Genomic DNA, 56998 nt, shown 5'->3' with positions numbered 1-56998 from the left:
GCAACCCTCCCTGAGCTACAAGGACGCCGGTGTAGACATCGACGCCGGTGAAGCATTGGTCGAACGCATCAAGAGCGTCGCCAAGCGCACTGCGCGTCCGGAAGTCATGGGCGGCCTGGGCGGTTTCGGCGCCCTCTGCGAAATCCCGGCCGGCTACAAGCAACCTGTGCTGGTTTCCGGTACTGACGGCGTCGGCACCAAGCTGCGCCTGGCCCTGAACCTGAACAAGCACGACAGCATCGGCATCGACCTGGTCGCCATGTGCGTCAACGACCTCGTAGTGTGCGGCGCCGAGCCACTGTTCTTCCTCGACTACTACGCTACCGGCAAACTCAACGTCGACACCGCTGCCCAGGTTGTAACCGGCATCGGCGCTGGCTGCGAACTGTCCGGTTGCTCGCTGGTCGGCGGCGAAACCGCTGAAATGCCAGGCATGTACGAAGGCGAAGACTACGACCTGGCCGGTTTTTGCGTCGGCGTCGTGGAAAAATCGGAAATCATCGACGGCTCGAAAGTCGCCACCGGTGACGCCCTGATCGCCCTGCCGTCGTCCGGCCCGCACTCGAACGGCTACTCGCTGATCCGCAAGATCATCGAAGTCTCCGGCGCCGACATCGAAAACACCCAGCTCGACGGCAAACCGCTGAGCGACCTGCTGATGGCCCCAACCCGCATCTACGTGAAGCCGCTGCTCAAGCTGATCAAAGACACCGGTGCCGTCAAAGCCATGGCCCACATCACCGGTGGCGGCCTGCTCGACAACATCCCGCGCGTTCTGCCAAAAGGCGCTCAGGCCGTTGTTGATGTGGCCAGCTGGACTCGACCTGCCGTCTTCGACTGGCTGCAAGAGAAAGGCAACGTTGACGAGACCGAAATGCACCGCGTGCTGAACTGCGGCGTCGGCATGGTCATCTGCGTCGCTCAGGAGCACGTTGAAGTGACTCTGAACACCCTGCGTGACGCCGGCGAACAGCCTTGGGTCATCGGTCAGATCGCTGTCGCTGCCGAAGGCGCTGCTCAGGTTGAACTGCAGAACCTTAAGGCTCATTAATGTCCGCAACCTGTGATGTCGTGGTGCTGTTGTCCGGCACCGGCAGTAACTTGCAGGCTCTGATCGACAGCACGCGGACCGGCGACAGCCCGGTCCGCATCGCTGCGGTGATTTCCAACCGCGCCGACGCTTACGGCCTGCAACGCGCCAGTGATGCGGGTATCGCCACCCGCTCACTGGATCACAAGGCATTTGAAGGTCGCGAGGCCTTCGATGCTGCTCTGATCGAACTGATCGACGAATTCAATCCCAAGCTCGTGGTGCTGGCCGGATTCATGCGCATTCTCAGCGCTGACTTCGTTCGCCACTATCAGGGTCGCCTGCTCAACATCCATCCGTCGCTGCTACCCAAATACAAAGGGTTACACACTCATCAGCGCGCGCTGGAGGCCGGCGACAAGGAGCACGGCTGCTCTGTACACTTCGTGACCGAGGAACTCGATGGCGGGCCACTGGTCGTACAGGCAGTATTACCGGTAGAGTTGCACGACACGCCGCAGACTCTTGCGCAGCGAGTGCATGTTCAGGAACACCTGATCTACCCGCTGGCCGTACGCTGGTTTGCCGAAGGGCGACTGGCACTCGGTGAGCAAGGTGCTTCACTGGACGGCCAGTTACTCGCGGCCAGCGGCCACTTGATTCGAAACTAGGAGATATTATGCGTCGCGCCCTGCTCTTCGCTTGCGCACTGCTCGCCCTGCCTTTCGCACAGGCGGCAGACCTTCAACCGTTCTCCGCCAGCTACACCGCCGACTGGAAGCAGCTGCCCATGAGCGGCACCGCCGAACGCAGCCTGACCAAGGAAGCCAACGGTGTCTGGAAACTCAGCTTCAAGGCCTCGATGATGATTGCCAGCCTGAGTGAAGAAAGCACCCTGACTTTGGACAAGGACACCTTGCTGCCACAGTCCTACCACTTTGAACGTGGCGGTCTGGGCAAGGCCAAGAAGGCTGATCTGGATTTCGACTGGAACAGCAAAATGGTCACCGGCACCGACCGTGGCGACGCGGTGAAGATCCCGCTGAACCGTGGCATGGTCGACAAATCCACTTATCAGTTGGCACTGCAACATGACGTCGCCGCTGGCAAGAAAACCATGAGCTACCAAGTGGTCGATGACGGCGAAGTCGATACCTACGACTTCCGCGTACTGGGCTCGGAAAAAGTCGAGACCAAGGCCGGCAAGATCGATGCAATCAAGGTCGAGCGCGTACGCGACCCGACACAAAGCAAGCGCATCACCGTCCTGTGGTTCGCCAAGGATTGGGATTACCTGCTGGTTCGCCTGCAACAGGTTGAAACCGACGGCAAGGAGTACAACATCATGCTCCAGGACGGCACGGTCAACGGCAAGGCTGTCAAAGGCAGCTGATTCACCGCTATAGCAAAGAGCCCCGCAAAATGCGGGGCTTTTTTTCGTCTGCTGGACTGGAGATTTGTGCCTGGCTCGCCCCTCACCCCAGCCCTCTCCCGAGGGAGAGGGAGCCAACCGAGATGTCTGGCGCTATGCATCGACCTGAAAGATCGAGTCGATTGTGGATTCACCAAAGAATGTTCAGGTCGACGTAACTCGCCAATCTCCCACGGTCAGTCCCCTCTCCCTCCGGGAGAGGGTTAGGGTGAGGGCAACATCAGGATCAGCACACACTCAGACCGAGAACTTCGCCACCATGCTCTTCAGATCCACTGCCAACCGCGACAACTCCTGGCTCGCCGCACTGGTCTGATTGGCGCCCGCCGACGTCTGCATCGCCAAATCACGAATATTCATCAAATTGCGATCCACCTCCCGCGCCACCGCTGCCTGCTCTTCCGAGGCGCTGGCAATCACCAGATTGCGCTCATTGATCAAGGTGAACGCCGAGGCGATTTCCTCCAGCGCAGTCCCGGCTGCCTTTGCCAATTCGAGCGTCGAACGCGCCCGTACATTGCTTCGCTGCATCGAACTGACCGCCGAATCGGTGCCCTGCTGAATGCCGCCAATCATTTGCTCGATTTCTTGCGTCGACTGCTGAGTACGATGCGCCAATGCCCGCACCTCATCCGCCACCACTGCAAACCCACGCCCGGCATCACCGGCCCGGGCCGCTTCAATCGCCGCGTTCAGCGCCAGCAGGTTGGTTTGCTCGGCAATCGAACGAATCACGTCCAAAACTTTACTGATGCCATGAACCTTCTGTGCAAGGTCTTCGACTTGCGTTGCGTTGGCCGTAACGTCCTCGGCGAGGGATTCGATTGAAGTCACGGTCTGCCGCACCTGCTCACGACCATGCTGAGCAATGCGGTCGGACTCGCGCGAGGCCTCGGATGTCGCCACAGCGTTGCTGGCCACCTCCTCCACCGCTGCAGTCATTTGATTGACCGCCGTGGCTGCCTGCTCGATCTCCAGACTCTGCTGATGCAACCCTCGCGTGGCGTCTTCCGTGACACAGCTCAGTTCTTCCGAGGCCGAAGCCAATTGACTCGACGACTCCGAGATCTTCCGAATGGTGTCGCGCAAATTGTGCTGCATGCTCTTGAGCGCCTGCAGCAGCCGCGCCGGCTCATCCTTGCCGGAAATGCTGATGTCGCCGGTCAAGTCACCGCCCGCCACCACTTGCGCCACGCCCAATGATTGCGCCAACGGCAGTACGATACTGCGGGTCAGCAACAGCGCCAGGCCGATGGTGACAATCGCCGTTATGCCGATCATGACCCCGACCCACACACGCGAATTGGTGAAGACCAGCCGCGCAGCCTCGGTGGCGAGATTGGCATTATGTTTATTCAGCTCGACCAATTCACGCAGGGTGACCGCAATCTCGTCGGCCAAGGGGCTCATCTCGCCATTGAGGATGGCCGCCGCCTCCTCCACCCGGTTCTGAGCAGACAACTGCATGACTTGCGCCTGAAGCTCCAGATATTTGTGCTCGGCGACCTTGAAGCGATCAAACAGTCGGCGCTCCTCGGGCAGCACGATCAACACGTCGTAACGCTGCTGAGCCTGACTGAGCGCACCCCGAAGTTCATTGAGCTTGGCGACATTCTGCTGCAGTGCCTGCGCATCGCGGTTGAGCAACAGGCGCATGGTCAGCGCACGCAGACGCAGCATGTCCTGACTCATTTCGCCGACCGCCATCACGCTGGGCAGCCAGTTGTTGTCGACCTCGTCGGACTGGGCACGCATGTTCGACATTTGCAGCAGGGCGAACGCCCCAAGGGCAAACACCATCAGGGCCAACAAGCCAAAACCGAGGCCCGCACGCGGGGCAATATTGAGACTACGGATACTCATTGCGCTGGTTCCTTCCAAAAGCGCTGCATCAACCCTGCAGCTGGTTGCTTTAGAAGGTATCGGCCCGGCTGAAATTTGCGTAAGACCAAAAGGTGATATCAAAAGGCCTTAATACTTCGAACACTCGGCATTAACGATTCAGCGTGGTTTTGCCGGACTTAAGCTCCGTTCGCGGCAAGATCGCCAGAAAGTTATCTTTTGCGACTTTGCGCGCTACGTCTTCGGGTAAAGCGTCCAGAAACGGTTTGAAGCTGTGCATTTCCTTACCGAGCTTGTTGAACCGCCCTACAACATCGGAACCGATCATGAAGCGCTCAGGGTGGCGTTTGACCAGCGCCAACCATTCCGGACGCGGCTGGCCCTGTTCGTCCAACAAATACGGCGAGAGCATGCTCCACGACAAGTCGATCAACAGATTCGGATACGCCTCAAGCATGCGCGTGAGGGTCGGCAGGAGAAAATCCAGATGTGTTTGATGCCGATGGATTTCCGCGCTAGTGCCAGCGTGAGCCCAGATGAACCGTGTGTGCGGGTGATTACGCAGCGGCTCTTCGATTTCCTTCAGGTACAACGGATTTTTCTCACGTTTGGAAGTGATGTTGGAATGCAGCATCACCGGCAGATCATTTTCCGCCGCCAGATGATAGATCTTCGTCATCGCCTCGTTGTTGGCGCGCGGCGTATCACCAGAGGTCAGCGCCGTGAGGTCGTCATGGCGGGTAAACACTTCGCCAATGCCCTGCCACAGCCCCGGATACAGATCGAGCATGCGCTGGATATGCGCGGCGGAGTTCTTGTCGTTGGGGTTGAAGCCAGAGAGAAACGGATGAAAGTACGGACGCTGCTCAGGCGTCAGTTTTTGCACCGCATCGGCGACGATCACATCGGTGGCGCTGTACCAATAGGCATCGGCATCATCGCCGGCGTAATAGCGCGGACGCTTGGGTTCGTCTTCGTGCCACTTTTTCGCCACGGGGATGCCGGAAATCATCACGTGCTCAATGGAGTTTTCTTTCATCGCCGTCAGCAGTTTCGGCATGCCGGCGGTTTCCTGGAAAAAATCCACGTAATGCAGGTGTGCATCGCTGTAGGTGTATTCGCGGGCACTGGCAGTACCCGCAAACAGCAGAAGACAGGCGAGACTCAAACGATACAGGGACACAAGTAATCTCCGACAAGTAGGCATAGCCTAGACCCCGCCCTGACAACAAGGGTTCATCCCGCAGGAAAGTGGAACGCGCGCCGGTGGGAATGCTCTATAACTGCAAGGTCTTTTTTGATCGAACGACTTTTCCTACTGCCAGTGAGGTTCCCATGACTGTTACCGTCAATACCGTCTCCGCTGAAGGTTTTCGTCACACCGTACAAATCGATGACCACGAATTGTTTGCCGACGTGCCGGTTGCTGCCGGTGGCGAAGGCTCGGCGCCAGAGCCGCACGACTACTTCGACGCCGCCCTCGGTGCGTGCAAGGCCTTGACCCTGAAGATGTACGCGAAGAAAAAAGACATCCCGCTGACCGGCGTGGGTGTCGAAGTGAAACGCGACAACAGCCAGGAGCAGAAAGGCAAATACGCCCTGCACGTCACGCTCACCCTCAAAGGCGTGCTCACCGATGCCCAGCGCGAAGAATTGCTGCGCGTGGCCGATCGTTGCCCGATCCACAAGCTGATGACCACCAGCGAAGTCAGCATCGAAACCCACGCCCCACAAGGCTTCGATAGCCAATAACCATGCTGATGCCAGCGGCGGGTTATGCTTCTGGCATCACCCGCTCAGCCTGGAATGCACCATGGACACGCAACCTCTGATCATCCGCCCGCGCGCCGAAGACGTCGAAGGCCAGCCGATTCTGCGACCGCTGCCGTCAGCCAAATGCCGCAGCGTCGGGCCTTTCGTGTTTTTTGATCACATGCTTGAGACGGTTTATCCGACGGGCAAAGGCATGAACATCCGACAGCATCCACACATCGGTCTGTCGACCCTCACCTATTTGTTCGAAGGCCAACTCCTGCACAAGGACAGCCTAGGCTCCGATCAAGTGGTCAGCGCCGGTGATGTCAGCTGGATGACCGCCGGCAGCGCGATTGCTCATGTTGAACGCACGCCCGAACCGCTGTGGGATCAGATCTTCACGATGCACGGCTTGCAGATCTGGTTGGCTTCGCCCAAGGATCACGAACAAGGCCCCGGCCATTACAGTCATCACCCGGCGGCGACCTTGCCGGTCAGCGATAACCTCGGCGTGCAGATTCGGATGATTGCCGGGTCAGGCTTTTGCCTGAAATCACCAGTGCCGGTGCTTTCTCCTACGCTGTATGCCGAAGTGAAGATGCAAACGGCGACCACACTGCTGATTCCCACAGAGCATGAGGAACGTGCGTTGTATGTATTAAGCGGCGATGCGCAGTTGAACGGCGAAGCAGTCGAGCCGCATGCGTTGGTGGTGTTGCCGGCCGGGGAAGAGATGAGCCTGTTTGCCGAGAGTGACGTTCACGCCGTGGTATTCGGCGGCGCCCCACTGGACGGGCCTCGGCGGATCAACTGGAATTTTGTCGCAAGCGATCCGGCGGCGATTGATGAGGCGCGGCGCAAATGGGCGGCTGGAGATTGGCCGACGGTGCCAGGGGAAAGTGAGCGGATCGAATTGCCGCGTTAAAACATTAGAAACAAAAGATCGCAGCCTGCGGCAGCGCCTCCACGGGATCAATGTAGGCGCTGCCGCAGGCTGCGATCTTTTGATCTGAGGGCAATCAGCCCTTGAACACTTCATCCAGCAAGTCATGCATCGACTTGAATGCCCTTGCAGCGGTCTTCGCGTCGTACATCATCTTGCCCGGCACATTGGCGTGCGGATCGGTAAACGAGTGCACGGCACCGCCGTAGCTCAGCAGTTGCCAATCCACGTTCGCCGCGTTCATCTCGTCTTCGAAAGCCGGCAACTGCTCCTTCGGCACCAATGGATCGGACGCGCCATGCAGCACCAGCACCGAGCCTTTGATGTTTTTGGCATCCGCCGGATTCGGCGAGTCCAACGTACCGTGGAACGAAACCGCCGCCTTCACCGGCGCGCCGGTACGGGCCAGATCCAGTGCACAGCAACCGCCGAAGCAGAAGCCGAACACCGCCAGTTTCGAGAGATCGACCGCTGCTTCACCCTGCTTCTGCAACTGCTCGAACGCTGCCTGCATGCGCTTGCGCAACAGTGCACGATCATCCTTCAGCGGCATCATCGCCGCACCGGCCTGATCAGCGTTTTGCGGACGTACGGCCTGGCCGTAGACGTCGGCGATCAATACTACGTAGCCCTTGGCCGCCACTGATTTAGCGATTTCCTCAGCCCCAGCGCTGACGCCCATCCAGTTCGGTGCCATCAGCAAACCCGGGTGCGCGTCCTTGTGCTCGGCGTTAAACGCCAAACGACCTTCATAAGGCTGACCGTCAATCTGATAGACCACGGAACGTACAGTGACTTGGCTCATTTCTGACTCCTGATTGGTTAAACACCAGAATGAAAAAACCCGCCGAAGCGGGTTTTTCTACAACGTGATCAAACCGACAGTTCAACCAGCAGCTTGTTCAGACGGCGCACGTACGCGGCCGGATCCTTCAAGCTGTCGCCGGCAGCCAGGGCTGCCTGGTCGAAGAGGATGTGCGACAGGTCGCCGAAACGCTCTTCGCTCTGCTCGCCGTCGAGTTTCTCGATCAGCGGGTGAGCCGGGTTGAACTCGAAAATCGGCTTCGAATCCGGCACCTTCTGGCCGCTGGCTTCGAGGATCTGACGCATTTGCAGACCCAGATCCTGCTCGCCGATGGCCAGAATTGCTGGCGAGTCGGTCAGACGATGGGAAACCCGCACTTCAGCCACGGAATCACCCAGCGCCGTTTTCAGACGCTCAACCAGACCTTCTTTGGACTTGGCAACTTCTTCTGCGGCTTTCTTGTCCTCTTCCGAGTCCAGGTTGCCCAGATCGAGGTCACCGCGTGCCACGTCGACAAAGCTCTTGCCGTCGAATTCGCTCAGGTAGCTCATCAGCCACTCGTCGATACGGTCGGTCAGCAGCAGCACTTCGATGCCTTTCTTGCGGAAGACTTCCAGGTGCGGGCTGTTCTTGACCTGCGCGTAAGTTTCGCCGGTGAGGTAGTAGATCTTGTCCTGACCTTCCTTGGCGCGTGCCAGGTAATCGGCCAGACCGACGATCTGCTCGCCGTCGTCACCGTTGGTCGATGCAAAACGCAGCAGACCGGCAATTTTCTCTTTGTTGGCGAAGTCTTCTGCCGGGCCTTCTTTCATGACCTGACCGAAGTTTTTCCAGAAGCCTTTGTATTGCTCAGGCTCGTTCTTCGCCAGTTTTTCCAGCATATCGAGTACGCGCTTGGTCAGCGCCGATTTCATCGAATCGATGATCGGGTCTTTCTGCAGGATTTCCCGCGACACGTTCAGCGACAGGTCGTTGGAATCGACCACACCTTTGATGAAGCGCAGGTACAGCGGCAGGAACGACTCGGCCTGATCCATGACGAACACGCGCTGCACGTACAGCTTCAGGCCTTTCGGCGCTTCGCGCTGGTACAGATCGAACGGTGCGCGGGCCGGCACGTACAGCAGCGAGCTGTATTCGAGTTTGCCTTCGACCTTGTTGTGGCTCCAGGCCAGCGGGTTCTCGAAGTCATGAGCGATGTGCTTGTAGAATTCCTGGTATTCCTCGTCCTTCACGTCAGTGCGAGGACGGGTCCACAGGGCGCTGGCGCGGTTGACGGTTTCCCATTCAACGGCTGGTGTTTCTTCGCCTTCGGCTGCGGTGACTTCTTTCGGCAGCTCGATCGGCAGCGCGATGTGGTCGGAGTACTTCTTGATGATGTTACGCAGACGCCAGCCATCAGCGAACTCGTCTTCTGCCGCTTTCAGGTGCAGAACGATGCGAGTGCCGCGCTCAGGTTTTTCGATGTTAGCGACTTCGAATTCGCCCTCGCCTTTCGACGACCAGTGCACACCTTCGCTGGCAGGAGTGCCGGCACGACGGCTGTACACGTCAACCTGGTCGGCAACGATGAAGGCCGAGTAGAAACCTACGCCGAACTGGCCGATCAGGTGCGAATCCTTCTTCTGATCGCCGGACAGGTTTTTCATGAAATCGGCGGTGCCCGATTTGGCGATGGTCCCCAGGTGGGTGATCACATCGTCACGGTTCATGCCGATACCGTTGTCTTCGAGGGTGACGGTCTTGGCGTCTTTATCGAAGCTCACACGGATTTTCAGATCAGCGCCACCTTCGAGCAAATCCGGCTTGGCCAGGGCTTCGAAGCGCAGCTTGTCTACAGCGTCAGAGGCGTTCGAGATCAATTCGCGAAGGAAAATTTCCTTGTTGGAATACAGCGAATGGATCATGAGGTGCAGCAGCTGCTTTACCTCGGTCTGGAAGCCCAGGGTTTCCTTTTGAGTTTCCACACTCATGGTCATCAAACTCCAATCAGATGGCATTGGCCGCGACCTGAATGGTCTGCGGCGGGTTGTCATCTGAGTTTGGGGCAGTGTTCAGGATTTCAAGGGCTCATCGATTTTGAAGTGTGCTCGGGCGGTGGCAATCGGTTCGCTCTCTGTGCTTTGCCACGCGGTGACGGCGACGTTGGCCACTCGCCGCCCCTGACGACAGACCTGACACTTGGCCCACGTATCACGAAACTGCCCGGCACGCAGGTAGTCGAGAGAAAAGTCGATGATCTTCGGCACACCCGGCGCCCCGGTAAAAATCAGTAGATGCAGCGCTGCAGCCAGCTCCATGAACCCGGCAATCACCCCGCCATGGATCGCCGGCAACAAAGGGTTACCAATGTTGTCCTTGTTCGCCGGCAGCTTGAACAACAGTTCATCACCGACCCGCGAGCACTCGATGCCGATCAGACCGGCATAGGGGATCAACTTAAGCAACGGCGCGTAGTCGCCCTGCGCGTGGGCCAGTTGCAACTGATCCTTGAAGTCGCTGCTCATTGGCCTTCACTCTTGATGGCGCCGCCGAAACCCTTGGCGCCTTTAATGTTTTTGCCCATGCGCATGAACGTGCCAACAACATGAGCGATTGGCTGTTCGGGATCATCCTGATAGGCAAAACCGCGGGCGAAGATCACATCTGTCGTAACGCGATAGCACTGAGCGAAGCCGTAGACATTTTTGTGGGGTTCAGCGGCGTGCATGTAGTCGATGCGCAGATCAAGGGTCGGGCAGACTTCGAATACCGGCAGCACACACAACGTCGACATCCCGCAGGCCGTGTCCATCAACGAGGTGATTGCCCCGCCATGAATCACCCCGGTTTGCGGGTTGCCGACGATTTTCGGACTGTACGGCAGGATCACTGTAAGTCCTTCACTGGAGGCGCTGTGCACCTGCAAACCCAGTACCTGACAGTGACGCAATGCCGAAAGAAAACGCGTCGCGCGCTCAAAAACGGGGTTTTCGGCCATTTGATAATTACTCTCGTTAGAGCCTGTATTGAGTAGTAACCGGAACAGCAAAAGTTCCGTCGCAAAACAAACTTATATATCTGAAAGAAATGAGGAACTTAACCCTCGGCGCTGAGTTCTTAAGGCTAGTAGTTATTTTCCATAAGGAGAAACACCCCATGCGTAAGACTTTAGCTATTGCCTTGATGTTGACCGCGTCCCTCGGTCTCGCTGCCTGCGATAAAAAATCCGAGGACAAAGCTCAAGATGCCAACCAACATGCTGAGCAGGCTCAGCAAGACATGAACAAAGCACAGGATAAAGTGAACGACGCAGCGCAAGAAAACCAAAAAGCTGCCGAAGCTCAGGCTGAATCGAACAAAGCTGCACAAGAAGAAGCTGCCAAGAAGCAATAATTTGCTCTTCGGTGTAACAAAAGAAAACCCGCCAAGTGCGGGTTTTCTTTTGACTGGAATTTATCGGTACTGTCGACTTAGAGCAACACGGTTCTAAAAGTCGGACTAATCATCAGCAACAACGAACACACTAAGCCGACCAGCCAGACCAAGCTGCGAAGCTTGGGTAGATCCGCCAGGTAAAACCACAAGTAGATAATCCGTGCGATCACGAAAATAATCGCCAAGGCATCAATCAACCACCCTTGGGTTTGCGTGGTGTGCGCCATCAGTACACCCACGGCAAACAGGATGAACGCTTCGATGCTGTTCTGGTGGGCCGCCAGCGCCCTTGCGCCATAACCGGTCAGTTGCGCCTGCTGTTGGCGCGGCAGGTGGTTGTTGTAACCGCCCTGCTCTTTCATGGCTTTGCCCACCGGCATGCGCGCGATATAGATCAACAGCGCACTGATAAACACACACCAGAACGGAATACTCATCAAACGGCCTCTTTGTTCGCCTCGGGGATGGGCGCCTCTGTAGGGGTATAGACCATCACATCGAGAACGTCGGAATGAAATTCGCGGCGATACAAGACGACGGCCACGCCGGCGCTCATGATCATGAACAACCATGGGCTGACGAACCAGGCCAGCATGCTCATCCCGAAGTAGTAGGAGCGCAGGCCGAAGTTGAACTGGTTGGCTGCCATCGAAATCACCCGCGCCGCCCGCGAAGCAAAGGCCTTGCGCTCCTGCTCCGAGACTTGACGCTCACCGATCATGGGCGCCGAGCCGATCAGGATCGCCGCAAAGTTGTACTGGCGCATGCACCAGCTGAAGGTGAAGAACGCGTAGACAAACACCAGCGCCAGACACAGCAACTTGATCTCCGACATGCCCTGCGACGCCTGCTGTACCATCGGTATGTCCGCCAGCAACGACACCGCCCGTTCAGACGCACCCAGCACAGTGAGAATACCGGCGAGGATGATCAGTGTGCTGGAGGCGAAGAACGAGGCGTTGCGCTCCAGGTTGCCGATCACGCTGGCGTCGGCGATACGGTTGTCACGCAGCAACATACGGCGCATCCAGTCCTCGCGATACAGGTGCAGGACGCTGGCCAGGCACGCTGTATCACGGGCCTTCCAGGTGGCATAACGGGTGTAGCCGCCCCAGCAGATGACGAACCAGACGGCGGCGAGCAGGTGAATCAGGTTGGCTTGGATGAACGACATGCGGTTCCTTGTGATGTAGATGCGGAATCTAAGCAACCCTTCGACGTTAGCTCAGGAAAAAAGACACTGCCTGACGCCCATAAAAAATGCCCCGTATCGATTGATACGGGGCATTTCTGTTTAAGCGTTCAAGACCCGCTTGTGGCGAGTCAGGAAACGTCAGGCAATGGCTTCGCTGCGCTTGCCCAGCACGCGATCGCAGACTACCGCGACCACCAGAGTCATTACGCACGGCACCAGCCACGCCAGGCCTTGCTCGCTAAGCGGCAGATGAGACAGCTGCGAAGGCATCCAGTCAGCGAGACCGGCGCCTTTCAGCGCGTCGATGGTGCCGAACAGGAACGACACCAGCATCACCGGGCCAAGAATACGGCCGTGTTCATGCCAGAAGTCTTTGCAGAAGCTCAGGGCCACCAACACGATGCATGGCGGATAGATCGCGGTCAGCACCGGGATGGAGAACGCAATCAACTTGGTCAGGCCAAGGTTGGACACCAGCAGCGAGAACGCGGCCAGAATGATCACCAGCGTCTTGTAGGACAGTGGCAGCACACGGCTGAAGTACTCAGCACAGGCGCAGGTCAGACCGACCGCCGTCACCAGACACGCCAGCGAGATCAGCACCGCAAGGAAACCGCTGCCCAACGAACCGAAGGTGTGTTGCACGTAAGCGTGCAGTACCGCAGCGCCGTTGGTGGCACCGACCGCGACTTCGTGGCTGCCGGAACCTAGACGGAACAGGCTGACATACACCAGCGCCAGACCGACACCGGCAATCAGGCCAGCGATGATCGCGTAACGGGTGATCAGCGCTGGTGACTCGACGCCACGGGAGCGGATCGCGTTAACGATGACGATGCCAAACACCAGCGCGCCCAGGGTATCCATGGTCAGGTAACCATTGATGAAGCCTTGGGAGAACGGTGCTGCCACGTATTCCGGCGTACCGCTACCGATATCACCGGCCGGCAAGGCGAACGCGGCGATGCCGAGTACCGCCAGCGCGATGATTTTCAGCGGCGCGAGGAAACGCCCAACGGTGTCGAGCAAACGGCCCGGGTAGAGCGAGATGAAGAACACCAGCAGGAAGTACACCGAGCTGTAGAGGAACAGCGCCAGCGGACTTTCGCCGGTCAGCGGCGCCAGCCCCACTTCGAACGACACGGTCGCGGTACGCGGGGTGGCGAACAACGGGCCGACCGCCAGGTAGCACGCAGCAGCCAAAATGCCGCCGGCGATCTTGCCGATCGGGCTGCTCAGCGCATCCATCGCCCCGCCAACCTTGGCCAGCGCGACGACTGTGACCACCGGCAGACCGACCGCCGTGATCAGAAAGCCCAGCGCGGCCATCCAGACGTGAGGTCCGGCCTGCAAACCGACGATAGGCGGGAAGATGATGTTACCGGCCCCAACGAACAGGGCAAACGTCATAAAACCAAGTGCCAGGATGTCCTGACCTTTCAAAACTTTCATTAAGGAAATACCACACTACTGAATCGGAATTTAGAGGGGAATTGCCCTGTGGGATTAGGGAAATGCTGTCGATCCGTATGGGACTGACCCGTATAGCGCGTTGCATGCCTTGTGGGCGGCAGACGCAAAAATGGCTGCTAGCCTAACGAATTTGACTCACAAACGCACTGTTAGAGGGCGAACTATCCGATACGCGACGTTTCCGTGTCGCGTTTTTGCATGTAATTGGGGGCAAGTCTATAAATCCTCGAATGCCGGAAACGACAAAGGCCACCCGAAGGTGGCCTTTGTTTGGTAAAGCGTCAGTTAAGCGCGAGGCTTACTTGACAGGCCAACCAGTCAGCTCGGCCAGGGCCTTGCCGATGTCTGCCAGCGAACGCACGGTTTTAACACCTGCGTCTTGCAGCGCAGCGAATTTCTCGTCTGCAGTGCCTTTGCCGCCAGAGATGATTGCGCCAGCATGGCCCATGCGCTTGCCCGGAGGAGCAGTCACACCAGCGATGTAGGAAACAACCGGCTTGGTCACGTGTGCCTTGATGTAGGCAGCCGCTTCTTCTTCAGCCGAACCGCCGATCTCGCCGATCATCACGATCGCTTCGGTCTTCGGGTCTTCCTGGAACAGCTTCAGGATGTCGATGAAGTTCGAACCCGGGATCGGGTCACCACCGATGCCGACGCAAGTCGACTGACCGAAACCGGCGTCAGTAGTCTGCTTTACAGCTTCGTAGGTCAGGGTGCCGGAACGGGAAACGATACCGACCTTGCCTGGCAAGTGAATGTGACCAGGCATGATGCCGATCTTGCATTCGCCTGGGGTGATCACGCCTGGGCAGTTAGGGCCGATCAGGACTACGCCCAGCTCGTCGCACTTAACTTTAGCGTCCAGCATGTCCAGGGTAGGAATGCCTTCGGTGATGCAGACGATCAGCTTGATGCCGCCGAAAGCCGCTTCCAGGATCGAATCCTTGCAGAAAGGAGCCGGAACGTAGATCACGCTGGCGGTAGCGCCGGTGGCAGCTACAGCATCTTTAACGGTGTTGAACACTGGCAGACCCAGGTGCTCGGTGCCGCCTTTGCCTGGAGTTACGCCGCCAACCATCTTGGTGCCGTATTCGATGGCTTGCTGGGTGTGGAAACTACCTTGCGAACCGGTAATACCCTGGCAGATAACTTTGGTGTCTTTATTGATCAGGACGCTCATTATTTGCCCTCCGCAGCTTTGACAACTTGTTGAGCAGCGTCGGTCAGGCTGGTAGCAGCGATGATGTTCAAACCGCTTTCTGCCAGTACTTTAGCGCCCAGCTCAGCGTTGTTGCCTTCAAGGCGAACAACAACCGGGATTTTCACGCCGACTTCTTTCACAGCGCCGATGATGCCTTCGGCAATCATGTCGCAGCGAACGATGCCGCCGAAGATGTTGACCAGTACTGCAGCGACGTTAGTGTCGGACAGGATGATCTTGAACGCTTCGGTAACGCGTTCTTTGGTTGCACCACCACCTACGTCGAGGAAGTTGGCTGGCTTGCCGCCATGCAGGTTGACGATGTCCATGGTACCCATGGCCAGGCCAGCACCGTTGACCATGCAACCGATGTTGCCTTCCAGCGCTACGTAGTTCAGTTCGAACTTGGCAGCGTGCGCTTCGCGCGGATCGTCTTGCGACGGATCATGGAAAGTCTTCAGCTTAGGCTGACGGTACATGGCGTTGGCGTCGATGTTGATCTTGGCGTCGAGGCAGTGCAGATCGCCGTCAGCCTTGATCACCAGCGGGTTCACTTCCAGCAGAGCCAGGTCGTGATCCTTGAACAGCTTGGCCAGACCTACGAAGATCTTGGCGAACTGAGCAACCTGCTTGCCTTCCAGACCCAGCTGGAATGCCAGCTCGCGACCCTGGAATGGCTGAGCGCCAACCAGTGGATCGATAGTGGCTTTCAGAATTTTTTCTGGAGTGTCGTGAGCGATTTTCTCGATGTCCACGCCACCTTCGGTGGAAGCCATGAACACGATGCGACGGCTCGAACGGTCAACGACAGCGCCCAGGTACAGCTCTTTAGCGATATCAGTGCACGATTCAACCAGGATCTTGGTGACTGGCTGGCCATTGGCGTCAGTCTGGTAAGTCACCAGACGCTTGCCCAGCCACTGCTGTGCGAAGGCTTTGGCGTCTTCTTTGCTGCGAACCAGCTTAACGCCGCCCGCTTTACCGCGACCACCGGCGTGAACCTGGGCTTTGACAACCCACTCGTTGCCGCCGATCTTGTCGCAAGCTTCTGCTGCTGCTTCCGGGGTGTCTACTGCGTAACCAGTGGAAACTGGCAGGCCGTATTCAGCGAACAGCTGCTTACCCTGATACTCGTGAAGATTCATGCTTTTTACCGTCTTCGTTAGGTACTGCGCATTCGGCGCTGCGCTCTTTATGAGTGCCGCGCCACCTGTGACTGCTGCTTGCGTAGCTGAGCTACGCAAGACTGCGTCCAGCGGACATTCCGCGGTGAGACTTGCTCGCAAGGCTCACGACGGGCCGTTACCGCCGTGGTTTCTTATTGTGTCTTAACGCTTCTTGCGGTTGGCAATGTGGATGGCGCCGCCATTCACAGCCAGAGCAGCTTCGTGCAAGGCTTCAGACAGGGTCGGATGGGAGAAAACCATCATGCCCAGGTCTTCAGCGCTGGTGCCGAATTCCATACCGATCGCGCCCTGCTGAACCAGCTCTGCAGCGCTCGGGCCAATCACGTGCACGCCCAATACGCGGTCAGTCTTGGCATCAGCGATGACCTTGACGAAACCACCGGTATCGTTGGCGGCCATGGCACGGCCGGAAGCGGCGAACGGGAAGGTGCCGACGTTAACTTCAACGCCTTCAGCTTTCAAGGCCTGCTCGGTTTTGCCAACCCACGCGATTTCCGGGTGAGTATAAATAACCGAAGGGATCAGGTCATAGTTCATCTGGGCTTTGTGGCCCTTGATGCGCTCGACAACCATGATGCCCTCTTCCGAAGCCTTGTGAGCCAGCATCATGCCGCGAACCACGTCACCGATGGCGAAAACGCCCGGTACGGTGGTGGCGCAGTGATCGTCAACGTGCACGAAACCGCGCTCGTCCAGGGTCACGCCGCTATCGGCAGCCAGCAGATCAGTGGTCACCGGACGGCGACCAACGGCTACGATCAGCTTGTCGAAAGTGATGGTCTGTTCGCCGTTGGCATCGGTGTAGCTGACAACGACTTCGTCGCCGTTCACTTTCGAACCGGTGACGCGAGCGCCCAGCTTGATGTCCAGACCCTGTTTGGTCAGGGTTTTCAGCGCTTCCTTGGAAACAGCGGTGTCCGCTGCCATCAGGAAAGTGTCCAGAGCTTCCAGGACAACTACTTCAGAACCCAGACGCGACCACACCGAACCCAGTTCCAGACCGATCACACCAGCGCCGATCACGCCCAGACGCTTAGGTACGGCTTGGAATTCCAGTGCGCCAGTCGAATCGACGATGACTTTCTGATCAACCGGAGCCGGTGGAATGTCGATAGGACGCGAACCTGGAGCCAGGATGACGTTTTCAGCTTCGATGACTTCAACCGAACCGTCTGGCTTGGTGACTTCGACTTTCTTGCCAGCCAGCAGTTTGCCGTGGCCCTGGATCGAAGTAACGCCGTTGGCCTTGAACAGGGTGGCAACGCCGCCGGTCAGGTTCTTGACGATGCCAGCCTTGCGGCCAATCATCGCCGCGACGTCCATTTTGACTTCGCCGGTCGAGATACCGTGAACGTTGAAGCTTTCTTTCGCTTCCTTGTATTTCCAGGAGCTGTCCAGCAGCGCCTTGGAAGGAATGCAGCCGACGTTCAGGCAGGTGCCGCCCAGGGCTTGCTTGCCTTCGGCGTCGGTGTACTTCTCGATGCAGGCAGTGGTCAGACCCAGCTGCGCGGCCTTGATGGCTGCTACGTAGCCGCCAGGGCCAGCACCGATCACTACTACGTCAAATTTCTGCGACATTCAAAAATTCCTCTTTAGCGAAAAGCTTCAAGCCGCGCGCTCCAAGCCAAGCTGCCCTTTCCTGCAGCTTGAAACTTGAAACCCGCGACTGCTTCTATCAGATATCCAGCAACAGACGAGCCGGATCTTCCAGCAGGTTCTTGATGGTCACCAGGAAGGTCACAGCTTCTTTGCCATCGATCAGACGGTGATCGTAGGACAGTGCCAGGTACATCATCGGACGGATAACGACCTGACCGTTGATGGCCATAGGACGCTGGATGATGTTGTGCATGCCCAGAATCGCTGCCTGCGGCGGGTTGACGATCGGGGTCGACATCATCGAACCGAAGGTACCACCGTTGGTGATGGTGAAGGTACCACCGGTCATCTCGTCCATCGACAGTTTGCCGTCACGGGCTTTCTTGCCGAAAGTGGCGATGCCGCCTTCGATTTCAGCCAGGCTCATCAGCTCGGCGTTACGCAGAACCGGTACTACCAGACCACGATCGCTGGAAACGGCAACGCCGATATCCGCATAGCCGTGGTAAACGATGTCGCCACCGTCGATCGACGCGTTGACAGCCGGGAAGCGTTTCAGCGCTTCGGTAGCTGCTTTGACGAAGAACGACATGAAGCCCAGGCGCACGCCGTTATGGGACTTCTCGAACAGATCCTTGTACTTCGAACGCAGGGCCATGACTTCGGTCATGTCTACTTCGTTGAAAGTCGTCAGCATCGCCATGTTCGATTGCGCTTCAACCAGACGCTTGGCCACAGTGGCGCGAACGCGGGTCATCGGTACGCGCTTCTCGATGCGGTCGCCAGCGGCGAACACAGGAGCGGCAGCCGAAGGAGCAGCAGCCTTGGCAGGCGCGGCAGCCGGAGCGGCTTTCTTGGCAGCAACAGCTGCAACCACGTCTTCCTTGGTCACACGACCACCCTTGCCGGTGCCGGCAACGGAAGCGATGTTGATGCCGTTCTCTTCAGCCAGCTTGCGAGCAGCCGGAGCAGCGACAGGATCGTCTTCGCCTTCGGCAGCAGCAGGTGCAGCAGCAGCGGCCGGAGCAGCAGCGGCTGGAGCTGCGGCAGCAGCGCCGCCCGCTTCGATCGAGCCCAGGACTTCGTCGGACAGAACGGTGTCGCCTTCGTTCTTGACGATTGCGCCCAGCACGCCATCAGCAGTAGCCAGCACTTCCAGTACGACTTTGTCGGTTTCGATGTCAACGATCAGATCGTCGCGCTTGACAGCGTCGCCCGGTTTTTTGTGCCAGGTGGCAACGGTGCCATCGGCAACCGATTCCGGGAAAGTGGGGGCTTTGATCTCGATAGCCATTATCTGTAGTTCCTTAAATTCGGTTTCAAGTGCGCGAAGGCATTAAACGGTAAACGCGTCTTGCAGCAGTTTTTCCTGCTGCTCGGCGTGCATCGATGCGTAACCACAAGCAGGTGCAGCGGAGGCATCACGGCCCGCGTACTCAAGTACGAGAGATTTGTCGTGTTTGCCAACGATGCGGCGCATGTGGTGCTGGCTGCAGTACCAGGCTCCCTGGTTCATCGGCTCTTCCTGACACCAAACGATATGTTTGAGGTTGGTGTACGGAGCCAGGACTTCAATCAAGTCGTCCTCAGGGAATGGATACAGCTGCTCGATACGCACGACGGCGATATCGTCACGGCCTTCGGCACGGCGCTTTTCCAGCAGGTCGTAGTAGACCTTGCCGCTACACAGAACAACGCGCTCGACCTTTTGTGGGTCTTGAGCATCGATTTCCGGGATAACGGTCTGGAACGAACCTTCGGCCAGATCTTCCAGAGTCGAGATGGCCAGCTTGTGGCGCAGCAGCGACTTCGGCGTCAGCACGACCAATGGTTTGCGCAGCGGGCGAATCACCTGACGACGCAGCAAGTGGTAGATCTGCGCAGGCGTGGTCGGTACGGCTACCTGAATGTTGTGCTCGGCGCACAGCTGCAGGTAACGCTCCAGACGTGCCGAGGAGTGCTCAGGACCCTGACCTTCGTAACCGTGCGGCAGCAGCATGGTCAGACCGCACAGACGGCCCCACTTGTGCTCGCCACTGGTGATGAACTGGTCGATAACCACTTGGGCACCGTTGGCGAAGTCGCCGAACTGGGCTTCCCAGATCACCAGCGCATCCGGCGTGGTGGTCGAGTAGCCGTATTCGAACGCCAAAACGGCCTCTTCCGACAGGAACGAGTCGTACAGGTCAAAGCGTGGCTGACCGTCGTACAGGTGCTGCAGCGGAACGTAAGTGCCAGCGTCTTTCTGGTTGTGCAGAACAGCGTGACGGTGCGAGAACGTACCGCGGCCGATGTCCTGACCGGTCATGCGAATCGGGTGACCTTCGAACGCCAGGGTCGCGTACGCCATGGTTTCAGCGTAACCCCAGTTGATCGGCAGGCCGCCGGCTTGCATCTTCTGACGGTCTTCGTAGATCTTCGCAACCTGGCGCTGAACCACGAAGCCATCCGGAATTTCCAGCAGCTTGGCGGACAGTTCCTGCAGGGTTTTCAGATCGAAACGGGTGTCGTGACGCGCAGTCCAGGCGTGGCCCAGATACGGACGCCAGTCCACGAACAACTCTTTGTTCGGCTCTTTGACCAGGCTTTTCACTACGTGCAGACCGTTGTCCAGCGCGTTGCGGTATTCGTCGACTTTCGCCTGAACACGCTCTGCATCAAGCGTACCGTCCTGAGTCAGACGATCAGCGTACAGCTCACGGGTGGTGCGCTGCTTGGTGATCTGCTGATACATCAGAGGCTGGGTGCCGCTTGGCTCGTCGGCCTCGTTGTGGCCGCGACGACGGTAGCAGACCAGATCGATTACCACGTCACGCTTGAATTGCATGCGATAGTCGATGGCCAACTGGGTCACGAACAACACGGCTTCCGGATCATCACCATTCACATGGAGGATCGGCGCCTGGATCATCTTGGCAACGTCGGTGGCGTACTCGGTGGAACGCGAGTCCAGCGGGTTGCTGATGGTGAAACCGACCTGGTTGTTGATCACGATGTGCACAGTACCGCCGGTCTTGAAACCGCGGGTCTGGGACATCTGGAAGGTTTCCATGACCACGCCTTGACCGGCGAATGCCGCGTCACCGTGGATGGAGATCGGCAGAACCTTCTCACCGGTCGAATCGTTACGACGATCCTGACGGGCGCGAACCGAACCTTCGACCACCGGGGAAACGATTTCCAGGTGGGACGGGTTGAACGCCATGGCCAGGTGAACTTCACCGCCGGCGGTCATCACGTTGGAGGAGAAGCCCTGGTGGTATTTAACGTCACCGGAACCCAGCTCGACCTTCTTCTTGCCTTCGAACTCGTCGAACAGCTCACGCGGGTTCTTGCCGAAGGTATTGACCAGCACGTTCAGACGACCACGGTGGGCCATGCCGATGACGACTTCCTTGGTACCGTAGGAACCGGAACGCTGGATCAGTTCGTCGAGCATCGGAATCAGGCTTTCGCCGCCTTCCAGACCGAAACGCTTGGTGCCCGGGTATTTGGTGCCCAGGTATTTTTCCAGACCTTCACCGGCAGTCACGCGCTCAAGCAGGTGGCTCTTGATGTCGGCGGAGTACGTCGGACGACCACGCACGCTTTCCAGACGCTGCTGGAACCACTGGCGCTGCTCGGAATCGGTGATATGCGTAAATTCAGCGCCGATGGTGCGGCAATATGTCTGCTGCAACGCTTCGTGAATTTCGCGTAGGCTCGCTTCCTCTTTGCCGATGAACAGGTCGCCGGCACGGAAGGTCGTATCAAGATCGGCATTGGTCAAGCCGTAATGATTGATCGACAGGTCTGCAGGTGCAGGACGCTGCCACAGTCCCAGCGGGTCAAGCTGGGCTGCCTGGTGGCCACGCATACGGTAGGCCTGGATCAATCGCAGCACTTCAACTTGCTTCTTCTCGTGCTCACTGCTCACGCTCCCGGCGGAAACCGGTTGAGCGCGGCGCTGGTTCTTTGCCAGCAGCACGAAATGATCGCGAATCGTCGAGTGCGAAACATCAGTGGCAGAGTTGCCGTCGGCAGGCAACTTCTGAAAGTAGGTGCGCCACTCTTCTGGCACAGCGTTAGGGTCGTGCAGGTAGAGCTCATAAAGCTCTTCCACATAGGCAGCGTTTCCACCTGAAAGGTAGGCGCTGTTCCACATGCGCTGCATCACGCTTTCTTGCATGCTTGGTCACCCTCGGTTAGGGGAACACCATCGGTGTCGACACCGAGCAAACTTGCAGAAGTCCGAATGCAGCGACTAAAACAAGCCACTTAGGATCACACTGATAGTCCGGGTACCAGCCCGGATGCCCCTGCTTGTCTCATTTCTTCAAAATAAGAGCTGCAGCTTGTGACTACTGCTCTGGTTATAGCCATGACGCGGGTTGAAGCCCGCGCCACAGCCTCTACGGTACAGCGGTTACAGCAGCTGAATCACACGCCGCTCGAAAGCAGCATGTTACGGATGTGACCGATGGCCTTAGTCGGGTTCAGGCCTTTCGGACATACGTTGACGCAGTTCATGATGCCCCGGCAGCGGAATACGCTGAACGGGTCATCGAGCGAAGCCAGACGCTCGTTGGTCTTGGTGTCACGGCTGTCTGCCAGGAAGCGATAGGCTTGCAGCAGAGCGGCTGGACCCAGGAACTTGTCCGGGTTCCACCAGAAGGACGGGCAAGAGGTCGAGCAGCAAGCGCACAGGATGCACTCGTACAGACCGTCGAGCTTTTCACGCTCTTCTGGCGACTGCAGACGCTCGATGGCCGGAGCCGGCGTGTCGTTCTGCAGGTAAGGCTTCACCTTCTCGTATTGCTTGTAGAAGATGCTCATATCGACGACCAGGTCACGGATAACCGGCAAACCTGGCAGAGGACGAACGATCAACTTGTTACCTTTTACAACGGCGGACAGTGGCGTGATGCAGGCCAGACCGTTCTTGCCGTTGATGTTCATGCCGTCGGAGCCACAGACACCTTCACGGCAAGAGCGACGATAGGAGAAACCTTCGTCCTGCTCTTTGATGAGGGCCAGCACGTCCAGCACCATCAGGTCTTTACCACCGGTATCGACCTGGAATTCCTGCATGAACGGCGCTGCGTCCTGATCAGGGTTGTAGCGATAAACACTGACTTGCAACATGGCGGTCACCCTTAATAAGTCCGGACTTTCGGTTCGAAAGTCGGAACAGTCTTCGGCGAGAAGTTAACGGCACGCTTGGTGACGCGCTTGTCACCCGGGAAGTACAGGGTGTGGCACAGCCAGTTTTCGTCGTCACGGTCTTCGAAGTCTTCACGGGCGTGCGCGCCGCGGGACTCTTTACGCACTTCGGCAGCGATGGCAGTCGCTTCAGCCACTTCCAGCAGGTTTTGCAGTTCCAGCGCTTCGATACGTGCAGTGTTGAAAGCCTGCGACTTATCGTTGATCTTCACGTTAGCGATACGCTGACGCAGATCGGCCAGTTGAGCGATACCTTTCTGCATGTATTCGCCGGTACGGAACACACCGAAGTAGTTCTGCATGCAGCTTTGCAGCTCACGACGCAGGGTTGCCACGTCTTCGCCATCAGTGCGGCTGTTCAGCGAGTTCAGGCGCGACAGGGCCGCTTCGATATCGGCTTCGGTAGCGTCGTCGTATTCGATGCCGTCGGTCAGTGCCTTTTCCAGGTGCAGGCCGGCAGCGCGGCCGAATACCACCAGGTCGAGCAACGAGTTGCCGCCCAGACGGTTGGCGCCGTGAACCGATACGCAAGCCACTTCACCTACAGCGAACAGACCAGGAATGATCTGATCCACGCCGTCGGCGTTCTGGGTGATCGCCTGACCATGAATGTTGGTGGCAACGCCGCCCATCATATAGTGGCAAGTCGGAACAACCGGAACCGGCGCAACCACCGGGTCAACGTGCGCGAAAGTCTTCGACAGTTCGCAGATGCCTGGCAGACGGCTGTGCAGCACTTCCTCGCCCAAGTGGTCGAGTTTGAGCATTACGTGGTCGCCATTCGGACCGCAACCGTTGCCGGCGATGATTTCTTTAACCATCGAGCGAGCAACCACGTCACGACCGGCAAGGTCTTTGGCGTTCGGAGCATAACGCTCCATGAAACGCTCGCCGTGCTTGTTGATCAGGTAACCACCTTCACCACGGCAACCTTCTGTAACCAGTACACCAGCGCCGGCGATGCCGGTCGGGTGGAACTGCCACATTTCGATGTCTTGTACCGGCACGCCAGCACGCAGAGCCATGCCGACGCCGTCACCGGTGTTGATCAGGGCGTTGGTGGTGGACGCGTAGATACGGCCTGCACCGCCGGTAGCCAATACGGTGGCTTTTGCGCGGATGTAGGAGGTTTCGCCAGTTTCGATGCAGATCGCGATCACACCGACGAAATCGCCCTCCTGGTTTTTCACCAGGTCGACAGCGTAGTACTCGTTCAGGAACGTAGTACCGGCTTTCAGGTTGCCCTGATACAGAGTGTGCAGCAGTGCGTGACCGGTACGGTCGGAAGCGGCGCAAGTACGTGCAGCCTGGCCGCCCTTGCCGTAGTCCTTGGACTGACCGCCGAACGGACGCTGGTAGATACGGCCTTGCTCGGTACGCGAGAACGGCAGACCCATGTGGTCCAGCTCGAAAACGGCAGCCGGGCCTTCCTGACACATGTATTCGATAGCGTCCTGGTCACCGATGTAGTCGGAACCCTTGACGGTATCGTACATGTGCCAGCGCCAGTCATCGTTCGGGTCAGCGGACGCGATTGCACAGGTGATGCCGCCCTGGGCGGATACAGTGTGCGAACGGGTCGGGAAAACCTTGGTGATCACGGCAGTCTTGTGACCGCCCTGCGCCAGTTGCAGCGCAGCGCGCATGCCGGCACCGCCACCACCAATGATGATGGCGTCGAAAGAAATCGTTGGAATGTTAGCCATGACTCAGATACCCCAGAGAATCTGCACACCCCAGACGAAGTAAGCGAACATCGCAACGCCGCATACTGCCTGGAAAAGGAAACGTACTGCGGTCGCGGACTTGCCCAGCGCCATTGGCGTCAGGTAGTCGGTCGCGATGGTCCACATGCCGACCCAGGCGTGAGCGCCGAGAGCAACAAGGGCCAGCAGACTGAAGATACGCATCCCGTTGTGGGCGAACAGGCCGTGCCACTGGTCGTAGCCAATGCCCGGATTCGCTGCAAGGTATCCGATCAGGAAAATGAAATAAGCCGCGAGAACAACCGCAGACACACGTTGCGCCATCCAGTCATAGAGGCCCGAACGCGAAAGGTTCGTAACGCTGGTTACCATATCCAAACTCCTGCCAGAACGATCAACACCACCGAAACGGCGATGATAATTTTCGAGCCCAGGCGGCCGCCTTCCAGCGTCTCACCGATGCCCATATCCATGATCAAGTGGCGCACACCGGCTACCAGGTGATACAGCAGAGCGGACAGGAGGCCCCATGCTACGAACTTGGCCAGCGGGCTGGTCAAGCATGCCTTCACTTCGGCAAAACCTTCCTCGGAACCCAGAGACTTGCCCAATGCATAAAGCATGAAGCCGATACCCAGGAAGAGGATGATGCCGGAAACACGGTGAAGAAACGACGTAACGCCGGTGATGGGGAGTTTGATGGTCCTTAGGTCTAGGTTTACAGGTCGTTGGCTTTTCACGGCTTTTTTTTCACACTGAAGAGCCCCTAACAATCAGGGCAAAGTTGTTGGGGAGTGCACTGGTCAGGTAACCACCACCCAGGGATGCGACCCCCAATAAAGCAGGCCCAAAAGCCCTTGGCGGTCGGTGGCCGAGTATAGACAGTTAGGCTACTAATGACAACGCAATCACCTACCCCCAATAGCTGATTGCACAAGTTCAATAAAAGGCGTAAATGGCAGGCAATTTCGAGGAAAAAGTGCGCTTAAAGCCTTCTGGAGCAAGACTTTAGGCAAATTGACATTCGAATTTATCTCACTATAGTGGTGCGGGCCCTGCGTGGGGGGTCTGTCTGATGGTTAAGCATAAATAGGAGGCCACATGGCTGACAAAAAAGCGCAGTTGATCATCGAGGGCGCAGCCCCCGTCGAGCTGCCCATTTTAACCGGCACCGTTGGTCCCGATGTAATCGATGTTCGGGGCCTGACGGCCACGGGCCGCTTCACTTTCGACCCTGGTTTCATGTCGACCGCCTCGTGCGAATCGAAGATTACCTATATCGACGGCGACAACGGCATTCTGTTGCACCGCGGCTACCCGATCGAACAACTGGCTGAAAAGTCAGACTACCTGGAAACCTGCTACCTGCTGCTCAACGGCGAACTGCCGACAGCAGAACAGAAGGCCCAGTTCGTCAGCACCGTCAAGAACCACACCATGGTTCACGAGCAGCTGAAAACCTTCTTCAACGGTTTCCGTCGCGACGCCCACCCGATGGCCGTCATGTGCGGCGTAGTCGGCGCCCTCTCGGCCTTCTACCACGACTCCCTGGACATCAATAACCCGCAGCATCGCGAAATTTCCGCGATCCGCCTGGTTGCCAAGATGCCGACCCTGGCAGCGATGGTTTACAAGTACTCCATGGGCCAACCCATGATGTACCCGCGCAACGACCTGACGTACGCGGAAAACTTCCTGCACATGATGTTCAACACCCCGTGCGAGATCAAACCGATCAGCCCGGTGCTCGCCAAGGCCATGGACCGGATCTTCATCCTCCACGCCGACCACGAGCAGAACGCATCGACTTCCACCGTGCGCCTGGCAGGCTCTTCGGGTGCCAACCCGTTCGCCTGTATCGCTGCCGGTATCGCCGCACTGTGGGGCCCTGCCCACGGCGGTGCGAACGAAGCCGTTCTGACCATGCTTGATGAAATCGGCGATGTGTCCAACATCGACAAGTTCATCGCCAAGGCCAAGGACAAGAACGATCCGTTCAAACTGATGGGCTTCGGTCACCGCGTTTACAAGAACCGCGATCCTCGCGCGACTGTAATGAAGCAGACCTGCGACGAAGTACTGAAGGAACTGGGCATCAACAACGATCCGCAACTCGAACTGGCCATGCGCCTGGAAGAGATCGCCCTGACCGACCCGTACTTCATCGAACGCTCGCTGTACCCGAACGTCGACTTCTACTCGGGGATCATCCTCAAGGCGATCGGCATTCCGACCAGCATGTTCACCGTGATCTTCGCGCTGGCTCGTACTGTCGGCTGGATCTCCCACTGGAAAGAAATGCTCTCCAGCCCGTACAAGATCGGCCGTCCGCGCCAGCTGTACACCGGCTACGAGTCGCGCGACATTACCAAGCTGGAAGACCGCAAATAAGACTTGTCTTGCGATAACGTCTTGAGTTGTATCGGGAACGGCCTCTATTTATATAGGGGCCGTTTTTGTTTATTGGGCCGAATCGGCCTGTGGGCCGACTGGTTTTTTGGAATCAGGTGTATATCCGTTTTTTGAGTAGCTGCTGCTGGCGGTTTCGCTCTTACAGCGAGTCACCTTTTCCAAACGCCGGAATGCCGGCCCAGCGAAAAGGTAACCCAAAAGGCTTTGCCCCGGCGTTCGGCACTTCGCTGAGGCTCAGTGTTCCCTCGCTACGGTGTCCATCAGGGGGCATCGCCTACGGTTTGCTTCGCTGCACCTCCTCTCGATGAATGCGGCTTCGCCGCACGGCGCTTCGCGCCTACCCCCCTGATGAACACCTTCACTCGGCCTGCCGAAGGGGCAAAAGATCAAAAGCCAAAGCCAAAGCCAAAGCCAAAGCCAAAGCAGATCAAAAGATCGCAGCCATCGGCAGCTCCTAAACAGGATGAGCGCAAGCTCGGGTGAAGCTTTTGATCTTGATCCACGGCGACGTCGGAAGGCTGAGTGTAGGGATTGATCCGGGGTGGGAGCGCAGCGACCGTTTGGCGCAGCCAAACACAGCGAGAGGAGGTGCAGCGAAGCAAACCGTAGGCGCTGCGCCCGGATCGATCCCGGAGCGAAGGAACCCCGAGCCCCAGCGAGCGGGCCGTACGTAGGAGCAAGCGTTTTTTGCTTACTTTTTTGGGCGTTTGAAAAAAAGTGAGTCGCCGTAAGGGCGAAACCCTAAGAAGCCGTTACCGCAGCAACGGATATGTACTCAATAAACACCAACCACAAAGACCTCAGTCCGATAACCGCCCACAAAAAATGCCCCGATCTCTCAACCGGGGCATTCAGCAAAACGTTTAAACAAGCATCAAGCGATCAATGCGAAACCGCCCCACTCGCCCCCAATCCCGTCTGCGAACGCACAAACTGCGGGAAGAACAGCGCCCGCTCCTTGTCCGCTGCCGCCGACTTGTCAGTGATCGAGAAGAACCAGATCCCCACAAACGCGATGATCATCGAGAACAACGCAGGATACTCGTAAGGGAAGATCGCCTTCTCGTGATGCAGAATCTGCACCCAGATGGTCGGGCCAAGCACCATCAGGCCCACAGCACTGATCAGCCCCAGCCAGCCGCCGATCATCGCACCGCGAGTGGTCAGCTTCTTCCAGTACATCGAAAGCAGCAGGACCGGGAAGTTACAGCTCGCCGCGATGGAGAACGCCAGGCCAACCATGAACGCGATGTTCTGGCTTTCGAACAGGATACCCAGACCAATCGCCAGCACTGCCAAGGCAATGGTGGTGATCTTCGAAACGCGGATCTCATCCTTCTCGTTCGCCTTGCCTTTCTTGATCACGCTGGCATACAGGTCATGAGACACCGCCGAAGCACCGGCCAGGGTCAGACCCGCGACAACCGCCAGAATGGTCGCGAACGCCACAGCCGAGATGAAGCCGAGGAAGATGCTCCCGCCGACTGCGTTGGCCAAGTGCACCGCCGCCATGTTGTTGCCGCCCAACAGCGCGCCAGCAGCATCTTTGAAGGCCGGGTTGGTGCTGACCAGCAGGATCGCGCCGAAGCCGATGATGAAGGTCAGAATGTAGAAGTAGCCAATGAAACCGGTTGCGTACAGCACGCTCTTACGGGCTTCTTTAGCGTCGCTCACGGTGAAGAAGCGCATCAGAATGTGTGGCAGGCCAGCAGTACCGAACATCAGCGCCAGACCGAGGGAGAACGCCGAAATCGGATCTTTCACCAAGCCGCCAGGGCTCATGATCGCTTCACCTTTAGGGTGAACCTTGATCGCCTCGGAGAACAGCATGTTGAAGTCGAAGTTGACGTGCTTCATCACCATCAGCGCCATGAACGAGGCACCGGACAGCAACAGCACAGCCTTGATGATCTGCACCCAAGTAGTCGCCAGCATGCCGCCGAACAGCACGTACATGCACATCAGCACACCGACCAGAATCACCGCCACGTGGTAGTCCAGACCGAACAACAGTTGGATCAACTTGCCGGCACCAACCATTTGCGCGATCAGGTAGAACGCCACCACCACCAGCGAACCGCAGGCAGACAGGGTGCGAATCTGGGTTTGCCCGAGGCGGTAGGACGCCACGTCGGCAAAGGTGTATTTGCCCAGGTTACGCAGACGCTCGGCGATCAGGAACAGAATGATCGGCCAGCCCACCAGGAAGCCGATCGAGTAGATCAGGCCATCGTAGCCGGAGGTGAACACCAGCGCGGAAATCCCCAGGAAGGACGCCGCCGACATGTAGTCACCGGCGATCGCCAGACCATTCTGGAAACCGGTGATCTTGCCGCCCGCCGCATAGTAGTCGGCCGCCGAGTTGTTTTTCTTCGAGGCCCAGTAGGTGATGTACAAGGTCGCGCCAACGAACGCCACGAACATCAGGATGGCTGGAATGTTCAGTGGCTGCTTGGCCACTGCGCCCGTCAAGGCGTCAGCCGCAAAGGCACAAGGCGCGAACGCTGCAACGCTCAATAGAGAAAGTAGACGCCGGATCATTGCTGAGCCTCCTTGAGAATCGCATTGTTCAGATCGTCAAACTCGCCATTGGCGCGGCGCACGTAGATAGCTGTGAGGATGAAGGCCGAGATAATCAGGCCGACACCGATAGGAATGCCCCAGGTAATCGAGGATTCAGGACTGAGCTTCGCACCCAGCACGTGTGGCCCGTAGGCGATCAGAAGGATGAATCCGGAGTAGAGCCCGAGCATGATCGCCGAGAGTATCCAGGCGAACTTTTCCCTTTTTCGCACCAGCTCCTTGAATCGGGGACTGTTTTGAATCGAGAGGTAAATGCTGTCGTTCATTGTTTTTATCCTCGCAGCACAGATTATTGTTGGAACGTAGCTAATGTATGCGGCTGCGGGACAGGTTCCAGACGACCTTAGTAGTAGAACGCCATGACACTTTTGCCAATTTCAAGCAGCCCAAAAACAAATGTGGGAGCGAGCCTGCTCGCGAAGGCGTCGTGCCAGTCAACATTTAGTTAACTGACAGACCGCTTTCGCGAGCAGGCTCGCTCCCACTGGGGTATTTCGGTGTTGTGGTTATTTAGTCCAGTCAGCCACTCGATCCGGGTGTTTGGCCACCCAATCCTTGGCGGCTGCATCAGGCTTGGCACCGTCCTGAATCGCCAGCATCACTTCACCGATTTCGTCTTTCGAAGCCCACTGGAAGTTCTTCAGGAACTTGGCCACTTCTGGTGCCTTCGCATCCAGGCCCTTGCTGCCGATGCTGTTCACGGTTTCAGCAGCGCCGTAAACGCCTTTAGGGTCGTCGAGGAAGCGCAGCTTCCACTTGGCGAACATCCAGTGCGGCACCCAACCGGTGACGGCGATGGATTCGTTTTTCTTCTCGGCACGGGTCAGCTCGGCAATCATGCCGGCGCCGGAGCTGGCTTTAAGGGTGTATTTGTCGAGGCCGTAATCCTTGATCGCCTGATCGGTCTTGAGCATCACGCCTGAACCGGCGTCGATGCCGACTATGCGATTTTTGAAGGTGTCGTCGGTTTTCAGGTCTTCGATCGACTTGGCTTTTACATATTCCGGGACGATCAGGCCGATTTTCGCATCCTTGAAGTTCGGGCCGTAATCGACGACCTGATCCTTGTTCTTCGTCCAGTATTCGCCGTGGGTCACTGGCAGCCAGGCCGACAGCATGGCGTCGAGTTTGCCGGTGGCGACACCCTGCCACATGATCCCGGTGGCGACGGCTTGCAGTTTCACGTCGTAGCCGAGTTTCTGCTTGATCACTTCGGCCGCCACGTGGGTGGTCGCGACGCTGTCGGACCAGCCGTCAACGTAACCGATGTTCAGGGTCTGTTTTTCAGCGCTGGCGAAAGTGGAGCTCATCGCAAGCGCCAGAGCGGCACCTGCGCCTAAAAGTCGTCGCATCTTCATCGTTACTTCCCCGAAATGCTGCGCCCGACGGATGACGGGCGGCGTCAACGTATTGTTATGGTGCACAGCGCCCCCATCACGCCTCACCGCAAACTCGTCCGGACATCAGTGGAGTACTGACGGCTTCGATCATCAACCTGACGCCCAAGGCGACCTGCTCTGTCAGCGACCTCAAGGCAACGAGAAACGACATCAGAAGGCCATTAACCGCGTCTATATAAATGACGCCAAATAATCCGCCCGAACTTTGCATGTCAAAACCATGCGGGCCACCAACCCTCTGTTAATTGCAGGTAACATGCGTCGCTTTGCAGCCACTCGGCCTGACCATGTCCGCGACTTCCCGCTTTGCTTTTCTTCCTTATGTCTTCGCCTGCCTGCTCGGGCTGTTTGCCCTTGGCGGCTTCTGGTATGGCCTCGGTAAGCCATTGATTTTGCCGGACGCTGCCACCCCGACGCACAAGTTGCAATGCGCCTCCTATACCCCATTCGACAAGGACCAGTCGCCGTTCGACGTGCCGTTCAAGCTGCGCCCGGAGCGCATGGACGCCGACCTCGCCCTGTTGGCGACGCGCTTTGAATGCATCCGCACTTACTCCATGACCGGCCTCGAAGCGCTGCCGGATCTGGCACGTAAACATGGCCTGAAATTGATGATCGGCGCCTGGGTCAACAGCAACCCGGTGGACACCGAGAAGGAAGTCGACCTGCTGATCGCCTCGGCCAACGCCAACCCGGACGTGGTCACCGCAGTAATCGTTGGCAACGAAGCGCTGCTGCGTAAAGAGGTTACCGGCGGGCAATTAGTGAAGCTGATAAACAAGGTCAAAAGTCACGTTAAACAGCCGGTGACTTACGCCGATGTATGGGAGTTCTGGCAAAGGCATCCAGAAATCGCTCCCGCCGTGGACTTCATAACGATCCACTTGCTGCCGTACTGGGAAGACCATCCATGGAACGTTGACGTGGCCTTGTCGCAAGTGGCCGCGATTCGTCGCAGTTTTGGCAGCATGTTTGCGCCAAAAGAAATAATGATCGGCGAAACGGGTTGGCCGAGCGAAGGCCGCCAGCGCAAGACTGCCGTGCCGAGCAGAGAAAACGAAGCCAAGTTTATCCGTGGCTTTGTCGCGATGGCCGAGAAGGAAGGCTGGCGTTACAACCTCATCGAAGCATTTGATCAACCATGGAAACGTGCGAGCGAAGGCGCGGTCGGCGGTTATTGGGGGCTGTTCAATGCCGATCGCCAGGACAAGGGTGTACTCGCAGGCCCCGTGACCAACGTACCGTACTGGAAGCAGTGGCTGGCCGTCGGCGGTTTGATTTTCCTCGGCACATTGGTCCTCGGCGGTCGGGTTCGCACGACGCGATCAGCACTGGTGCTTCCGCTGTTGGGCGCCCTCGCCGCTTGTTCAATCGGTGCGTGGGGCGATCTGGCCCGCGTGACCACACGATTTGCCAGTGAATGGCTGTGGGTCGGGCTGCTGACGGCGTTGAATCTGTTGGTGTTGGCGCATGCCGCACTGACCTTGAGCACCCGCACGGGTTGGCGTGAACGGGCGTTCAATCTGCTGGAACGTCGCGCCGGCTGGCTGGTTGCGGCGGCAGGGTTCGCGGCGGCGGTGATGATGCTGGAGATGGTATTCGATGCGCGTTATCGCAGCTTTGCGAGCATGGTGTTCATCCTGCCGGCGCTGGTTTACCTGTGCCGCCCGGTTAGCGTGCCGCGTCGGGAGGTTGCACTACTGACCTTTATCATCGGGGCCGGCATTGCGCCGCAGTTGTATGAAGAAGGATTGCTGAATCAGCAGGCCTGGGGTTGGGCACTGGTGAGTTTGTTGATGGCTGCTGCACTTTGGCGCTGCTTGCGGGTTCGCATCCGCTGACCTTTAGCGCCTGTACCTGCCTCATCGCTGGCAAGCCAGCTCCCACAGGTTTTGGGGTCATACACAAATGTTGTGTTTCTCCAGATCCCTGTGGGAGCGGGCTTGCCCGCGATGACTGATTTTCAGGCGCTGCGAGACTCCCGGACAAGGCGCAACCCGGCAATCACCACCGCAAACACCGCCAGCGTCGTGTTGTACAACGCCAGTGCCGGCAACCCGAAGACCAGCGCCAGCACCGCCAGCCACCACCCTGCCCGCCCGGGCAAGACAAAACCGATCAGCGCCGCACCCAGCGCCGTCCAGCCCAACACCATGAAGTGAATCATCAGCCCGAGGTTCGAGCGCACCTGACACTCCCAACGGCTGGCCTCATCCACACAGATGCCGACCCACTGCCCGTCTTCCATAAAGCCATAACGCGCGCCATAACTGGCAGCCAGCCATAACGGCAACAAAACGAGCAGCAGAATCACGGGCAAACGGCGGGACATGAAACTCTCCAATCAACGAAAATCGGCGGTCAGCTTAATCTTCGGCCTGTCAGACGCAAGCACTAACAACAGTTAACTTTTCATCCAGGCGATGCAAAGTGTATCGTCCAGCTACTATTACTCCGAATTCTGCCTGTTTGGTGCCGCGGCATGGCACTTTGGCGCAACCCCGGTGGTCATAGCCTGCGAACTTCATTCGGCACCTTCCTCTAAGGGATCTAGTCATGCTCCGTTCCTTGCGCTTCGCCGCGCTGTTCAGCGGCCTTATTTTGAGTGCGTCCGCACTGGCGGTGGATATCGACGCCGCCAGTTATGGCTATCCCCTGACCAACCCGTTCGAGGCGACCATCGCCACGACTCCGCCGGACTTGCGCCCGGAACTGCCGCTGGACGACGACATCAATCAGTCGGACCGCAGCGTCACCTTGCGTCCGGAACGCGAGTTCATTCTTCCGGACAACTTCTGGCCGGTGAAAAAGCTCACCTACCGCATCGCCGAGCAGGACAAGCCAGCACCGCTGATCTTCCTGATCGCCGGCACCGGCGCGCGTTATGACAGCACGCTCAACGAATACCTGAAAAAGCTCTACTACAAGGCTGGCTACCACGTCGTACAGTTGTCGTCGCCGACCAGCTTCGACTTCATCAGTGCAGCCTCGCGCTTCGCCACTCCGGGCGTGACCAAGGAAGACGCTGAAGACATGTATCGGGTGATGCAGGCCGTGCGGGCGCAAAACCCGAAACTGCCGGTCACCGAGTATTACCTCACCGGTTATAGCCTTGGTGCTCTCGATGCCGCGTTCGTCGCGCATCTGGACGAAACCCGCCGCAGCTTCAACTTCAAGAAAGTCCTGCTGCTCAATCCGCCAGTCAATCTCTATACCTCGATCACCAACCTCGACAAGCTGGTGCAGACCGAAGTTAAAGGTATCAACAACAGCACCACGTTCTATGAATTGGTGCTGACCAAGTTGACCCGCTACTTCCAGCAAAAAGGTTATATCGACCTCAACGACGCCCTGCTCTACGACTTCCAGCAGTCCAAGCAGCATCTGAGCAACGAGCAGATGGCGATGCTGATCGGCACCTCGTTCCGCTTCTCGGCCGCCGATATTGCGTTTACTTCTGACCTGATCAACCGTCGCGGCCTGATCACCCCGCCGAAATTCCCGATCACCCAAGGCACCAGCCTCACGCCGTTCCTCAAACGTGCACTGCAATGCGACTTCGATTGCTACCTGACCGAGCAAGTGATTCCGATGTGGCGCGCGCGCACCGACGGCGGCAGCCTGCTGCAACTGATCGATCAGGTCAGCCTGTATGCACTGAAGGATTACCTGCACGACAGCCCGAAAATCGCCGTAATGCACAACGCCGACGACGTGATCCTCGGCCCGGGCGACCTCGGCTTCCTGCGCAAAACCTTCGGTGATCGTCTGACCGTTTACCCACTGGGCGGCCATTGCGGCAACCTTAACTACCGCGTCAACAGCGACGCCATGCTGGAGTTCTTCCGTGGCTAAATATCTCCTGCTGATTGCAGCGTTACTCTGTGCAGGCGTGGCCCAGGCCGACAACAGCAAAGCCAATGCACCGGTGGTGGTCGACAGTGACGGCTTCAAGGAACCGCTGTCCAAACTCAAGTTCAACCCGGGGCTGGATCAGCGCGAATTCGAGCGCTCGACGCTCAACGCACTGAACGTGTATGACCCGCTGGAAGAGTGGAACCGTCGCGTTTACCACTTCAACTACCGCTTCGACCAATGGGTGTTCCTGCCGGTGGTCGATGGCTACCGCTACATCACGCCAAGCTTCTTGCGCACCGGCGTGAGCAACTTCTTCAACAACCTTGGTGACGTACCGAACCTGATGAACAGCCTCTTGCAGTTCAAGGGCCAGCGTTCGATGGAAACCACCGCACGCCTGTTGCTCAACACCACCATCGGCATCGCCGGTCTGTGGGACCCGGCGACCGCCATGGGGCTGCCGCGCCAGAGCGAAGACTTCGGTCAGACTCTGGGCTTCTACGGTGTTCCGGGCGGCGCCTATTTTGTCCTGCCGATCCTAGGCCCGTCGAACCTGCGTGACACCGCAGGCCTGGCTGTGGACTACAGCGCCGAATCGGCGATCAACTTTCTCAATGTCTCGGAAGTCAGTTCCAACCACCCGGAAATCTGGGCTCTACGCGCCGTCGACAAGCGCTACCAGACCAGCTTCCGCTATGGTCAGCTGAACTCGCCGTTCGAGTACGAGAAAGTGCGTTACGTGTACACCGAGTCGCGCAAGTTGCAGATTGCCGAGTAAAACCGGCAGGCACAAAAAAGGCCATTCGATGCAAATCGAATGGCCTTTTTTAATGACAGAACAACGCTACCACAGAGGTTATGCGTTCAACCTTTGATCGCTTTCCAGATTTTGCCGACAACAGAAACAACCGCCAACACCACCGCGCCAGCGATGATCCCCGCCACGCCATTGAGCAACATCGGCACCGCAAACCCGGCAGCACCGGCCGCCGCGCCAACACCCTCAATCCAGTGGCCCACCACCGGTACACCGTGGGTCAGAATGCCGCCGCCGACCAGGAACATCGCTGCAGTGCCAACCACCGACAGCGTTTTCATCATGTAGGGTGCCGCGACCAGAATGCCGCTACCGATTTTTTTGGCGACCTGCCCAGGCTTCTGAGTCAGCCACAGACCTAGGTCGTCGAGCTTGACGATGCCGGCCACCAGACCGTAAACGCCCACGGTCATGACGATGGCGATGCCGGACAGCACGATCACCTGCTGCGTCAACGAAGCCCCAGCCACGGTGCCGAGGGTGATCGCGATGATTTCTGCCGAGAGGATGAAGTCAGTGCGGATCGCACCTTTGATCTTGTCCTTCTCGTACGCCACCAGATCGGTTGCCGGATCGGCCACGGCCTCGGTCAGTTGCGCGTGCTCGGCATCATCTTCAGCCTTGCTGTGCAGAAACTTGTGCGCGAGTTTCTCGAAACCCTCGAAGCACAAGTACGCACCACCGACCATCAACAGCGGCGTCACCAGCCACGGCACGAACGCACTGATCGCCAGCGCAGACGGCACCAGGATCAGTTTGTTGACGAACGAGCCCTTGGCCACCGCCCAGACCACGGGAATCTCCCGCTCGGCCCGCACACCAGAGACTTGCTGAGCATTCAGCGCCAAGTCGTCGCCGAGCACGCCAGCGGTCTTCTTGGCGGCCATTTTGGTCATCAACGCAACGTCGTCCAGAACGGTGGCGATGTCGTCGATCAGCACCAGCAAACTGCTTCCTGCCATGAATCTTGTTTCCTTATGTTAATAATGCCGTGCAGCATACCGCGACTGCAGGCCACACGGGGCATTGTTGAGCGCTGCGCGAGGCCGGTGCTACCATGCGCAACCGCCAGAACAGGCAAGGAACCACCGGGTTTATGAGCACAATCCGCGAGCGCAACAAAGAACTGATCCTGCGTGCCGCCAGTGAGGAGTTTGCCGACAAGGGCTTCGCTGCGACCAAAACCAGCGACATCGCCGCCAAGGCAGGACTGCCCAAGCCCAACGTCTACTACTACTTCAAGTCCAAGGAAAACCTCTACCGCGAGGTGCTGGAAAGCATCATCGTGCCGATCCTGCAGGCCTCGACGCCGTTCAACCCGGACGGCGTGCCGAGCGAAGTGCTCAGCGGTTACATCCGCTCGAAGATCCGCATCTCCCGCGACCTGCCCTTCGCCTCCAAGGTGTTCGCCAGCGAAATCATGCACGGCGCCCCGCACCTGAGCGCTGATCTGGTCGAGCAACTCAACGCTCAGGCCAAGCACAACATCGACTGCATCCAGACTTGGATCGACCGCGGCCAGATCGCCCCGATCGACCCCAACCACCTGATGTTCAGCATCTGGGCCGCCACCCAGACCTACGCCGACTTCGACTGGCAGATCTCTGCGGTCACCGGCAAGGACAAGCTGGACGAGGCGGATTACGAGGCTGCTGCGCAGACGATTATTCGGTTGGTGCTCAAAGGGTGTGAGCCGGACTGAAACATCGCGGCAACTGCCTCGCGAGCGGGCTCGCTCCCACATTGGGTCTTTGGTGTTCACAAATCCCCTGTGGGAGCGAGCCTGCTCGCGAATGGCGGCAACATAGAATTATGCTCAGATCCAAATAGCATCCCACAGCGGATAATCCCCAAGCGTCTCAACCAGACCAGCCCGCAACGGGTTGGCCACGATATACCGAGCCAGCTTCACCAGATCTTCTTCTTTGCGCAGCGCACGATCATGAAAGCCTGATTGCCAAAGACTGGTATTTCGACCGGTCGAGAGATTCACGGCTTTGGTGCTGAGGGATTTGGTTCGTTGCATCAACTCACCTAGCGAACCACGCTTCAATTCAATCAGCCAGTGAAAATGATCTGGCATGACAACCCAGGCCAACGTGTTGGCAAGTCCTATTTCTTCTGCGACGCGAAACTGGCTGACGACCAATCGACCCAGTTTAAAGTCGCCGAAAACAGGCAGCCTTCCTGCCGTATTGGTAGTCAGCAGGTAGATGCGGTTGTGCTCGGAGTAGCGACCAATGCGCAAGCGATGTGAAGCTGATAAATCCGGCATTCCTTTGCCTCCCTCATGCTGAGTTCATGAAGAGGCTAGTTCTGGGAATGGTGGAAGGTGTGGCAAGGTTTTTAGCAGATATGTATTCAAGATCGCCTTCGCGAGCAGGCTCGCTCCCACAGGGGGCTCGGGGGCATTCAGACATTTTGTGTCGGGCCACGACCCTGTAGGAGCGAGCTTGCTCGCGATAGCGGTTATTCAATCACCGCAGATTTAAGCCGCCACCCCCGCATCCGCCTTCAGATCCAGCGCTTCCACCGCTTTGATCGCCACCTGCTCATCAATATCCGACAGATCGCCGCTAATCCCGATCGCCCCCAGCACATTCCCCGCCTGATCGCGGATCAACACACCGCCCGGTGCCGGCACGACGCTGCCCTGCCCCATGCTGTTGAGAGCGGCGATGAAGGCCGGGCGTTGTTGGGCGTCCAGTGCCAGCAGGCGTGAACCCTTGCCCAAGGCGATGGCGCCCCACGCTTTGCCTATGGCGATTTGCGGACGTAGCAGGCTGGCGCCGTCTTCACGTTGCAGGGTGATCAGGTGGCCGCCGGTATCGAGTACCGCGATGGTCAGCGGCGCTGCGGAGATGGCCCGCCCTGCGCTGATGGCTTCGTGGACCAGGTTGACTGCGACTTTCAAGGTTAAAGCGCTCATGGTGCTGTCCTCATTTTGTTATTGGGAAAGTCGTGAGACTGCGCGTTTGTGCCGCAGTCCGATGCAACAAATAGAACACAATGAGTTATTTTTTTGTATACAATAATTATCGAAAATCGCCACATGCGACGAAAAGCCACAGCAGAAAAGGCTTTCGACAAATGAAACAGCCGCTTGAGAAAATGGATTGACCTGCGCCGTCCTCCGTGAATACACTCTGCGCAAAGCCACTTGTATACAATTACAAAACGTAAAGAGGCACAAAACCATGAGCAAAATGAGAGCAATCGAAGCCGCCGTTCTGGTGATGCGCCGTGAAGGGGTTGATACCGCTTTTGGCATTCCGGGCGCTGCCATCAACCCGCTGTACTCCGCCTTGCAGAAAGTCGGTGGCATCGATCACGTCCTCGCTCGCCACGTTGAAGGCGCCTCGCACATGGCCGAGGGCTACACCCGCACCAAGGCCGGCAACATCGGCGTGTGCATCGGGACTTCCGGCCCTGCCGGTACCGATATGGTCACCGGGCTCTACAGCGCCTCGGCCGACTCGATTCCAATCCTTTGCATTACCGGCCAGGCACCCCGCGCCCGTATGCACAAGGAAGACTTCCAGGCGGTCGACATCACCAGCATCGTCAAGCCAGTCACCAAGTGGGCGACCACTGTTCTGGAGCCGGGCCAGGTGCCTTACGCGTTCCAGAAAGCATTCTTCGAGATGCGCTCCGGCCGTCCAGGCCCTGTGCTGATCGACCTGCCGTTCGACGTGCAGATGGCCGAAATCGAATTCGATATCGACGCCTATCAGCCATTGCCGCTGGCCAAACCGACCGCTACCCGCGTTCAAGTCGAGAAGGCTTTGGCCTTGCTTGATCAGGCCGAGCGTCCATTGCTGGTGGCCGGTGGCGGCATCATCAACGCCGACGCCAGCGACTTGCTGGTCGAGTTCGCCGAACTGACCGGTATCCCGGTCATCCCGACCCTGATGGGCTGGGGCACCATCCCGGACGATCACCCGTTGATGGTCGGCATGGTCGGTTTGCAGACTTCGCACCGCTACGGCAACGCGACGATGCTCAAATCCGACGTGGTGCTGGGTATCGGCAACCGCTGGGCCAACCGTCACACCGGTTCGGTGGACGTATACACCGAAGGTCGCAAGTTCATTCACGTCGATATCGAAGGCACACAGATCGGCCGTGTATTCACGCCGGACCTGGGCATCGTGTCCGACGCCGCTGCCGCGCTGACCGTGTTCATCGAAGTGGCTCGCGAGTGGCAAGCCGCCGGCAAGCTGAAAAATCGCAGTGCCTGGTTGCAGGATTGCCAGCAACGCAAAGCCAGCCTGCACCGCAAGACCCACTTCGACAATGTGCCGGTCAAACCGCAGCGCGTGTATGAAGAGATGAACCAAGTATTCGGCAAAGACACCTGCTACGTCAGCACCATTGGTCTGTCGCAGATTGCCGGCGCGCAGTTCCTGCACGTTTACAAACCGCGTCACTGGATCAACTGCGGTCAGGCAGGCCCTCTGGGCTGGACCATTCCGGCAGCGCTGGGCGTGGTCAAGGCCGATCCGAGCCGCAAAGTCGTGGCCCTGTCGGGGGACTATGATTTCCAGTTCATGATCGAAGAACTGGCGGTCGGCGCTCAGTTCAAACTGCCTTACATCCACGTCGTGGTGAACAACTCGTACCTGGGGCTGATTCGTCAGGCCCAGCGCGGGTTCGAAATGGACTACTGCGTGCAGTTGTCCTTCGATAACCTGAACGCGCCGGAACTCAACGGTTACGGGGTTGACCACGTCGCAGTTGCCGAAGGCCTCGGCTGCAAGGCACTGCGTGTGTTCGAACCGTCGGAAATCGCCCCTGCCCTGCGCAAGGCCGAACAGATGATCGAAGAGTTCAAAGTGCCGGTGATCGTCGAGATCATTCTGGAGCGTGTGACCAACATCTCCATGGGGACCGAGATCAACGCCGTCAACGAGTTCGAAGACTTGGCGCTGGTCGGCAACGATGCGCCAACGGCGATTTCGCTGCTTGATTGAACGTAATTAGCTCCCTCTCCCCCCGGGAGAGGGCTGGGGTGAGGGAAAGGTTTTGCGGTGCTCGCAAAATCGGGATCAGACTCAGGATTCCCCCTCACCCTAACCCTCTCCCCCAGGAGAGGGGACTGATCGCGTTTCATCCGACCAATTGCGTCATACCTGTTACACGAGAACCTACAACGGGAGACCACCATGCCGCGTTTCGCAGCCAACCTGTCCATGCTGTTCACCGAACAGGATTTCCTTGCCCGTTTCGACGCCGCCGCCAAGGCCGGTTTCAGTGGCGTGGAATATCTGTTCCCGTACGACTTCAGCTCCGCCGAAATCAAAGCCAGGCTCGACGCCAACGGTCTGACCCAAGTGCTGTTCAACCTGCCGGCCGGTGACTGGGCCAAGGGCGAGCGCGGGATTGCCTGCCTGCCGGATCGGGTTGAAGAGTTTCGCGCCGGTGTCGATCTGGCGATTGCCTACGCACAAGTGCTGGGCAACACCCAGGTCAACTGCCTGGCCGGTATTCGTCCGCAAGGTATCGACGATGCCACCGTGGAAAAGACCTTCGTCGCCAACCTCAAGTACGCCGCCGACAAGCTGCAAGCCGTCGGCATCAAACTGGTGATGGAAGCGATCAACACCCGCGACATCCCGGGTTTCTACCTGAACAACACGGCGCAAGCCCTGTCGATTCGCGAGCAGGTCGGCAGCGCCAATCTGTTCCTGCAATACGACATCTATCACATGCAAATCATGGAAGGCGATCTGGCCCGAACCCTGCAATCGCACCTGGGCGAGATCAACCATGTGCAGCTCGCGGACAACCCGGGGCGCAACGAACCAGGCACCGGTGAGATCAACTACCGCTTCCTGTTCGAACACCTCGACCGCATCGGTTATCAGGGTTGGGTCGGTTGCGAGTACAAGCCGTTGACCACCACTGAAGCGGGCCTCGGCTGGCTGAAAACCCATAACGCAATCTGAGTTCGAGTGTTGAACCTTGATCTGGACTTGAAACCAGATCCCCTGTGGTGAGGGGATTTATCCCCGACCGGCTGCGCAGCAGTCGTAAAACCGACACCCCGGATCGTACTGACTCACGCTAAAAACTGGGGCAGCTTTGCTGCCCATCGGGGATGAATCCCCTCGCCACAAAAGCTCATCGGTTCCAAACCGGGGGCAAGACAAAAACAAGAGGATTTTCTCATGGCTAAAATCGGATTTATCGGCACCGGCATCATGGGCCACCCAATGGCGGCAAACCTGCAGAAAGCCGGTCACAGCCTGTTCCTGTCGGCGCACCACGACGCGGCCCCCGCCGACCTGGTTGCCGCTGGCGCCGTCGCGTTGGCCAATCCGCGCGAAGTCGCGCAGGAAGCCGAATTCATCATCGTCATGGTTCCGGACACCCCGCAGGTCGATGACGTGCTGTTCCGCGCCGACGGCGTTGCGGCAGGCATCAGCAAAGGCAAAATCGTCATCGACATGAGCTCGATCTCGCCAACCGCCACCAAGGCGTTCGCCGCCAAGATCAACGAGAAAGGCGCGCAGTACCTCGACGCGCCGGTGTCCGGCGGTGAAGTCGGCGCCAAAGCCGCGACCCTGAGCATCATGGTCGGTGGCGATACCGATGCGTTCGAACGCGCGCTGCCACTGTTCCAGGCCATGGGCAAAAACATCACGCTGGTCGGCGGCAATGGCGACGGTCAGACCGCGAAAGTGGCGAACCAGATCATCGTTGCGCTGAACATTCAGGCAGTCGCTGAAGCCCTGCTGTTCGCCTCCAAAAACGGTGCTGATCCGGCCAAGGTGCGTGAAGCACTGATGGGTGGTTTCGCCTCCTCGAAGATCCTCGAAGTACACGGCGAGCGCATGATCAAAGGCACCTTCGATCCGGGCTTCCGCATCAGCCTGCACCAGAAGGACCTGAACCTGGCCCTGCAAGGCGCCAAGGAGCTGAACATCAACTTGCCGAACACCGCCAACGCCCAGCAAGTGTTCAGCACCTGCGCGGCCATCGGTGGCAGCAACTGGGACCACTCGGCGCTGATCAAAGGTCTGGAGCACATGGCCAACTTCTCGATTCGCGACAAAAAATAAAGCCTGCACAAAACCCTGTGGGAGCGAGCCTGCTCGCGAAAACGGTTGCACATTCAACATCCATGTTGGCTGACACACCGCCTTCGCGAGCAGGCTCGCTCCCACAAGGGTTCCGAGTTGCCCTTTCAAATAACAAGAATTCCGGGAGCCCGCCATGTCGGTCGATCCGCAACAACTGCTGCGCGAGCTGTTTGCCACAGCCATTGACGCGGCCCATCCGCAGCAAGTCCTCGAAGCCCATCTGCCTGCCGATCGCACCGGTCGGGTGATCGTCATCGGCGCCGGTAAAGCCGCAGCCGCCATGGCGCAAGTGGTCGAGCGCTGCTGGCAGGGTGAAGTATCCGGTCTGGTGGTGACCCGTTACGGTCACGGCGCCCCGTGCGAAAAAATCGAAGTGGTCGAAGCTGCGCATCCAGTGCCTGACGCTGCTGGCCTGGCCGTAGCCAAACGCGTGCTCGAGCTGGTCAGCAACCTGACGGAAGACGACCGCGTGATTTTCCTGCTGTCCGGCGGCGGTTCCGCCCTGCTGGCCCTGCCGGCCGAAGGCATCACCCTCGCCGACAAGCAATCGATCAACAAAGCCCTGCTCAAATCCGGCGCGACCATCGGCGAGATGAACTGCGTGCGCAAGCACCTCTCGGCGATCAAGGGCGGCCGCCTGGGCAAGGCCTGCTGGCCGGCCACTGTTTATACCTACGCGATTTCCGATGTACCGGGCGACCTCGCCACGGTCATCGCCTCCGGCCCTACCGTGGCCGACCCAAGCACATCCGCCGAAGCGCTGGCGATCATCAAGCGTTACGGCATCGAGATCCCCGCGTCAGTGCGCAACTGGCTGCAAAGCCCTGAGTCGGAAACGGTCAAACCCGGCGACCCGAGCCTGGCCCGCAGCCATTTCCAGTTGATCGCCCGCCCTCAGCAATCGCTGGATGCCGCAGCGGTAAAATGCCGTCAGGCCGGTTTCAGCACGCTGATCCTCGGCGACCTGGAAGGTGAATCCCGCGAGGTGGCGAAAGTCCACGCCGGCATCGCCCGCCAGATCATCAACCATGGCCAGCCCCTGGCCGCACCGTGCGTGATCCTCTCCGGCGGCGAAACCACGGTGACTGTGCGCGGCAATGGCCGTGGCGGACGCAACGCCGAATTCCTCCTCAGCCTGACCGACAGCCTCAAGGGCCAGCCCGGCGTCTATGCGTTGGCCGGTGACACCGACGGCATCGACGGCTCGGAAGACAACGCCGGCGCAATCATGACCCCGGACAGCTACGCGCGCGCCGCCGCCCTCGGCTTGAGCGCCAGCGACGAGCTGGATAACAACAACGGCTACGGCTATTTCGCAGCGCTCGATGCGCTGATCGTCACCGAGCCGACCCGCACCAACGTCAACGACTTCCGCGCCATTCTGATCCTTGAGAACTCCAAATCATGACGCCTGATAAAAAGGTCAAAATCCTCGCCACCCTCGGGCCTGCGGTCGACGGCATCGACGACATCCGCGAACTGGTCGAGGCAGGGGTCAACATCTTCCGCCTCAACTTCAGCCACGGCGACCACGCCGACCACGCCAAGCGCTATCAGTGGATCCGCGAAGTCGAGCGCCAGCTCAATTATCCGCTGGGCATTCTGATGGACCTGCAAGGGCCAAAACTGCGCGTCGGCAAGTTCGCTGACGGCAAGGTGCAGTTGCATCGTGGTCAGGCGTTTCGTCTCGATCTGGATGCCACGCCGGGCGATGAACGTCGGGTGAACCTGCCGCATCCGGAGATCATCGCAGCGCTGGAAGCGGGTATGGACCTGCTGCTCGACGACGGCAAACTGCGCCTGCGTGTGGTCACCAAATACACCGACGCGATCGACACCACCGTGCTCAATGGCGGTGAATTGTCCGACCGTAAAGGCGTGAACGTGCCGCAAGCGGTGCTCGAGCTGAGCCCGCTGACCGCCAAGGATCGCCGCGACCTGAGCTTCGGTCTGGAGTTGGGTGTGGATTGGGTGGCGTTGTCGTTTGTGCAGCGTCCGCAGGACATGCTCGAAGCCCGCGAATTGATCGGCGACAAAGCCTTTCTGATGGCGAAAATCGAGAAGCCGTCGGCGGTCGAGCAACTGCGCGAAATCGCCGAACTGAGCGACGCGATCATGGTGGCCCGTGGTGACCTCGGCGTCGAAGTACCGGCCGAGAGCGTGCCGCAGATTCAGAAAAACATCATCACCACTTGCCGTGAACTCGGCAAACCGGTGGTGGTGGCGACGCAGATGCTGGAATCAATGCGTTTCTCCCCGGCGCCGACCCGGGCCGAAGTCACCGACGTCGCCAACGCGGTGGCCGAAGGTGCTGACGCGGTGATGCTTTCGGCGGAAACCGCGTCCGGCGAATACCCGCTGGAAGCCGTGCAGATGATGAGCAAGATCATCCGTCAGGTGGAAAACGGCCCGGATTATCAGACGCAGCTCGACGTCAGCCGACCAAAAGCCGAGGCGACGGTTTCCGATGCAATCAGCTGCGCGATCCGGCGTATCAGCAACGTGCTGCCGGTGGCGGTGCTGGTCAACTACAGCGAGTCGGGCGCTTCCACGTTGCGTGCGGCACGGGAGCGGCCGAAAGCGCCGATCCTCAACCTGACGCCGAACCTGCAGACCGCTCGCCGCTTGAGCGTGGCGTGGGGGATTCATTCAGTGGTCAATGATCGTTTGCGGCAGGTCGATGAGGTTTGCTCGACGGCGCTGGAAATCGCCCAGGCGCAAGGTATGGCCGAGCGCGGTGACACGCTGTTGATCACTGCCGGTGTGCCGTTTGGGCAGCCAGGGTCTACCAACTCGCTGCGGATCGAAACGCTGATCTAACCCACATTTTTGATGTGAATACAAAACCTGTGGCGAGGGGATTTATCCCCGATGACTGCGCAGCAGTCACCGCTTTTAAGGGTGTGACGGTTTTCACAGAAAAACCGCACTCACTGATTGGGGGCCGCTTCGCAGCCCATCGGGGATAAATCCCCTCACCACAGGTAAGCAAGACCTTTTGATTTTCCAACTGCCCAGATTTTTTCAACATGCCTGCCAACCACTTCAACACCCACTGCCCCGACTGGGCCGAGGCTTTGCTCAACGGTTTCAGTCAGATATTCCTCCAGCGCCATCCGCTGTGCGGCCTGCTGTGTCTGCTGGCGATCCTGCTGACAGCGCCAGTGCTATTCGCCGGCGCACTGCTCGGTGCCATCGCCGGATTGCTCACCGCGCAACGGCGCAACTATGCCAAGGCTGATCGTCAGGCCGGGTTGTTCAGCTACAACGGCGTGTTGCTCGGTCTGCTGTTGAGCCTGTATTTCCCGTGGTCACCCATGCTGCCGCCGCTGATTCTCGCTGCTGGCGGTTTGAGCGCGATGATCACTCAGCAATGGCTCAAACGCGTGCGGCTCAGCCAATCGATGCCCGCCTACACCGCGCCCTTCGTGGGCATGAGCTGGGTGCTGCTGTGCTTTGCCGAGCCGTCCGCGCCGACAGCTCACATCGAGATGACGACGCTGAATCTGCTCGCCGCCGAACTCAGAGGGTTGGGCCAAGTGATGTTCCTCGGTCATCCGCTGGCGGGCGCGTTGATCGCCATTGGTTTGCTGTTCGCTGATCGTCGTGCTTTCGGCTGGGCTTTGCTGGCGTCTGCCGTCGGCCTCGGTTCTAGCCTGTTGCACCACGAAACCAGCGCGGCACTGCTCGGCCTCGGCAGTTACAACGCCATACTTGCCGCCCTCGCCTTCAGTGCCCAGCGCCGACAACCCTGGTTGCCGTTGCTCGGCATTGTTGTGGCGCTACTGGTCACGCCGCTGTTCGCCGCCATCGGCCTGGCCACATTGACCGCGCCATTCATCCTCGCCTGCTGGCTGATCCATGCCGGCATTCAGATGCTCGGCAAAGCCACGGTCGACGACGCGTCTTGCACTCATGGGGAGAATCAACCTAGGCTGCGCTGATCTTCGATTCGGGCGTTATCCATGGACAGCAGCAACAGTTGGCGTGAACGGCTTTACGTCATGATTTTCCAGAGCGACACCCTCGCCGGGCGGCGCTTCGACGGCATTTTGCTGTTGATCATCCTCGCCAGCCTGGTGATCGTGATGCTCGACAGCATCGACAGCATTCACCAGAACTACGCCGATGTGCTGGCCTACATCGAGTGGGGCTTCACGATCATCTTTCTCGGTGAGTACATCCTGCGTCTGTATTGCTCGCCCAAGCCGCTGCGTTACGCCTTCAGTTTTTATGGGCTGGTGGATTTACTGGCGATCGTGCCCGGCATCCTCGCGCTGTATTACAGCGATGCGCAGTACCTGCTGATCATCCGGATTATTCGGATGCTGCGGATTTTCCGCGTGCTCAAGCTCAGCCCGTACCTCAAGCAAGCCAACTATTTGATGTCGGCGCTGCGCGGCAGCAAGCAGAAGATCGTGGTGTTTCTGGTCAGCGTCTGCACCCTGGTGACGGTGTTCGGCACGTTGATGTACGTGATCGAAGGCCCGGAACACGGGTTCACCAGCATTCCCAAAGGCATCTATTGGGCTATCGTGACCCTGACCACGGTGGGCTTCGGCGACATCGTGCCGAAGACACCGCTGGGTCAGGTAATTTCGTCGTTGGTGATGATCACCGGTTACTCGATCATCGCCGTGCCGACCGGGATTTTCACCGCCGAACTGGCCAACGCCATGCGCGGCGAACATTTGCAACACGACTGCCCGGTGTGCAAGAAAAACAGCCACGAACACGGCGCTGCGTTTTGCTCACGCTGTGGCAATCAGCTGTTCAAGAAAATGGAATAAGCACAGAGCTTTTTAATCTTTAAGCGACTATGCGTGCCCCGTTATAGTCGCTGGCAAATGGCCTCATTTTTGGCACAACACCCCACAGAACAAGGAATGCGCAGTGAAAAAACTCTTTGGCGCCTCACTTCTCGCCGCCGGTCTTGCCTTCGGCAGCGTGGCTCAAGCCGCACCGACTCTGCTGAACGTTTCCTACGACGTGATGCGCGATTTCTACAAGGACTACAACACTGCGTTCCAGAAGCACTGGCAAGCCGAGCACAACGAAAACATCACCGTGCAGATGTCCTTCGGCGGTTCGAGCAAGCAAGCGCGTTCGGTGATCGATGGCCTGCCCGCTGACGTCATCACCATGAACATGGCGACCGACATCAATGCCCTCGCCGACAACGGCAAACTGGTTCCTGACAACTGGGTCACGCGCCTGCCGAACAACAGCGCGCCGTTCACCTCGGCCACCGTATTTATCGTGCGCAAGGGCAACCCGAAAGCTCTGAAAGACTGGCCGGACCTGCTCAAGGATGGCGTGCAAGTGATCGTGCCGAACCCGAAAACCTCGGGCAACGGCCGTTACACCTACCTTTCGGCCTGGGGCTACGTGCTGAAAAACGGCGGTGACGAGAACAAGGCCAAAGACTTCGTCGGCAAGCTGTTCAAGCAAGCGCCAGTGCTGGATACCGGTGGTCGCGCCGCGACCACCACGTTCATGACCAACCAGATCGGCGACGTGCTGGTGACCTTCGAGAACGAAGCAGAAATGATCGCCCGCGAATTTGGTCGTGACCAGTTCGAAGTGATCTACCCAAGCGTCTCCGCCGAAGCCGAGCCACCGGTGTCGGTGGTCGACAAAGTCGTCGACAAGAAAGGTTCGCGTGCAGCGGCTGATGAGTACCTGAAATACCTGTGGTCGCCGGAAGGTCAGGAAATTGCTGCCGCCAACTACCTGCGTCCGCGTGACCCGGCGGTGTTGGCGAAGTACACCGACCGTTTCCCGAAAGTCGACTTTTTGTCGGTGGAGAAAACCTTTGGTGACTGGCGCACCGTGCAGAAGACGCACTTCAATGATGGCGGGGTTTTCGATCAGATCTACTCGGGCCAGTAAGGCTTAAGTGGCAAACAAAAAGGCGACCTCAACAGGTCGCCTTTTTTGTGGCCAGAATCCGCTCACCCCAGCCCTCTCAGGGAGGGAGAGTATTTGGCGCAAACATAAGCACGCTATCGAACTAGATGTAAGTGAATGTATCATCGACGCTCAACGGTCGGACGCAAGGTTCGCCGATGGGCGACACCACCCGAGCGTCACTCATTCCGCAATGGAATAACTGATATCGATCTGACGTTTCTACCGCTGGTTCGCCCCATCCTTTAGCCTCACCGCATTCCCTTTCGCTGGATCGAGAAACCTTATGACCGCCACAACCCACACAATGACCCGAGGCATGGTGCTGCTGTTCGCCTTCTGCTGCGGCGCCATCGTTGCCAACATCTACTACGCACAGCCGATCATCGGCCTGATCGCGCCGGACATCGGCCTGACTGACACCATGGCCAGTTTCATCGTCTCGCTGACACAGATCGGCTACGCGCTGGGTCTGTTCTTCCTGGTGCCGCTGGGTGATCTGCTGGAAAACCGTCGGTTGATGATCATCACCACCGTGGTGGCGATTGCCAGCCTGCTCGGTGCAGCATTTACCGATCAGCCCAACCTGTTTCTGCTGATCTCGCTGCTGGTGGGTTTCAGTTCGGTGTCGGTTCAGATCCTGATTCCGCTGGCCGCGCATCTGGCGCCTGAAGAATCTCGCGGACGCGTCGTTGGCGGGATCATGGGCGGACTGCTGCTGGGTATTCTGCTGGCGCGGCCGGTGTCGAGCGTGGTCGCCGACCACTTGGGCTGGCGGGCGATGTTCATGATTGCTGCGGCGTTGATGGCGGCGATCAGCGTGGTGTTGGCGTTGACCGTGCCCAAGCGCCAACCGGATCACAGCGCCACCTACGGGCAATTGATCGGTTCGCTGTGGACGCTGCTGCGCCAGCAACCGGTGCTGCGTCAGCGCGCGTTTTATCAGGGTTGCATGTTTGCCACGTTCAGCCTGTTCTGGACCGCCGTGCCGCTGGAGTTGGCACGCAACCATGGCCTGTCGCAAAGCGAGATCGCGATCTTCGCCCTGGTCGGCGCCATCGGTGCCATCGCCGCCCCGATCAGCGGACGCCTGGCCGACGCCGGTCACACCCGCATCGCCTCGCTGCTGGCCATGCTGTTCGCCAGCCTGAGCTTCCTGCCCGCGTTCATCCACCCGGCCTACAGCGTGATCGGCCTGGCCGTGACCGGCGTGGTACTCGACTTCTGCGTGCAGATGAACATGGTGCTCGGCCAACGTGCGGTCTACTCGCTGGATGCGAAAAGTCGTGGTCGCCTCAATGCGTTGTACATGACCAGCATCTTCATCGGCGGCGCCTTCGGCTCCTCGGTGGCCAGCGCGGTGTTCGAGCATGGCGGCTGGTTGTGGATCGTGATTGTTGGCAGTGTTTTTCCGTTGTTGGCGTTGTTGCGGTTTTTGAGTGCATCGCAAGGGCGGTCGCTGGCGACTGCGTAACACGTAAAAAACATCGCGGGTCAACTGGCCCGCGATGTTTTCAATACCGAACCAGCTTCTCCATCGCCGCATCCGCCAGAAAGGAGGAGCGGCTTTTGACGTTGTGCTCGCGCACATAGCGGTCGATTCGCTGAATCACATAGCCAGGCAGTGTCACGTTGACCTTTTCGGTCTTGCCCAGGTACGGCGAGATATCCAGCTCCAGCATGCCCCAGCCCATCCCGGCGAACTCCGGATTATTGCGATGCGCCGCCGCAGAGGTCGGCATCGGAATCGACCCCCCATCAGCCGCAATCTCCTGCAACATGATGTGTGCGATCTCAACCGCAGCCTTGTAGGCATCTTCAAAGCTATCCCCCGCCGTCACGGCGCCGGGAATATCGGGGATCTGAATACCGATGGCGGTGTTCTCATCGCCCCACTCGATGCAGATTGGATATTGCATTATGGATCTCCTTCATAACTGGCTGGCGGGTTGTACAACCCCGCACGCCTCCTGATGCTTTTGACCGTCTCCAACGGCAAATCCTTTTTCGGGTGAGGGACGGCAATCGTGTACGGGTTGTAACGGTGCTTGAAGATGTGATGACTGCCGGTGACACGATCCAGCGTCCAGCCTGCCTCCTCCAGCTCCTTCATCAATAGTCTGCTCTGCACCAACCGCCTCCTTGCTTCGGCCCAACAAAAATAACCCTAGAGTTATCTTTACTCAAGTACAGAAATCCAAAGAGCGACGCCCGGTTGTTTTACAGAGTGTGATTTATTGCAGCCACAGACAGCAAAACGGCGATCCGAAGATCGCCGTTTTTTCATTACTGCCCGAACCGCTTGCCCAACCCCGGCGGCACGCCGTGAATATCGGTGTCTTCCCATGGGCCGTTGGGGCTGACGGAGCGGCTCCAGCCATTGTTCCAGCGGAAGTAGGTGCGCTGTCGGTAGAAAGTGTTGGACTGGTCGTCGAGCACATAGACGCCGAGTTTCTGATCCCAGTGACTGTTGCCGCCGGGAGGTGGGGCGAAGCTGGCCGAGGTGCGTGGGACGGGTTTTGCCGGTTTGGCGGGGATGCTCTTGCCCGGTGTCGGTGAGGTCGACGGGGTCGGGCTCGGCTGCGATGGCGGGATCGGCGGCAGGTTAGTGCTCCGTCCCGGTGGTTGCACCGCACATGCGCTCAGGCCCAGGGCCAATGTGAGAACCGTGATTCGGGCGAGGGTGTGCATGGCGGTGCTTTCCTGTGTTGCCCGGTTACTTGTCCGGGCTGTCGATGGTCAATTTTTGCAGCGCGGTGGTGCTGCTGGCCAGAGGGCCGCTGCGACCGACCCACTCCCCTGCGGTCGGCTGACCGGCACGGGAGATGCGCGCAACCAGTTGGACTTCAGGAAAGTTCGACAGTTTCAACTGCGGCATCATGGCGTCGGCATCGCCCAGCTCGACGGTCACCGGCAGATCCGCCACGGTCAGGCGCTTGGCTGCCAGCGGTGCCGGTGGCCCGGACGTGGCGCGGGCGAAGATGAACACGCTGTCACCCGGTTGCACTTTGCCTTTTAGCTCGCTGGCCAGATCGACGCTGACTTTCAACAAAGCTGCTTTTGGCACTGTTGCCTGGGCGACCTTGCCGCCGCTGGCTTGCAGGCGTTCTGCGGCTCGCTCGATCCCGCCTTGCAACGCGGCACGGGAATTGTCCTGCGGCGGCAATTGCGCCAGCAGACGGTTCCAGTAATCGATGGCTTCCTGATAACGCTCGCCTTCGAAAGCGGCGATGCCGAGCAGGCCGAGGCTGGTGACTTCCTTCGGATCGGCCTTCAGCGCTTCATCGGTGAGGGCCTGGATCTTGTCCGACCACTTTTTGCCGTCAGCAAAATACTGCGCCTGCGCCCACTGGCCGAGCAGCTCCGGCTGACGACCGGCGAGGTTGGCAGCGCGTTCGAACATCTTCGCCGCGTCCGCCGGACGCTCTTGAGCCATGTAGGTGCGACCGAGGAAATACAGGCCTTCAGCCGAATCCGGTTGCGCAGCAACGGCACGCTCCAGACGCTGGGTCATCTCTTCCATCGACTGCGGTGCCTGGGCGAATTCGCGAGTCAGCTCCACCTTGTCGGCAGCACCGAAGTGCAGATACAGACCCAGGCCCAAGACGGGCACCAGCACTGCCGCCAGCAGCGGCAACGGTTTGCCCAGCTTCGAGACGCGCGGCGCAGCCACACCTTCGGTATCGGCGAGCAGTTCACGCGCAGCTTCAGCGCGGCCGCTGTCCATTTGCGCGGCATCCAGCACACCTTCGGCCTGTTGCGACTGCAACTCGGCAACGCGTTCCTGATACAGCGCAACGTTGAGAGCAGTACGATCCTCTTCACGCTGGGCGCGGCGTTCACGCAGAACAGGGATCAGCAGAAAACTCAGGGCGACCAGAAGCAACAGCCCTGCGGCAAGCCAGAAATCAATCATTCTTGGTTTTTATCCAACAGTTGGTCGAGGCGCTGACGCTCTTCGATGGACAGCGCTTGCGGGGTCTCGGCGCGCTGGCCGCGACGTCGGCGAACGATCACCGCGATCACCACGAAACCACCGAGCAGCAGCCCGGCCGGGCCGAACCACAGCAGTGCAGTCTTGGCGTTGAGTGCGGGTTTGTAGCGGACGAAATCACCGTAGCGGTCGACCATGAAGTCAATGATCTGCTGATTGTCCTTGCCCTCGCCGAGCATGCGGAAAATCTCTTTGCGCAGGTCAGCCGCAATCGGTGCGTTGGAATCGGCGATGTCCTGGTTCTGGCACTTGGGGCAGCGCAGTTCCTTGGTCAATTCGCGAAAACGCTCGCGATCACCTTCTTTGGCGAACTCGTAGGTGTCGATGGCGGCGTGAGCCACACCGACCAGACTCAAACCCAACACCACGGCGGCTAGAAAGCGCTTCATGGCTTGGCCTCATCGACCAGCGCCTGATACTTGGCCGCGAGTTTTTCACGCCAGACCTGCTCGTCAATCACGCCGACGTATTTGTCGCGGATGATGCCCTTGGCATCGATGAAGAAGGTTTCCGGAGCGCCATACACGCCGAGGTTCAGGCCCAGCGAGCCTTCGTCGTCCCGGATGTCCAACTGATACGGATTGTGGAATTCGGCCAGCCACTTCAAGGCATCGGCGTTGACGTCCTTGTAGTTGATCCCGTAGATCACCACGCCGCGCTCGGCCAGCTTGTTCAGCACCGGATGCTCGACCCGGCAGGAAATGCACCAGGTGCCCCAGACGTTGACCAGCGCAGGCTTGCCGAGAATATCGGCTTTGGTCAGGGTTTTATCACCCTGCACGTTTGGCAGGGAAAACTCCGGAAATGGCTTGTTGATCATCGCCGACGGCAGTTCCGCCGGATCGAGGTACAGACCGCGATAAAGGAATACCGCCACCAGCAGGAAAATCGCCAGTGGCACCAGCATCAACCAACGTCTCATGCAGCCGCTCCTGTCATGCCCAGCGCTTCACGCACCTTGGATTTCACCTTGACCCGATAACGCCGATCCAGTGCGGCCAGCAGCCCGCCTGCACCTGTGAGCAAGCCGCCGAACCAGATCCAGCGCACGAACGGTTTGACGTGTACGCGCACGGCCCACGCGCCGTTGTCCAGCGGCTCGCCGAGGGCGACGTAGAGGTCACGGGTGAAACCGGCGTCGATGCCGGCTTCGGTCATCACCGAGTTCTGCACGGTGTACAGACGCTTTTCCGGGTGCAGCACACTGATTTCCTTGCCGTCGCGGATCACCCGAATGGTGCCCTTGTCGGAAGTGAAGTTAGGCCCTTCGAAGTGCTTGGCACCTTCGAATACAAACTGATAACCGGCCAGGTTCATCGACTCGCCCGGCGCCAGACGCAGGTCGCGTTCGGCGCTGTTCTGGCTCGACAACACCACACCCAACGCGCAAACGGCGATGCCGAGGTGGGCGATCTGCATGCCCCAATAACTGCGGGTCAGGGTCGGCAAGCCTTTGATCAGGCCTTTGTGACGAGTCTTGTCGAAGATGTCGCGCACACCGGCCAGCAACACCCACGCGGCGAGCAGGAAAGTGGCGATAACGGCCCAGTTGAAATCACCGTAAGCGACACCGGCCACCACTGCCAATGCGACGCTGCCGAGCAACACCGGAGTGAGCATGCTGGCCAGCCATTTAACCGGCGTGTCTTTCCAGCGCACGACCACACCCACCGCCATCACCAGCATCAGCAACGCCATCAACGGAATGAACAACGCGTTGAAGTATGGCGGGCCGACCGACAGCTTGGCGCCGCTCAGGGCATCGAGAATCAGCGGGTACAGGGTGCCGAGCAGAATCATCGACGCGGCCACGACCAATACCAGATTGTTGCCCAGCAGCAGGGTTTCCCGCGACCACAGGTTGAAGCCGACCTGACTCTTGACCACAGGCGCGCGCAACGCGAACAACGTCAGCGAGCCACCGACCACGAACAGCAGGAAGATCAGGATGAACACGCCGCGCTCCGGGTCGGAGGCGAACGCGTGTACCGAGGTCAGCACGCCGGAACGCACCAGGAACGTACCCAGCAGGCTCAGCGAGAACGCGGCAATCGCCAGCAACACCGTCCAACTCTTGAACACGCCACGTTTTTCCGTGACCGCCAGCGAGTGAATCAATGCGGTGCCGACCAGCCAAGGCATGAACGAGGCGTTTTCCACCGGGTCCCAGAACCACCAGCCACCCCAGCCGAGTTCGTAATAAGCCCACCACGAACCGAGGGTAATGCCGATACCGAGGAAGGCCCACGCCACAATCGTCCAAGGCCGCGACCAACGGGCCCACGCTGCATCGAGACGACCGCCCATCAACGCGGCGATGGCGAACGCGAACGCCACCGAAAAGCCCACGTACCCCATGTACAGCATTGGCGGGTGAACGATCAGGCCGATGTCTTGCAACAACGGATTCAAGTCCGCGCCATTGCTGGGCATTTGCGGGAGGATGCGCTTGAACGGATTGGACGTAAGGATCAGGAACAGCAGGAAACCGGTGCTGATCATGCCCATCACCGCCAGGACGCGGGCGAGCATGACTTGCGGCAACTGCCGGGAAAATACCGACACCGCGAACGTCCAGCCGCCGAGGATCAGCGCCCACAGCAACAGCGAACCTTCGTGAGCGCCCCACACCGCGCTGAATTTGTAAAACCACGGCAAAGCGGTATTGGAGTTGTTCGCCACATAGGCGACGGAGAAGTCATCAGCCATGAACGCGTAGGTCAGGCAGCCGAACGCGAACAGCAAAAACGCAAACTGCCCCCACGCGGCTGGCTGGGCCAGACTCATCCAGAAGCGGTCACCGCGCCAGGCACCGACCAACGGCACCACGGCCTGTACCAGCGCAAAGCACAGCGCCAGAATCATCGCCAAATGGCCGAGCTCGGGAATAAAAAGTGCGGTAGTCATCGATCAACCCTCCTTCGCTTGGGTCGGAGCGGATTGGCCGCTGTCTTTCAACGCCTTGGTCACTTCCGGCGGCATGTACTTCTCGTCGTGCTTGGCCAGCACTTCATCGGCAACGACCACGCCGTCGGCGTTGATTTTGCCCAGAGCGACAATGCCCTGCCCTTCGCGGAACAGATCCGGGAGGATGCCGCGATAGGTGATGGTCACAGCCTTGTTGAAGTCGGTGACGACGAATTTGACGTCCAGCGAATCCGGGGAACGTTGCAGCGAGCCCTTCTCGACCATGCCGCCGGCACGAATCCGCGTGTCTTGCGGCGCTTCGCCGTTGGCGATCTGGGTCGGGGTGTAAAACAGGTTGATGTTCTGCTGCAGGGCACTCAAGGCCAGGCCAACGGCAGCGCCGACCCCGACCAGAATGGCCAGAATGATGATCAGACGTTTCTTGCGCAGCGGATTCACTTGCCGTTCTCCCGGCGCAGACGACGCGCCTCTTGTTGCAGATAGCGCTTGCGGGCCGCGATCGGCGCCGCCACGTTAAGGATCAGCACCGCCAGACAGATGCCGTAGGCCGACCAGACATACAGGCCATGATGGCCCATGGCGAGGAAGTCGCCGAATGAAGCAAAACTCATCGCGCGGCCTCCAGACTGCTCTGCACTTCTTCTTTGACCCAACTGGCGCGGGCTTCGCGCTTGAGCACTTCAAGGCGCATGCGCAGCAACAACACGGCACCAAAGAAACAGTAGAAGCCCAACACCGTCAGCAGCAGCGGCAGCCACATTTCGGCGGGCATCGCCGGTTTCTCAGTGAGGGTGAAGGTCGCGCCCTGATGCAGGGTGTTCCACCACTCCACCGAGTATTTGATGATCGGGATGTTGATCACGCCGACGATGGCCAGCACCGCGCAAGCCTTGGCGGCGCTGTCGCGGTTGCTGATGGCGTTGCCCAGCGCGATCACGCCGAAATACAGGAACAGCAGAATCAGCATCGAGGTCAGCCGCGCATCCCATACCCACCACGAGCCCCAGGTCGGCTTGCCCCAGATCGCCCCGGTGACCAGCGCCACGGCGGTCATCCACGCGCCGATCGGTGCGGCGCATTGCAGGGCGACGTCGGCCAGCTTCATCTTCCAAACCAGACCCACCACGCCGCACACCGCGAGCATCACGTAAATCGACTGAGCGAGCATCGCGGCAGGTACGTGAATATAGATGATGCGGAAGCTGTTGCCTTGCTGATAGTCCG

55 protein-coding genes (2 of these 55 running past the window's edge) are annotated in these 56998 nt (G+C 58.7%); 20 read left to right on the top strand and 35 right to left on the bottom strand.

Going from position 1 to position 56998, the window contains the following annotated elements:
* The 3 genes in view from purM to ACA069_RS08930 are tightly spaced (at most 8 nt apart) and all read left to right on the top strand, a layout consistent with a single transcriptional unit that may run on beyond the window.
* Positions 1-1051, top strand: the 3' portion of a protein-coding gene (gene purM, locus ACA069_RS08940; RefSeq protein WP_401269917.1) for a phosphoribosylformylglycinamidine cyclo-ligase. It extends 8 nt beyond the left edge of the window; the window shows 1051 of its 1059 coding nt (coding positions 9-1059); the start codon falls outside the window, past its left edge; the stop codon is at positions 1049-1051.
* A complete protein-coding gene (gene purN / locus ACA069_RS08935; protein ID WP_489878550.1) occupies positions 1051-1701 on the top strand; it encodes a phosphoribosylglycinamide formyltransferase in 651 nt (216 codons plus the stop codon). Before purM ends, purN begins: the two co-directional genes overlap by 1 nt.
* Before the next feature lie 8 nt (positions 1702-1709).
* Positions 1710-2423, top strand: coding sequence for a DUF3108 domain-containing protein (locus ACA069_RS08930; RefSeq protein WP_166220242.1), 714 nt, complete (start codon positions 1710-1712; stop codon positions 2421-2423).
* A 276-nt stretch (positions 2424-2699) separates the two neighbouring features.
* Here ACA069_RS08930 and ACA069_RS08925 read toward each other — a convergent pair whose 3' ends face one another.
* Positions 2700-4325 carry a methyl-accepting chemotaxis protein gene (locus ACA069_RS08925; RefSeq protein WP_497617122.1) on the bottom strand — a complete coding sequence of 542 codons (1626 nt, stop codon included), beginning with the start codon at positions 4323-4325 and terminating at the stop codon, positions 2700-2702.
* Between the two features lie 130 nt (positions 4326-4455).
* A complete protein-coding gene (locus ACA069_RS08920; RefSeq protein ID WP_497617121.1) occupies positions 4456-5511 on the bottom strand; it encodes an amidohydrolase family protein in 1056 nt (351 codons plus the stop codon).
* 128 nt (positions 5512-5639) lie between these two features.
* Here ACA069_RS08920 and ACA069_RS08915 point away from each other — a divergent pair, with 128 nt between their 5' ends.
* A complete protein-coding gene (locus ACA069_RS08915; protein ID WP_187677445.1) occupies positions 5640-6056 on the top strand; it encodes an OsmC family protein in 417 nt (138 codons plus the stop codon).
* 61 nt (positions 6057-6117) lie between these two features.
* Positions 6118-6984: a pirin family protein gene (locus ACA069_RS08910; RefSeq protein ID WP_497617119.1), complete on the top strand. Its 867-nt coding sequence runs from the start codon at positions 6118-6120 to the stop codon at positions 6982-6984.
* Positions 6985-7078: 94 nt separating this feature from the next.
* Here the strand turns inward: ACA069_RS08910 and ACA069_RS08905 are convergent, their stop codons facing one another.
* The 4 genes from ACA069_RS08905 to ACA069_RS08890 all read right to left on the bottom strand — a co-directional run bounded on the left by ACA069_RS08905 (position 7079) and on the right by ACA069_RS08890 (position 10787).
* Positions 7079-7807: a dienelactone hydrolase family protein gene (locus tag ACA069_RS08905; RefSeq protein WP_497617117.1), complete on the bottom strand. Its 729-nt coding sequence runs from the start codon at positions 7805-7807 to the stop codon at positions 7079-7081.
* A 68-nt stretch (positions 7808-7875) separates the two neighbouring features.
* Positions 7876-9780 carry a molecular chaperone HtpG gene (gene htpG / locus ACA069_RS08900; protein ID WP_497617115.1) on the bottom strand — a complete coding sequence of 635 codons (1905 nt, stop codon included), beginning with the start codon at positions 9778-9780 and terminating at the stop codon, positions 7876-7878.
* 81 nt (positions 9781-9861) lie between these two features.
* Positions 9862-10314, bottom strand: coding sequence for a PaaI family thioesterase (locus tag ACA069_RS08895; RefSeq protein WP_187677441.1), 453 nt, complete (start codon positions 10312-10314; stop codon positions 9862-9864).
* Positions 10311-10787 carry a PaaI family thioesterase gene (locus ACA069_RS08890; RefSeq protein ID WP_401269936.1) on the bottom strand — a complete coding sequence of 159 codons (477 nt, stop codon included), beginning with the start codon at positions 10785-10787 and terminating at the stop codon, positions 10311-10313. The genes ACA069_RS08895 and ACA069_RS08890 overlap by 4 nt, the downstream gene beginning before the upstream one ends.
* A gap of 158 nt (positions 10788-10945) precedes the next feature.
* On the opposite strand from ACA069_RS08890, the gene ACA069_RS08885 reads away from it, so the two are divergent.
* On the top strand, positions 10946-11182 hold the full coding sequence (locus tag ACA069_RS08885; protein WP_497617114.1) for a hypothetical protein: 237 nt from the start codon (positions 10946-10948) through the stop codon (positions 11180-11182).
* A gap of 77 nt (positions 11183-11259) precedes the next feature.
* Here ACA069_RS08885 and ACA069_RS08880 read toward each other — a convergent pair whose 3' ends face one another.
* The 12 genes from ACA069_RS08880 to sdhC all read right to left on the bottom strand — a co-directional run bounded on the left by ACA069_RS08880 (position 11260) and on the right by sdhC (position 25527).
* Positions 11260-11661 carry an MAPEG family protein gene (locus ACA069_RS08880; protein ID WP_187677439.1) on the bottom strand — a complete coding sequence of 134 codons (402 nt, stop codon included), beginning with the start codon at positions 11659-11661 and terminating at the stop codon, positions 11260-11262.
* A complete protein-coding gene (locus ACA069_RS08875; RefSeq protein WP_497617112.1) occupies positions 11661-12398 on the bottom strand; it encodes a DUF599 domain-containing protein in 738 nt (245 codons plus the stop codon). Before ACA069_RS08875 ends, ACA069_RS08880 begins: the two co-directional genes overlap by 1 nt.
* A 159-nt stretch (positions 12399-12557) precedes the next feature.
* Entirely contained in the window at positions 12558-13871 is a 1314-nt protein-coding gene (gene brnQ, locus ACA069_RS08870) for a branched-chain amino acid transport system II carrier protein (protein WP_401269941.1), read from the bottom strand.
* 319 nt (positions 13872-14190) lie between these two features.
* Positions 14191-15072 (bottom strand): succinate--CoA ligase subunit alpha, encoded by an 882-nt coding sequence (sucD, locus tag ACA069_RS08865; RefSeq protein ID WP_187677436.1) that lies wholly within the window; start codon positions 15070-15072, stop codon positions 14191-14193.
* Positions 15072-16238: an ADP-forming succinate--CoA ligase subunit beta gene (gene sucC / locus ACA069_RS08860; RefSeq protein ID WP_085732277.1), complete on the bottom strand. Its 1167-nt coding sequence runs from the start codon at positions 16236-16238 to the stop codon at positions 15072-15074. The genes sucD and sucC overlap by 1 nt, the downstream gene beginning before the upstream one ends.
* A 183-nt stretch (positions 16239-16421) precedes the next feature.
* Complete coding sequence (lpdA, locus tag ACA069_RS08855) at positions 16422-17858, bottom strand: dihydrolipoyl dehydrogenase (protein WP_187677435.1); 1437 nt, start codon at positions 17856-17858, stop codon at positions 16422-16424.
* A 97-nt stretch (positions 17859-17955) separates the two neighbouring features.
* A complete protein-coding gene (gene odhB, locus ACA069_RS08850) occupies positions 17956-19173 on the bottom strand; it encodes a 2-oxoglutarate dehydrogenase complex dihydrolipoyllysine-residue succinyltransferase (RefSeq protein WP_497617109.1) in 1218 nt (405 codons plus the stop codon).
* 42 nt (positions 19174-19215) lie between these two features.
* Positions 19216-22047 carry a 2-oxoglutarate dehydrogenase E1 component gene (locus tag ACA069_RS08845; protein WP_187677433.1) on the bottom strand — a complete coding sequence of 944 codons (2832 nt, stop codon included), beginning with the start codon at positions 22045-22047 and terminating at the stop codon, positions 19216-19218.
* Between the two features lie 251 nt (positions 22048-22298).
* Positions 22299-23003 carry a succinate dehydrogenase iron-sulfur subunit gene (locus tag ACA069_RS08840; protein ID WP_038364054.1) on the bottom strand — a complete coding sequence of 235 codons (705 nt, stop codon included), beginning with the start codon at positions 23001-23003 and terminating at the stop codon, positions 22299-22301.
* 11 nt (positions 23004-23014) lie between these two features.
* Positions 23015-24787: a succinate dehydrogenase flavoprotein subunit gene (gene sdhA, locus ACA069_RS08835; protein WP_187677432.1), complete on the bottom strand. Its 1773-nt coding sequence runs from the start codon at positions 24785-24787 to the stop codon at positions 23015-23017.
* Between the two features lie 3 nt (positions 24788-24790).
* Positions 24791-25159, bottom strand: coding sequence for a succinate dehydrogenase, hydrophobic membrane anchor protein (gene sdhD, locus ACA069_RS08830; RefSeq protein ID WP_007977503.1), 369 nt, complete (start codon positions 25157-25159; stop codon positions 24791-24793).
* Complete coding sequence (gene sdhC, locus ACA069_RS08825) at positions 25153-25527, bottom strand: succinate dehydrogenase, cytochrome b556 subunit (protein WP_034156251.1); 375 nt, start codon at positions 25525-25527, stop codon at positions 25153-25155. The genes sdhD and sdhC overlap by 7 nt, the downstream gene beginning before the upstream one ends.
* Before the next feature lie 361 nt (positions 25528-25888).
* On the opposite strand from sdhC, the gene gltA reads away from it, so the two are divergent.
* Positions 25889-27178: a citrate synthase gene (gltA, locus tag ACA069_RS08820; protein ID WP_003222994.1), complete on the top strand. Its 1290-nt coding sequence runs from the start codon at positions 25889-25891 to the stop codon at positions 27176-27178.
* A gap of 903 nt (positions 27179-28081) precedes the next feature.
* Here gltA and ACA069_RS08815 read toward each other — a convergent pair.
* The 3 genes from ACA069_RS08815 to ACA069_RS08805 form a co-directional block, all read right to left on the bottom strand.
* Positions 28082-29740 (bottom strand): cation acetate symporter, encoded by a 1659-nt coding sequence (locus ACA069_RS08815; protein WP_187677431.1) that lies wholly within the window; start codon positions 29738-29740, stop codon positions 28082-28084.
* Positions 29737-30048: a DUF485 domain-containing protein gene (locus ACA069_RS08810; protein ID WP_187677430.1), complete on the bottom strand. Its 312-nt coding sequence runs from the start codon at positions 30046-30048 to the stop codon at positions 29737-29739. The genes ACA069_RS08815 and ACA069_RS08810 overlap by 4 nt, the downstream gene beginning before the upstream one ends.
* Before the next feature lie 240 nt (positions 30049-30288).
* Positions 30289-31140, bottom strand: coding sequence for a glycine betaine ABC transporter substrate-binding protein (locus tag ACA069_RS08805; RefSeq protein ID WP_095190653.1), 852 nt, complete (start codon positions 31138-31140; stop codon positions 30289-30291).
* 287 nt (positions 31141-31427) lie between these two features.
* Between ACA069_RS08805 and ACA069_RS08800 the strand changes: the two genes are divergently transcribed.
* Positions 31428-33023, top strand: coding sequence for a glycoside hydrolase family 17 protein (locus tag ACA069_RS08800; RefSeq protein WP_497617104.1), 1596 nt, complete (start codon positions 31428-31430; stop codon positions 33021-33023).
* 122 nt (positions 33024-33145) lie between these two features.
* Here the strand turns inward: ACA069_RS08800 and ACA069_RS08795 are convergent, their stop codons facing one another.
* A complete protein-coding gene (locus ACA069_RS08795) occupies positions 33146-33514 on the bottom strand; it encodes a hypothetical protein (RefSeq protein WP_497617102.1) in 369 nt (122 codons plus the stop codon).
* Positions 33515-33738: 224 nt separating this feature from the next.
* On the opposite strand from ACA069_RS08795, the gene ACA069_RS08790 reads away from it, so the two are divergent.
* Together ACA069_RS08790 and ACA069_RS08785 are read left to right on the top strand one after the other, a co-directional pair.
* Positions 33739-35037 (top strand): serine/threonine protein kinase, encoded by a 1299-nt coding sequence (locus tag ACA069_RS08790; RefSeq protein WP_187677426.1) that lies wholly within the window; start codon positions 33739-33741, stop codon positions 35035-35037.
* Positions 35030-35818, top strand: a complete 789-nt coding sequence (locus ACA069_RS08785; RefSeq protein WP_401272091.1) for an MlaA family lipoprotein — start codon at positions 35030-35032, stop codon at positions 35816-35818. The genes ACA069_RS08790 and ACA069_RS08785 overlap by 8 nt, the downstream gene beginning before the upstream one ends.
* A gap of 86 nt (positions 35819-35904) precedes the next feature.
* Here ACA069_RS08785 and ACA069_RS08780 read toward each other — a convergent pair whose 3' ends face one another.
* Entirely contained in the window at positions 35905-36819 is a 915-nt protein-coding gene (locus tag ACA069_RS08780; RefSeq protein WP_187677424.1) for a DUF808 domain-containing protein, read from the bottom strand.
* Positions 36820-36953: 134 nt separating this feature from the next.
* On the opposite strand from ACA069_RS08780, the gene ACA069_RS08775 reads away from it, so the two are divergent.
* Positions 36954-37559: a TetR/AcrR family transcriptional regulator gene (locus ACA069_RS08775; protein ID WP_187677423.1), complete on the top strand. Its 606-nt coding sequence runs from the start codon at positions 36954-36956 to the stop codon at positions 37557-37559.
* Between the two features lie 114 nt (positions 37560-37673).
* On the opposite strand, the gene ACA069_RS08770 is transcribed toward ACA069_RS08775, so the two are convergent.
* Both ACA069_RS08770 and ACA069_RS08765 read right to left on the bottom strand, forming a co-directional pair.
* Positions 37674-38132 (bottom strand): REP-associated tyrosine transposase, encoded by a 459-nt coding sequence (locus tag ACA069_RS08770; protein WP_497617100.1) that lies wholly within the window; start codon positions 38130-38132, stop codon positions 37674-37676.
* A gap of 213 nt (positions 38133-38345) precedes the next feature.
* Positions 38346-38786, bottom strand: a complete 441-nt coding sequence (locus ACA069_RS08765; RefSeq protein WP_497617098.1) for a GlcG/HbpS family heme-binding protein — start codon at positions 38784-38786, stop codon at positions 38346-38348.
* Positions 38787-39054: 268 nt separating this feature from the next.
* Between ACA069_RS08765 and gcl the strand changes: the two genes are divergently transcribed.
* The 9 genes from gcl (at position 39055) to ACA069_RS08720 (ending at position 50326) form a co-directional block, all read left to right on the top strand.
* On the top strand, positions 39055-40830 hold the full coding sequence (gene gcl, locus ACA069_RS08760; protein ID WP_007919935.1) for a glyoxylate carboligase: 1776 nt from the start codon (positions 39055-39057) through the stop codon (positions 40828-40830).
* A 192-nt stretch (positions 40831-41022) separates the two neighbouring features.
* The gene (gene hyi, locus ACA069_RS08755) at positions 41023-41805 is read left to right on the top strand and encodes a hydroxypyruvate isomerase (protein ID WP_489878540.1); all 783 of its coding nucleotides are present in this window, start codon (positions 41023-41025) and stop codon (positions 41803-41805) included.
* Positions 41806-42027: 222 nt separating this feature from the next.
* Positions 42028-42921, top strand: coding sequence for a 2-hydroxy-3-oxopropionate reductase (locus ACA069_RS08750; RefSeq protein WP_489878539.1), 894 nt, complete (start codon positions 42028-42030; stop codon positions 42919-42921).
* Positions 42922-43075: 154 nt separating this feature from the next.
* The gene (locus ACA069_RS08745) at positions 43076-44350 is read left to right on the top strand and encodes a glycerate kinase type-2 family protein (protein WP_187677419.1); all 1275 of its coding nucleotides are present in this window, start codon (positions 43076-43078) and stop codon (positions 44348-44350) included.
* Positions 44347-45762 (top strand): pyruvate kinase, encoded by a 1416-nt coding sequence (pyk, locus tag ACA069_RS08740; protein ID WP_489878537.1) that lies wholly within the window; start codon positions 44347-44349, stop codon positions 45760-45762. The genes ACA069_RS08745 and pyk overlap by 4 nt, the downstream gene beginning before the upstream one ends.
* A gap of 209 nt (positions 45763-45971) precedes the next feature.
* Positions 45972-46886, top strand: coding sequence for an urea transporter (locus ACA069_RS08735; protein ID WP_497617096.1), 915 nt, complete (start codon positions 45972-45974; stop codon positions 46884-46886).
* 21 nt (positions 46887-46907) lie between these two features.
* A complete protein-coding gene (locus ACA069_RS08730) occupies positions 46908-47732 on the top strand; it encodes an ion transporter (RefSeq protein WP_489878535.1) in 825 nt (274 codons plus the stop codon).
* A 103-nt stretch (positions 47733-47835) separates the two neighbouring features.
* A complete protein-coding gene (locus ACA069_RS08725; RefSeq protein ID WP_401271703.1) occupies positions 47836-48834 on the top strand; it encodes a sulfate ABC transporter substrate-binding protein in 999 nt (332 codons plus the stop codon).
* Positions 48835-49138: 304 nt separating this feature from the next.
* Positions 49139-50326: an MFS transporter gene (locus ACA069_RS08720; protein WP_401271701.1), complete on the top strand. Its 1188-nt coding sequence runs from the start codon at positions 49139-49141 to the stop codon at positions 50324-50326.
* 40 nt (positions 50327-50366) lie between these two features.
* Here the strand turns inward: ACA069_RS08720 and ACA069_RS08715 are convergent, their stop codons facing one another.
* The 10 genes from ACA069_RS08715 to ACA069_RS08670 form a co-directional block, all read right to left on the bottom strand.
* Entirely contained in the window at positions 50367-50771 is a 405-nt protein-coding gene (locus ACA069_RS08715) for a type II toxin-antitoxin system HicB family antitoxin (RefSeq protein ID WP_497617093.1), read from the bottom strand.
* Positions 50771-50983: a type II toxin-antitoxin system HicA family toxin gene (locus ACA069_RS08710; protein WP_497617091.1), complete on the bottom strand. Its 213-nt coding sequence runs from the start codon at positions 50981-50983 to the stop codon at positions 50771-50773. The genes ACA069_RS08715 and ACA069_RS08710 overlap by 1 nt, the downstream gene beginning before the upstream one ends.
* 155 nt (positions 50984-51138) lie before the next feature.
* On the bottom strand, positions 51139-51543 hold the full coding sequence (locus ACA069_RS08705) for a hypothetical protein (protein ID WP_401271692.1): 405 nt from the start codon (positions 51541-51543) through the stop codon (positions 51139-51141).
* Between the two features lie 25 nt (positions 51544-51568).
* Entirely contained in the window at positions 51569-52768 is a 1200-nt protein-coding gene (ccmI, locus tag ACA069_RS08700; protein ID WP_497617089.1) for a c-type cytochrome biogenesis protein CcmI, read from the bottom strand.
* Positions 52765-53235, bottom strand: coding sequence for a cytochrome c-type biogenesis protein (locus ACA069_RS08695; protein WP_095190679.1), 471 nt, complete (start codon positions 53233-53235; stop codon positions 52765-52767). Before ACA069_RS08695 ends, ccmI begins: the two co-directional genes overlap by 4 nt.
* Complete coding sequence (locus tag ACA069_RS08690; protein ID WP_187677406.1) at positions 53232-53768, bottom strand: DsbE family thiol:disulfide interchange protein; 537 nt, start codon at positions 53766-53768, stop codon at positions 53232-53234. Before ACA069_RS08690 ends, ACA069_RS08695 begins: the two co-directional genes overlap by 4 nt.
* Positions 53765-55753, bottom strand: coding sequence for a heme lyase CcmF/NrfE family subunit (locus ACA069_RS08685; RefSeq protein ID WP_497617087.1), 1989 nt, complete (start codon positions 55751-55753; stop codon positions 53765-53767). Before ACA069_RS08685 ends, ACA069_RS08690 begins: the two co-directional genes overlap by 4 nt.
* A 3-nt stretch (positions 55754-55756) precedes the next feature.
* The gene (ccmE, locus tag ACA069_RS08680; RefSeq protein ID WP_187677404.1) at positions 55757-56212 is read right to left on the bottom strand and encodes a cytochrome c maturation protein CcmE; all 456 of its coding nucleotides are present in this window, start codon (positions 56210-56212) and stop codon (positions 55757-55759) included.
* Positions 56209-56385, bottom strand: coding sequence for a heme exporter protein CcmD (gene ccmD, locus ACA069_RS08675; RefSeq protein ID WP_011333085.1), 177 nt, complete (start codon positions 56383-56385; stop codon positions 56209-56211). Before ccmD ends, ccmE begins: the two co-directional genes overlap by 4 nt.
* A protein-coding gene (locus ACA069_RS08670) for a heme ABC transporter permease (protein ID WP_187677403.1) crosses the window boundary here: on the bottom strand, positions 56382-56998 show its 3' portion. It continues 139 nt past the right edge of the window; the window shows 617 of its 756 coding nt (coding positions 140-756); its start codon lies off the right edge, out of view — the gene reads right to left on this strand; the stop codon is at positions 56382-56384. Before ACA069_RS08670 ends, ccmD begins: the two co-directional genes overlap by 4 nt.

The sequence above is a fragment of the Pseudomonas sp. LBUM1652 genome, assembly GCF_059716105.1.
Note: the sequence above shows the minus strand (reverse complement) of the source record. Positions and strands in the feature narration are given on the sequence as shown.

Bases quoted from the DNA above. Each gene is read 5' to 3' on its own strand.
- ACA069_RS08890 (WP_401269936.1), bottom strand. From the start codon at position 10,787: ATGGCCGAAAACCCCGTTTTTGAGCGCGCGACGCGTTTTCTTTCGGCA.
- sucC (WP_085732277.1), bottom strand. From the start codon at position 16,238: ATGAATCTTCACGAGTATCAGGGTAAGCAGCTGTTCGCTGAATACGGC.
- ACA069_RS08735 (WP_497617096.1), top strand. From the start codon at position 45,972: ATGCCTGCCAACCACTTCAACACCCACTGCCCCGACTGGGCCGAGGCT.
- ACA069_RS08915 (WP_187677445.1), top strand. From the start codon at position 5,640: ATGACTGTTACCGTCAATACCGTCTCCGCTGAAGGTTTTCGTCACACC.
- gcl (WP_007919935.1), top strand. From the start codon at position 39,055: ATGAGCAAAATGAGAGCAATCGAAGCCGCCGTTCTGGTGATGCGCCGT.
- ACA069_RS08790 (WP_187677426.1), top strand. From the start codon at position 33,739: ATGCTCCGTTCCTTGCGCTTCGCCGCGCTGTTCAGCGGCCTTATTTTG.
- pyk (WP_489878537.1), top strand. From the start codon at position 44,347: ATGACGCCTGATAAAAAGGTCAAAATCCTCGCCACCCTCGGGCCTGCG.
- ACA069_RS08920 (WP_497617121.1), bottom strand. From the start codon at position 5,511: ATGCCTACTTGTCGGAGATTACTTGTGTCCCTGTATCGTTTGAGTCTC.
- ACA069_RS08685 (WP_497617087.1), bottom strand. From the start codon at position 55,753: ATGACTACCGCACTTTTTATTCCCGAGCTCGGCCATTTGGCGATGATT.
- ACA069_RS08810 (WP_187677430.1), bottom strand. From the start codon at position 30,048: ATGAACGACAGCATTTACCTCTCGATTCAAAACAGTCCCCGATTCAAG.
- ccmI (WP_497617089.1), bottom strand. From the start codon at position 52,768: ATGATTGATTTCTGGCTTGCCGCAGGGCTGTTGCTTCTGGTCGCCCTG.
- ACA069_RS08925 (WP_497617122.1), bottom strand. From the start codon at position 4,325: ATGAGTATCCGTAGTCTCAATATTGCCCCGCGTGCGGGCCTCGGTTTT.
- sdhD (WP_007977503.1), bottom strand. From the start codon at position 25,159: ATGGTAACCAGCGTTACGAACCTTTCGCGTTCGGGCCTCTATGACTGG.
- ACA069_RS08730 (WP_489878535.1), top strand. From the start codon at position 46,908: ATGGACAGCAGCAACAGTTGGCGTGAACGGCTTTACGTCATGATTTTC.
- sdhA (WP_187677432.1), bottom strand. From the start codon at position 24,787: ATGGCTAACATTCCAACGATTTCTTTCGACGCCATCATCATTGGTGGT.
- ACA069_RS08720 (WP_401271701.1), top strand. From the start codon at position 49,139: ATGACCGCCACAACCCACACAATGACCCGAGGCATGGTGCTGCTGTTC.
- ACA069_RS08780 (WP_187677424.1), bottom strand. From the start codon at position 36,819: ATGGCAGGAAGCAGTTTGCTGGTGCTGATCGACGACATCGCCACCGTT.
- ACA069_RS08905 (WP_497617117.1), bottom strand. From the start codon at position 7,807: ATGAGCCAAGTCACTGTACGTTCCGTGGTCTATCAGATTGACGGTCAG.
- ACA069_RS08705 (WP_401271692.1), bottom strand. From the start codon at position 51,543: ATGCACACCCTCGCCCGAATCACGGTTCTCACATTGGCCCTGGGCCTG.
- ACA069_RS08845 (WP_187677433.1), bottom strand. From the start codon at position 22,047: ATGCAAGAAAGCGTGATGCAGCGCATGTGGAACAGCGCCTACCTTTCA.
- ACA069_RS08750 (WP_489878539.1), top strand. From the start codon at position 42,028: ATGGCTAAAATCGGATTTATCGGCACCGGCATCATGGGCCACCCAATG.
- ACA069_RS08840 (WP_038364054.1), bottom strand. From the start codon at position 23,003: ATGTTGCAAGTCAGTGTTTATCGCTACAACCCTGATCAGGACGCAGCG.
- ACA069_RS08775 (WP_187677423.1), top strand. From the start codon at position 36,954: ATGAGCACAATCCGCGAGCGCAACAAAGAACTGATCCTGCGTGCCGCC.
- odhB (WP_497617109.1), bottom strand. From the start codon at position 19,173: ATGGCTATCGAGATCAAAGCCCCCACTTTCCCGGAATCGGTTGCCGAT.
- ACA069_RS08880 (WP_187677439.1), bottom strand. From the start codon at position 11,661: ATGAGTATTCCGTTCTGGTGTGTGTTTATCAGTGCGCTGTTGATCTAT.
- ACA069_RS08930 (WP_166220242.1), top strand. From the start codon at position 1,710: ATGCGTCGCGCCCTGCTCTTCGCTTGCGCACTGCTCGCCCTGCCTTTC.
- purN (WP_489878550.1), top strand. From the start codon at position 1,051: ATGTCCGCAACCTGTGATGTCGTGGTGCTGTTGTCCGGCACCGGCAGT.
- ccmD (WP_011333085.1), bottom strand. From the start codon at position 56,385: ATGAGTTTTGCTTCATTCGGCGACTTCCTCGCCATGGGCCATCATGGC.
- ACA069_RS08875 (WP_497617112.1), bottom strand. From the start codon at position 12,398: ATGTCGTTCATCCAAGCCAACCTGATTCACCTGCTCGCCGCCGTCTGG.
- ACA069_RS08805 (WP_095190653.1), bottom strand. From the start codon at position 31,140: ATGAAGATGCGACGACTTTTAGGCGCAGGTGCCGCTCTGGCGCTTGCG.
- ACA069_RS08765 (WP_497617098.1), bottom strand. From the start codon at position 38,786: ATGAGCGCTTTAACCTTGAAAGTCGCAGTCAACCTGGTCCACGAAGCC.
- ACA069_RS08770 (WP_497617100.1), bottom strand. From the start codon at position 38,132: ATGCCGGATTTATCAGCTTCACATCGCTTGCGCATTGGTCGCTACTCC.
- htpG (WP_497617115.1), bottom strand. From the start codon at position 9,780: ATGAGTGTGGAAACTCAAAAGGAAACCCTGGGCTTCCAGACCGAGGTA.
- ACA069_RS08795 (WP_497617102.1), bottom strand. From the start codon at position 33,514: ATGTCCCGCCGTTTGCCCGTGATTCTGCTGCTCGTTTTGTTGCCGTTA.
- hyi (WP_489878540.1), top strand. From the start codon at position 41,023: ATGCCGCGTTTCGCAGCCAACCTGTCCATGCTGTTCACCGAACAGGAT.
- ACA069_RS08895 (WP_187677441.1), bottom strand. From the start codon at position 10,314: ATGAGCAGCGACTTCAAGGATCAGTTGCAACTGGCCCACGCGCAGGGC.
- ACA069_RS08815 (WP_187677431.1), bottom strand. From the start codon at position 29,740: ATGATCCGGCGTCTACTTTCTCTATTGAGCGTTGCAGCGTTCGCGCCT.
- ACA069_RS08715 (WP_497617093.1), bottom strand. From the start codon at position 50,771: ATGCAATATCCAATCTGCATCGAGTGGGGCGATGAGAACACCGCCATC.
- gltA (WP_003222994.1), top strand. From the start codon at position 25,889: ATGGCTGACAAAAAAGCGCAGTTGATCATCGAGGGCGCAGCCCCCGTC.
- ACA069_RS08745 (WP_187677419.1), top strand. From the start codon at position 43,076: ATGTCGGTCGATCCGCAACAACTGCTGCGCGAGCTGTTTGCCACAGCC.
- ACA069_RS08885 (WP_497617114.1), top strand. From the start codon at position 10,946: ATGCGTAAGACTTTAGCTATTGCCTTGATGTTGACCGCGTCCCTCGGT.
- lpdA (WP_187677435.1), bottom strand. From the start codon at position 17,858: ATGTCGCAGAAATTTGACGTAGTAGTGATCGGTGCTGGCCCTGGCGGC.
- brnQ (WP_401269941.1), bottom strand. From the start codon at position 13,871: ATGAAAGTTTTGAAAGGTCAGGACATCCTGGCACTTGGTTTTATGACG.
- ACA069_RS08695 (WP_095190679.1), bottom strand. From the start codon at position 53,235: ATGAAGCGCTTTCTAGCCGCCGTGGTGTTGGGTTTGAGTCTGGTCGGT.
- ACA069_RS08690 (WP_187677406.1), bottom strand. From the start codon at position 53,768: ATGAGACGTTGGTTGATGCTGGTGCCACTGGCGATTTTCCTGCTGGTG.
- ACA069_RS08910 (WP_497617119.1), top strand. From the start codon at position 6,118: ATGGACACGCAACCTCTGATCATCCGCCCGCGCGCCGAAGACGTCGAA.
- sucD (WP_187677436.1), bottom strand. From the start codon at position 15,072: ATGAGCGTCCTGATCAATAAAGACACCAAAGTTATCTGCCAGGGTATT.